Source organism: Paenibacillus foliorum, assembly GCF_013141765.1.
Classification (GTDB): domain Bacteria; phylum Bacillota; class Bacilli; order Paenibacillales; family NBRC-103111; genus Paenibacillus_S; species Paenibacillus_S foliorum.
Genome location: NZ_WHOD01000105.1, coordinates 57,672 through 115,342, shown reverse-complemented (window position 1 = coordinate 115,342; position 57,671 = coordinate 57,672). Strand labels below are relative to the sequence as shown.

Sequence of the window (57,671 nt, the reverse complement as noted above, 5' to 3'; positions counted from 1 at the left end):
GGAAAAATCGATTTTCCAGGACCTTGTGAGCCGGTTTTTACTGCAGACGGTGCAGCAGACCAACCGTTCCCTGGAGGCCAATTTGTCCGAGATGGACCGTTTGACCTGGCCGATCCTGTATCGGGAGCCGCTAGATTTTCTTGCGAAACCGGGGGAATCCTCCTACGAAATCGTTAAGGCAACAGGCCAATTCAAGCAGGAAATGTTCCAGCAATATTTTCGCGGGCGCATTAGCGAGGTTAGCTCCATTTACTTCGTGACCCCGGAGCACACGCTGCTTTCCACAGATAGTGCGTTTCAAACGTTCGATAAGATCCATACAGGCAATTATCGTTATATCACGGAGCATCTGGAGAAGGACCCGCTCTCCATTCAATGGTTCAATGAAAAATACGCCATCTTTTCCCATCGGGAAGGCTTTCCATCAGGCATTCATCCTTCTGTTCTTGCGGCGAGAAAAATTGTGGATAGCAATCGAGTGGAGCTGCAGGGTTATTTGATCATCCAATTTAACAATTTATTTCTAGAGGATGTGCTTCAAAATGTGCAGATTGGCAAGAGCGGGTCGCTGCTGCTGCTCGATCAGGAGCGCGAGCTGCTTTTTGGTGAGCAGTCACCTTATTTAAAGAATGAACGCATTCGTCAAGCGCTTGCCAAGCTGCCTGAAAAAGAAACGGGCACGGAAGTTATTGATGGGAAATGGATCGTAGCGTACACTGCTTCCAAAAAAAGCGGCTGGATCATGGCTGCAGTCGTTCCGATGCAGGAACTGCTGGAGCCTAACAGGGTGCTGCTGCGCAATTTGCTGCTGATTGCAGGTTTGGGTGCAATTGTTTCCATATTCGTATCCTTATCGCTCGCAACTAATCTTTCCAGACCTGTTATACGACTGTCCCAGCTCATGATGAAAGCATCATACGGCAACCTCGAAGTTCGAAATACGAACGAAAGCTATCGGGAGATTTCGATTCTGGAGCGTAATTTCAACAATTTAATGGATAGGATTCAGGAGCTGCTTGCCGAGGTAGAAAAAGAACAGCAGGAGAAACAAGAGGCATCGATGAGAGCGCTGCAGATGCAAATTCATCCTCATTTTTTGTACAACACTTTGGATACGATTTATTGGATGTCCAAAAAGTATAAAGCCGATCAGATCAGTAAGCTGGTTACGTCTCTTGGAAAGTTTTTTCGTCTTAGTCTTCATGCAGGCAGAGATCGGATTCCATTGGAGCAGGAATTCGAACATATTCGAAGCTATTTGGAGATTCAATCGATCCGTTACCGGGAAAAGGTCGTCTATGAGGTTTCCATCGACGATCTCGCCAGGCAGGTTCGAACGGTGCCGCTGCTGCTGCAGCCTATTGTCGAAAATGCGTTTGAGCATGGGATCACACAATCCCCTCTTGCTGACCGCTTGGGGCATATCACCGTCGAAGCCAGGTATCTGAATGATAAAGTGCACATCGAGATTCGGGACAACGGTAAAGGAATGAACGAGCAAAAGCTTGAGGAGCTGTTGTTAAGCTTGCGGGATACAGGAAAGGTTGATCATATCGGACTCAGCAATGTGCAACAAAGGCTGCTGCTCGCGTTCGGCGCCATGAGTACCCTGCGGATCGAATCGCAAATAGGAATCGGTACGACCGTATCCTTTGACATTCCGGTTGAAAAGGAGGAGGTTTGACCATGCCGAAATTGCGGTGGAGCAGTTACTCCGCAATCTTGCTCCTGCTGGTATGGGGGTTCGGTTGCTTGTACATTCTCGTATTCTCTGCTGATGACAAACCGGCGACACAGGAAAAATCGGTCAAAACAATAAAACTTCTGATGCGTACAGGTAATGAATCCGAGTCTATGCGGCAGGCGATTCCTACGTTTGAACAAGAAACCGGTATTCGAGTGGAGATGATTGAGCTGAGCAGGGATGTGTATTTCACCACGCTGGCTACCCAATTATTTGCCGGTTCGGGTGATTTTGACCTTGCTTTTGTCCCGAGTACCTATATTGCTCAATTCTCCTTAGGCAAAGTGCTATTACCTCTGGATTCGTTCATTCATGATCCTCAACTGACCGATGAGAAAATTTTTGATTTAACCGATTTTTTAACTACCTATTCCTATAATCAACAGCTTTATGCGTTGCCTACCGATGTCAGTACGCATTTTCTATATTATCGCAGCGATTTGATTCCGCACCCCCCACAAACATGGGATGAGCTTAAAGATCAAGCGATGCGGCTAACTCAAGCTCACAATGCCTCTTCCCCGACAAAATGGGGCATTGGATTCTCTGGGCTTGCTCCCGAGGAGCTTCCTAAAGTATTTGATACGCTTTTATGGAGCTTTGGAGGAGACCTACTTAATAAAGAAAAAGAGGTGTTTCTTGATTCTTCCCAATCTATCTATGCAGGCCAGTATTTGGAAGGCTGGGTTCGGGATAAAATCGTCCCTCCTGATTTGCTGTCTTGGGGTTTCTCGGAAGTGAGGGACGCTCTGATGAATGGAGATATCGCCATAGCGGCTCCTTATTGGAACGCGGCATATGACTCCATTAGAAGCTCCAATAGTCCCTATAAAGACTTAATTAAGGTTGCTTTGATCCCAGGAGAGGAAGCAAGCGATGGCTCGATTCAACGAGCTGCATTTCAGCATGGTTGGGCGCTTGCCATCAATGCAAAATCGGCGCATCCTGAGGAGGCATGGAGGTTCATTTCATACATTACCGGCAAGCGGGGCGGTGCTATTTATGCAAGATCTGGAGGCACTCCTGCCCGCAAATCAATCCTGTCCGATCCACTGCTGCAAATTATAAGGCCCGAGTTTTCCCTTGTGCTGGAAAGTATGAAATTCGCCAGAAACGAACCTTCTATCCCTTTTTATCCACTGATGATTGATATACAAAACGACGCTCTAACCCAAATATTGACGCTCCATACACCACCGGATCAAGCCTTACGCAAGGCAGCCAATCAACTACGTGGAGCTGTCATTCACGATAAAGTTAACTTGCTGTCGGAAAGGAAGGAGAAAGCACCATGATCTGTAGGGCGATAGTCATAGATGATGAGGCATGGATCCGTGAAGGCTTGGCCGAGCATCTCGATTGGCAGCAGCTCGGAATTGAGCTTTGTGGTGCATTCGGCGATGGATCACAGGCTTTGGCCTATGTGCTGCAAACTGAAGTGCATCTCATTCTATCGGATATTCGGATGCCCAATATGACCGGACTCGAATTAATTGCTACCCTCCGTGAGCATGCCGCGCAAAAGCCTGAGCTCAACCGTATAAAGGTCGTTTTTCTTAGCGGTTATGGTGAATTTTCTTACGCACAGGAAGCGCTTCGCTACGGGGCTGTTGACTATCTGCTAAAGCCTGCGGAAACTGAAGAGATTGAGCGAGCCTTATTTCGCGCAAAAGCGCTATGGTTGAAGGATTCCGCAAAACCTAAACCTGCACGCAAGCATGACGGGGAGACAGAGGTCGAACCGGTTTCTTATATTATCAAAAAGGCGCTTAACATCATAAACCGTCGGTATATGGAGGAGCTGCAGCTGGCTCAGGTTGCCGAAGAGGTATTCGTAACACCCAATTATTTGAGCCGCTTGTTCAAGCAGAAGACCGGGCAATCCTTTAGCGAATATATTTCGAATCTTAGGCTTGAGAAGTCGAAGGAGTTGCTTATAACAACTTCCATGAAAGTGTATCAGATCGGAGAAACCGTCTGCTATCCGAACCCTCGGTATTTTAATGAATGGTTTCAGAAGTCGACGGGCTATACACCAAGCGAATACCGCAATCATTACACTGAATAGCACTTCATCAACCACCTGATGGGTGGTTTTTTATTTTTTCCTGAAGCAGAGTAGAAAAACTGTAAAAACGATAGATTTACCACATATTGGAGTAAATGTACGGTAGGTATAATGAAATGGAAAGCGGTTACAAACGATTGGAGGGGGAATAATGGACCGCGTACCAGCCTTTGAAGCAAAGGGCATCATCAAAAACTTTGGCCGCATTCAAGCGCTCAAAGGGATCAATTTCTCCATTTATCCAGGTGAAGTAGTTGGGATCCTGGGTGATAATGGGGCAGGTAAATCGACGCTCATTAAAGTATTTTCCGGCGCGCTTGCTGCTGATGAAGGTGAGATGCTACTCGAAGGAGAGCTTTGCCATTTCACATCACCGCAAGAGGCCCGTGACTCAGGAATTGAGACTGTCTATCAGGATTTGGCTCTGGCAACGGATCTCGATATTGAATCCAACCTGTTTTTAGGACGGGAAATTTTGAAAAAGGGCTGGAGAGAGAAATTCGGTTTCTTAGACCGCAAAGCCATGTTCGCAGAAGTGGAAGAATTATTCACCAAGCTTAACATTCGGGTACGCGACCTCAGTTCAAACATTTCAGACCTTTCCGGAGGACAACGGCAAGCAGTAGCCGTAGCAAGAGCAGTAAAATGGGGGAACAAGCTGGTTATCATGGATGAACCGACAGCAGCCTTGGGGGTGGAGCAATCTGCAATGGTGCTAGATCTGGTTAGACAGGTTCGTTCCAAAGGAATTCCCGTTATCTTTATCAGTCACACTATGCCTTTTGTTTTCGACGTTTGCGATCGGATAGTCATCCTTCGCCTTGGCGAGGTTGTTGCCGATTTGAATGTAAAGGATACGACGGTGAACGAAGTGGTTCAGTATATTACAGGTTCGTTACAATCCGAAAGCATCGCACGGCTTCAACAGTCAAGCATTCGCTCATGAGAAAGGAGCATGGAAACAAGTGAATAGAAATACGTCTACTTCATTGGAATTGCAAACTCGTTCTTTTTCACAGCAGCTTGGAGAGTTTTGGATCTTTGGTGTTCTGATGCTTTTAATCCTTGTATTTAGCATAATCAATCCGGTATTCTTCTCAATCGAAAATTGGAATAATACCTCGACGTTTATGACGGATACACTTTTGCTAGCTTTGGCTGAAACCGTTATCATTCTGACTGCCGGAATTGACTTATCCGTTGGAGCGAACATGGGGCTATCTAGCATTGTATTTGCACTGATTTTGGAATACGGCATGGATCATGGCATAAGCCATTGGATTTCGATCCCGCTGGGTGTTTTGGGAGGTTTGTGTACAGGGGTTTTAGTTGGATTCATTAACGGCTTGCTTATATCCAGATGGAAGATCACACCGTTTATCGCAACGCTCGGGATGCTCGGTATTTGCACAGGACTTACCTTTATTATCAGCAACGGAACCAGCGTGACGAATCTTCCCAATGAGCTTGGTACAGTAGGGAACCATGTCTATTTCGGAGTTATCAGTTTCTCTGTTCTGATAACGGTGCTTGCAGTTGTTTGGATCTACGTACTGCTGACGAAGACACGCTTCGGTCGTTATACCTATGCTATTGGCAGCAATGTAGAGTCAGCGGCTCGCGCAGGCATCAACGTTAAACGCCATTTAACCAAAGTTTACGTGCTATCCGGCTTTTTGTCGGCGCTGGCTGGTATCATCATTGTGATGCGCTTCGTTAATGGGTCACCACTGACTGGTTCTCACACGGAATTAAATGCAGTGGCGGCAGTCGTGATCGGCGGAACCAGTTTGTTTGGCGGCCGGGGCAGTATTTGGGGAACGGTTGTCGGTGCTGCCATTATTGCGGTGCTCCTGACTGGATTAGTGCTGGCACATGTCCAGGTGTATTGGCAAATCGTGGCCATCGGTGCCATTATTGTGCTCGCGGTTTATATTGATCAATTGCGCAATAGAAATAGACGATAATAGTGATCGTCTTCTCTATATGGAACCATATTTTAAGGGAGGTTTATGCAAAATGAAAAAAACAGTACTCATGCTTTTCGCATTGATTCTTTCCATTTCGCTCACAGCATGCGGTTCCTCGGCTGGATCGGGGTCGGCAGCTTCACCCAAGGATTCGCCAAAGGCTGCTCCAGCAGCTGGCGATACCAAGGCGGCGGCCACTACAGACAGTGGAACTAAGGACAAGAAAAAGAAGAGAATAGCCTATGTTGCGGGAATCACAACGGATGCATTCTACATCTCCATGAAATTTGGTGCCGAAGAAGTAGCAAAGAAGCTTGATGTGGATCTCATCTGGACCGGCGCACCGGAATGGGATTACACGAAGCAGACGCCAATCGTTGATAGCTTGATAGCTGAAAAGGTTGACGCCATCATCATTGCGCCGAACGATGCCAAAGCAATGGTAGCTCCGCTTAAGAAAGCTATGAACGCTGGCATTCCGGTGTTCACTGTAGATACGAACGTCTCTGACGATTCCGCATATGTAGCCAATGTTACCTCTGATAATCTGCAGGGAGGCAAGCTGGGTGCGAATACACTTGCCAAGGAGATTGGGGAGAAAGGAAAAGTGTTGGTTATGAATACGAAGCCAGGCATTACGACAACGGATGATCGCCAAAAGGGTTTCTTGGAAGAAATTAAAAAGTATCCCAACATTCAAGTTGTAGCGACCGAGTATTGTGACGACCAAGCCACAATTGCTGCGAAAAAGACGCAGGATATCCTACTTGCCAACCCGGACTTGAGCGGCGTGTTTGCTGCGAATGTGGTTTCAGGTGCCGGTGTGGCACAGGGGCTTCGTGTGAAAAATGTACAAGACAAAGTGAAGCTGGTTTCCTACGATGCGGGCCCTGAGCAAGTGAAGTCGCTGAAGGCAAAAGAGCTTCAGGCGATTATTTCACAAAAACCGCTGGAAGAAGCACGTATTATTCTTCAAATGACGTATGACTACCTGAACGGCAAAAAAGATGTTAAAAAGATTACAGTGCTGGAAAACGTATCGGTAACTCCAGAGAACATTGAGACACCGGACGTTCAGCAATGGTTGTATCGTACTAAATAACCTAATTAAAAGAAGGACTTTAGGTTTTGGGGCAACCTGAAAGCGCTGAAGTGATCTATAAATAGCATGATAATTTCTTCTCATAGGGGAATTATCATGTTTTTTTGTGTATTTATTTTTGTGATTTAAGTAATGCATGAGATTCTCAAAAATAGCTTGGTAATAACTCACATCGAAATGTATAATGTTCTACAGTAATCGACACATCCGAAGGAGGGACTTTTGTTGGAAGTTCGACTGGAACAAGCATCGATGAGATTAGGTAACGAACTTGCCGTCAATCGTCTCACAGCAACGATCCCTAATGGAGAACTTGTCACTTTGCTCGGTCCGAGTGGATGTGGAAAAAGCACAACCTTGTTTTTGCTGGCAGGTTTGTATAAGCCAACGGAGGGAGCTGTGTGGTTTGACGGACGCAACATGAACCAGACTGAGCCAGAAAAGCGTGAGATAGGAATGGTATTTCAAAACTACTCACTCTATCCGCATATGACGGTTCTTGAAAATATAAGCTTCCCACTTAAAATGCAACAATTATCCAAGAAAGATAGATTGCAACAAGTACAAGAAATATCGGAGCTGCTGCATATCGATCATTTGTTAGACCGAAAGCCGGGGCTCCTCTCCGGTGGACAGCAGCAAAGAGTAGCGATTGCAAGGGCACTTGTTAAGCGGCCTAAGCTGCTGTTGTTGGACGAGCCGTTGTCCAATCTGGATGCGAGGCTGCGTATCGAGCTGCGCGAAGAAATTCGCCTTATTCAGCAAGAGCTGAGAATTACGACGGTACTTGTAACACACGATCAAGAAGAGGCGATGAGCGTATCGGATCGCGTTCTGTTATTGAAGGATGGACAGCTTCAGCAGTATTGCGCGCCGCAACATCTGTACAAATATCCTCAACATCGATTTGTAGCAGAGTTTATCGGGTCTCCGCCAATAAATCTGATGTTAGTTGAGTGGGATGCCGTTGCCTTACAGTTGAACTTTCCCAATGTATCGGATATCCCTCTCTTGCCAAACGGGTGGTCACCGCTTCCATTCCGAACAGGAGCATTCTGGATGGGAGTTCGCGCCGAGAACTGGCTGCTTGGAGCACCAAAGGAGGATGTTTGGAGCGGGGTTGTCATTTCGGTTGAAACGATGGGGCGCGATACGCTAGTCAAAGTCCGGTTTGCAGATTCCATTGTCCGGGCCTTCGTTCCGGCGGAATCATCCGTTCAATCGGGACAGCGAGTTTCGTTGGAGGTTCAACCCAAACATGTTCATTGGTTTGATCTGCATACAGGTGAGCGCATGGGTGCAGTAACATGAATGAATCCATATTATGGGATCTTGTTGTGGTGTTGGCCTATGAATGATAAGCCATCATGGAATAGCACATGGCGTGCATGGATGTATCTGCTTCCCGCAGTAGTTGGTATCACTGTCTTTTTTTTGTATCCGATTTTATTATCTTTCGATATGAGCCTGCACACCAAGTACAATTATTATAAAAGCATCGTGTATGAGCGAGGTCTCGATAATTATATATTTGTATTGAACGATCCGGAGTTTTGGCTTGCTTTGAAAAATACGTTGATCTATGTTGTAGGCGTAGTACCGTTGTCGATCCTGCTATCGCTTAGTATAGCGATGATGTTGAATAGCCGCATTCGATTCCAAGCATGGTTTCAAACGTTATATTTTTTACCCTTGATCACATCGGTTGTCGCCGTTTCCTTAGTGTGGCGTTGGATTTTACACTCGGAATACGGTCTGCTCAATTCGATGCTGGGCTGGGTTGGAGTTGCTCCTATTGAGTGGCTGACCAAACCGGAATGGGCTATGCCTTCACTCATTTTGTTCAGCGTATGGAAAGGGCTAGGCTACAATGTCATTCTTTTTTTGGCGGGATTGCAGCAATTGAATCCACAGCTTCAGCTAGCCGCAAGAATGGACGGAGCGCCCAAGTGGAGGCGATTTAGATATATCACGCTTCCGCTGCTTGCTCCTACGTTGGGATACATTTCAGTTGTATCCATGATTCACTCCTTTAAAGCGTTCGAAGAAGTTTTTGTTTTATTTGGCAAAAGCCCCGGTCCAATGAGTCAGGCTATGACCGTAGTGTATTATATTTTCCGAAAATTTTACAACGAAAGTGAGTTTGGGATTGCCTCGGCTGCTTCCTATGTGCTTTTTTTGATCATATTTGTTTTTACGCTTATTCAACTTTCGATAGGAAGAAAAAAGGTACATATATAGGAAGGAACTCCGCTGTGATGAGAGGGGATTTAACGAAGCTAATCATTTATTTACTGCTTGGTACTGGGGGCATCTTCATGCTCTTGCCGTTTGTTTGGATGATTATGACTTCTCTCAAACCAAGCTCCGAAGTCATGCTGCTCCCACCCAAGTGGATTCCATCTCGATTGATGTGGCAAAATTACGCTGACATGTGGGGAGCGGCCCCGTTTTCCCGTTATTTGTGGAATAGCATCATGGTTACCTCATTCAGTACATTAGGAAGTGTGATTATTTCCATATTGGCTGCATTTGCTTTTGCAAGGCTGTCCTTTTATGGCCGAGACGTATTGTTCACGCTGCTGCTGAGCGCAATGATGGTTCCATCTGAAATGCTGCTTATTCCCAATTTTGTTACAATCACAAAGCTAGGATGGATAGATCGATACGAAGCGATGATTGTTCCCTTATCGATAAGTGTTTTTTCCATCTACTTGCTGCGACAGCATTTTGAAAGCATTCCTGCACATTATTACTACGCGGCGAGAGTGGATGGGTATAGTCCTTTTGGCTATTTGCGTCGGGTTATGGTACCGCTTATTAAACCTGTGATTGCAACCATGATACTTATGAAAGCGATAGGTAACTGGAATGCTTATTTATGGCCGCTGCTTGTCACGAATTCGGTAGAAATGCGCACCCTTCAAGTAGGCCTGGTGTCTCTTATGACCGAGATTGGAGTCAATTACGAACGACTGATGGCTGCCTCCACTTTCGTCGTATTTCCTATGCTGCTATGCTATGTTTTTTTACGAAAATATATAATCGAAGGTGTTTCACAGGGAGGATTAAAGGGATAAGAGCCCCTGAATGTGAACTGATTTTGGAGGGGAAATTATGAAAAAATGGATTCAGCGTTTAGGAATAAGTATGCTTGCGTTTAGTTTGACTGCCTGTGGGAGCTCGATTCCCAAAAATTTAACGGAGTCATCAGCTTCTATCGATAACGACTCGAAAATCCCGTCATCCATCGATAAACCCGTAGAGGTTGAGTTCTGGCACGCTATGACTGGTGAATTGGCGCAAGCATTGCAGAAAATAACGACGGACTTTGAGGCTCAATCACCCAATGTCAAAGTTAAACTGGTGTATCAAGGCAGCTATACAGATTTGCAACAGAAGTTAATCGCCGCAGCCAAAGCCAATCGTTCTCCAGCTTTAGCACAAACCTATGGGGATTGGAATACATCATTTGTCCGAGAAGGTCTCCTGACGGATTTGACTCCTTACATTAATGATCCGAAACACGGGATGTCTGAAGCCGAGCTTAACGATATTTACCCTCTTCTCCGGGAAGAAAATAAGTGGGATGGTCATTATTATAGTCTTCCATTCAATAAGAGCGCGCCCATTTTATTTTACAATAAGACGATGCTGGAACAAAACAACGTAAAAGTACCGCAGACATGGGATGAATGGCAGGTAGCGGCAAGCAAGTTAACGAGGACAAAGTCTGATGGCAAAGGGAAAATTTACGGATCTGGCTTTGAGAACGGCATTGTACTAGAATCGTATAATTATGTAGTGCAAGCGGGCGGTGAGTTCTACGATGAAACAAATCAAAGATTAGTCTTCAATTCACCTGAAGGAAGAGCGGGGATTTCATTCATACGTGATATGCTGCAAAGCGGTGCAGCTCGACTAGCAGGAGAAGATGGCTTCTTGTCTGAGCCGTTCGGGCGTGGAGATATCGCGATGTATGTAGGTTCGTCGGCAGGGCTTTCTTTTGTTAATAAAGCGGTTGGAGGCAAGTTCGACTGGTTCGCTGCTGTTCCTCCCAAAGGGAAAAAGTCAGTTGCTTATATTCAAGGGACGAATGTGACCGTATTCGGTAATCTAACAGAGGAACAGAAGCTGGGCGCGTGGAATTACATTAAATTTCTAATCAATACCGAAAACAGTGCATATTGGGCGCAAAAAACGGGATATTTACCTGTTCGCGCCAGTGTGTCTCAACTGGATAGTTACAAAGCCTTTTTAAAAGCGAATCCTGTCCAAGGCATTGCCGAAAAGCTATTAACTGCCGACCGATTCTTGATTCGTATACCTAGTTCTACCGCACTTGAACCCGTTGTGTCGAAAGAAATGGAAGCTATCCTATATGGCAAAAAATCAGTAGAGCAGGGTTTATCCGATGCGGAGCAAGCGGGTAACGCCATAATTGCGAAAGCTCTATTGAATAAAAAGTAATCCTGAAAGGGATGGCGCATTTACAAGATTATAGTGATTCCCATCGTGTTTGGTCGCAGTTCGATCAATCGCGGTGGGATTTTTTTGTTTGTTGGAATGAAGTTCTCTTTTAGCGCAGTGTATTCCACTGTTGTTGAATTATATGATGAGCATAAGTATTATTTTTCGAGAGGATTGAGCGATGAGAATGACACCTAGCAGCGTAACAATTGCTAAGCTTAGATCAGTAAGTGACATTACTATTTACAAAGATTGTGTTAATCAATATTGCGTAAAAATCAGTGGAGAAAATACGGATGGTAAACCTACGTCAGGATTGTTAGATGTCTGGAATACGCAGAAAGAAGCAATGTCTTGTGCGAAGGGAATAGCGAAAATGTTCAATTTTACCTCCATTCAAATGAAATAGCGTAAGCGGGATTGTAAGGATTCAACATTAAGATCCAGCTTTTTACCCTAAAACTTGACATTCAAGGCGTTTCAATGGTACTCCTATAGAGTGAGCATTCTAGAATTAGGAGAGTATCAGGTGAAACAAAATAAATATGATGATTCCAAATTTTTTTCTGCCTATAAAGAAATGCCGCGTTCAATCAAAGGGCTTGAAGGTGCGGGAGAATGGCATGTTTTCAAAAAATTAATACCAAATTTAAAAGATAAAAGTGTGCTTGATTTAGGATGCGGATTCGGTTGGCATTGTCGGTTTGCTCGAGAGCAACATGCAAGTTCAGTGATAGGTGTTGATATTTCTGAAAACATGCTTCAAAGGGCCCGGGAACAGACAGATGATCCTGCAATTTCTTATCTAAAGCTTCCGATTGAAGATATTGAATTCTCAAAATCACAATTTGATGTAGTTATTAGTTCATTGGCTTTCCACTATATCGAATCATTTGAGGTCATTTGCAAAAAGGTGCATGATTGTCTAAAGCCAGGAGGTGCTTTCGTTTTTTCAGTTGAACATCCTATATTTACCTCTCGAAATGAACAAGATTGGTATCTTGATGATCAAGGAAACCGTCTGCATTGGCCTGTAGATAACTATCAATCTGAGGGAGTGCGCGAAACAACATTTTTAACGGAAAATGTAATTAAATACCATCGTACAATCTCAACTTATATTAATGACTTAATTGGCGCGGGGTTTGCATTAAAAGCCATTAAGGAACCCATGCCATCCGATGAAATGTTGAAAAATAATGAAGTAATGAAAGATGAAAAACGAAGACCTATGTTCTTGATTATATCGGCTGTGAAAGAAAATCCTTCTAGTTAAATGGGTATTAAAACAGACCACGGAATACAAATTCCTCGGTCTGTTTCTAGGCTCAGGCCATGCAGCATAAAATTAAATTTTTAAACTAACAATAAGTACAACAGAAAGTGCCAGAACGATCATAGAACTCAAGCTTACCAAATAGCCCGATAATTTAACTTGCTGCGGCTGCTCGGCGGTACTCAGCCGTTTTTTGATTTTACTGCCTAAAATGCCAGTCAGAATAAGAGCAAGCAGTATGATGGTTCCGCCCCCTTTTTCCATTACATTCAGCCATATTGGCTTACCGCTGCCCATCCCCATCTGAATAATCATAATGACACCGCTAATTAAAACAATGACAGCACTCGGATGAGCGAACATACTGAAGCTGCGGATAATTCGTTTTGCCATTTTATTGGGTTCCTGAGACCCTAACTGCTTTCTTAACATAAATAGCATGACTACAATGGCAAATAATGCGCCTAGCCAAATAATTAGACCTGTTAGGTGTAAAAATAACAGAGTACCAAACATGTATAATCCCCCGTCCTTTATCTTTTTATTTGTATTCTTCGTCTCACACATTGAATTTTAGGCTAGTAATATGAACGGCTGATGAACGGAAGATTACAACTGTCTCAGAGAGCTTTCTATTGAATGGTTACTGCATCGAGCCTCGACTGTAATGTTCCATTCATATCCAGTTCATAATTCTCTTTTAAGCTAAAGTTGCGAATTCAACTGGAGAAGGTGTAGAACTTGAGAATCCGTATTTTAGTGGCAGATGATGATCCCCACATTAGGGAGCTGCTGCGTCACATATTCAAGAAGGAAGGCTACATCGTACTGGAGGCAGAAGACGGAGAACAAGCTTCTCTCATCTTGGAGAATGAGCAAGTTCATTTAGCGGTAGTGGATGTTATGATGCCTATGAGGAATGGCTGGGAGGTGTGCGAGGAAATACGCAAGCACTTTGATATCCCTGTCATTATGCTGACGGCTAAAGGAGAGCTAGAGGATAAAGAGAAAGGTTTTTTATCGGGCACAGATGATTATATGGTAAAACCGTTCGAGCCAAAGGAGCTAATGTTTCGGATCAAAGCCTTGTTACGCCGATATCAGATGGTTTCCTCCGAATTGATTAAGCTTAATAACACGACCATAGACCGAAAAAGCTATGATGTGAAAATCGGTAATGATGCCATCGTTCTGCCTTTAAAGGAGTTTGAACTACTGGCGCAACTGGCGAGTAACCCAGGACGTATTTTTACACGGGAGCAGCTTCTACAGCTTATTTGGGGAACCGATTATGAAGGAGACAGCCGGACTATTGACGTACATATTAAAAGATTGCGGGAACGTTTCTATGAAAAAACGGACGACTTTGTTATCACAACGGTGCGCGGCTTAGGCTATAAGTTTGAGGTGCGTGGAGAATGAAGACACTCTATTTTCGGATTGTGATCACTTTTGTTTTGATCGCGATGGTGAGTAGTGTTTTTGCATTGCTGGTGTCAAATCTATATTATTTGGGTAGATCGGACGGGAATAACGAACAAAAGGTAATGAATATCGCTAGAGAAATCAGAGCTTTATACGAACAAACGCCAGAATTGGATATGAATGAGTACATGTCGCACATAGCTAATATGGGCTTTCAGATCTATCTGGTTAACGATCAGCTGGAAGGTACTTTTTACGGCGGCCCTTTTAAGCATAAACAAATTGATCCTGAGTCTATTCGCCGAGTGCTTGAGGGAGAAACCTATCATGGTATATGGGAAGAACATCGGCTGAGGCTGGTTACTAGTTTTTTTGAAAACAGCATTCAAAACAGTATAGGACTTCCATTAAGAGTGAAAGGGGAAGCCTATGCATTGTTTGTACGCCCCAATTTGGAACAACAGATCGGCGAAGTACGGAGATTGCTTGCTGTTATATTAGGGTATACTTTTGTATGCAGCTTGGTATTAATTGTTATTTTCACACGATACATCGTGAAGCCTGTGGAAAAGCTAACGGAAGCCACGAATAAAATTGTTGGCGGGGATTATAACATCGCTATGGATTTATCGCGTCAAGACGAAATTGGAAATTTGGCGAGACATTTTTCTACTATGGCATTGTCGCTCAAGCAGCTAGATGATATGAGGCAGGAGTTTGTTGCTAATGTATCACATGAAATTCAATCCCCCTTAACATCGATTCAAGGCTTCACTCAAGCCATTCTGAATAAAGAAGTGACCTCGGAGGAAGAGGAAAGGTACCTTCATATCATTGAGAGCGAAAGCAGGCGTTTGTCGTCATTAAGCAAACAGCTTTTGACACTGGCTGCGTTAGACAAAGAAGCGAGTGTCTTGAAAAGGACGGCTATTCGTTTGGATGAACAAATCAGGCAAATTTTGATTTTAACGGAGTGGCAATGGACAGAGAAGCAGCTATTGCTGGAGATTGAATTGCCGGAAATCGTAATCTCTGCCGACCCCCAGCTTTTATATCAAGTATGGCTTAATCTCATCACAAACAGTATTAAGTTTTCGCGCACGGGTGGGACGATTCAGATCGAGATTTCGGTTGAACAAGACCTTGTCGTGACGATTCGCGATACGGGTATTGGTATACCTGACTCCGAGCTGCCTCATATTTTTGAACGTTTCTATAAAGCAGACAAAGCGAGAAACCGTACTCTTTCCGGAAGTGGCTTGGGTCTATCTATTGCGTATAAAATTATTAAGCTTCATCAAGGAAATATTGAGGTACAAAGTGAATGGGGCAAAGGGACAACCTTTTGGGTGAGGCTGCCTTATTTGTAAGTGTAATTGGTATGGAGTCCGTTAACAGGGGTGCTGTTGAGTGGTAAATATCAATAACGACATGAAGGAATGAAATAATGAAAGCTGCTATTATTAATGCAATAACAAAAGCAAAAAGCAGAAAGTCCCTTTATCATTTTACAAGAGTAACGAATTTGTCCGCCATTGCCCATTACGATGCTCTATTGTCAAGCTATAACATAAGTCCCCACTTGGCAGGTGAACGCCGTTCAGAGGCTAGGGTAGTGAATTATTATGAGTTCTCGGTTACTCTAAATGCTCACTTAAGGATTCCTGACAGTATGATAGATCATGGAATCACTCAGGAGCAATTTCGGGAGTGTCTGAATCGACATGTATTTTTTTGGCCAACCTTGAAGGATTGTCAGAAAATGATGGACACTTACGCAAGAAGAGAACCGGAAGAAGGCTTTGCTGTCCTGGAATTCGATGCGAACTCCTTATTAGCTGAACATTTTTCCTCAGTCAAGTTATCTAAATACGACTCGGGAAGCTCGCCGCGGTTCCCCAAACATTGTTCTTACAAGAAGAGTCTGGCTATGTTTCTACCGTTACGTAGCTTCAAGAGCATAATGAATAAGTTAGTTCCAACGAATGCGTCCGAAATAAAAGAAGTGCTCATAGAAGATCAGGTTAACAATGTATCCCAATATTTACGGACTGTTTACGTCGATAGCAGTAAAGTCATACCTCTGTGCTGGAGGGATCTTGCGAAGCCTATGGGGGATTTACAAGTCATAAAGTCTGAATAAGATAGACTAAAATTTGAGCTACTTTTCAAACTTTTTAAGAATGGCTTGCAGTCCAAATATGGTTACAAGAGCAACACAACCAATAGCAAGCATCATGAGCGGCAAAATTAGAAAATCAGTCATATAGAACATCTTCTTCCTGCTTTTTTAATAGAGTAGCAGAACGAAGATAAAAAGGTACTCGAATACAGTTGTCGTTACTTGACTACTTTTGGGAAAGTGGGCCAAACGATTGCGACAAAAGATTGGAAATATCTGATAGTTAATCTTGTTGTCGAGAAAAAAAAGAAAGCTCCTAAAAGGGCTTTCGAAATTTAGAACTATTTGGTGCTCGCAATTGCTTTTTAGCAACAAGGGCAATGCCTGTAATAGAAATGATGATTAGTAAGCATCCCTCAAATATAGATATTTGACCATCATTAGTCCACACTAGAGTAAGAAAAAATAAGATCCACATATTCACATAGATGTATTCGTAAAGTAAGCGCGGCAATTCAACATCCCTCCTCCATATATAATAATGCATAAAAGAGGGAATATGTTAACTATGTGTTGACATTTGTTGGAATATGATGAAATGAAAAATAAAAAAACATCCATTGAGGATGTCGAAGTTATGAGTGTATTACTTTATCACAAGTACTGGGATCCTAGAATGTTGGACTAAATTATGGCTTACACTTCCCAAGAAAAATTCCTTAACATCAGATAGCCCTCTATTACCTACTATAACCAGATCAGCTGAAATATCGTAAGCATAATTTAAAATGGTTGTAACTGGATTGCCTATAAGTAGTGTCGCTTTTGCATTTGGAATATGTGACAGTTCATCGTTTAGTTTGTCTATAATAACTTGCGTATGTTCTAAATAATCCTTTTCATAATCATCAGAAGGAGTAAATATGGCTTCTCCAATTATAGCAGCTCGGTTATGGAGAGAGTGAACAACCTCAAGTTTTGAGTTATTATTTTTGGCAAATTCGATTGCTTTTTCTAGAGCTTTTTTCGAAGAATAGGAACCATCATAGGCTAACACAATATGTGCAAACATAACTAACAACCTTTCCGTTCTAATTAGGTACTACATTAATTATTACTCTATACAAAGAAAATTAAACAAAATGTTGAGAATGAAAAGGGCTTTCCCTGCAAGATTATTAACACTATCGGAATTATATGGTATTCTTATACAGAACTTATTATTTATCCTAAAGGAGTGAGTATCATAGCTATTACAACATTCAAAGCAACTGCACAATTACAAGAAGGCGTAGTCGTTAATGTTCGTTCTAGAAATTTCGAGTTTACGATTGATGAACCCAAGAGCTTGGGGGGGACAGATACTGGAATGAATCCAGTCGAAGCGTTACTTGGTTCATTGGGAGCTTGTCAGTCAATTGTTGCCAGAGTTTATGCAAAAAAGTTTAATATCAATCTTGAAGATTTTCGAGTGGAAGTCGAAGGGGATCTAGATTTGGATGGATTCTTTAAAAAATCAGACGTTCGACCTGGATACTCAGATATTCGTTACACCTTTCATATCAAAACAGACGCACCAAAAGAAAAAGTAGAAGAATTTGTTAAGTTTTTAGAAGAAACTTGCCCTGTAGGAGATACAATCGCAAACTTGGTCAATCTAAAATTAAGTGGCATTGTCATCGAAAATTAATCTCGTTTGATATCGTAGGTCCATTTAGCACCCTAATTGGGTGTTTTTATTTTGAGTTAAAAACAGAACATTACCGCTAATAGATAACGCTCTGTTATATGCTGAAAATGATGTGGTTTTTATGCGGTCTCAAGCAGTTCAACAAAATAGATACTAGTTTTTATTATGTTATTATTCTTGTCGAGCTTTACGTAAATCCATTCATTCATTCTACTAGTAACAGTTCCTTTCCCTTCACGAGTTATGACTCTAGTTTCGTTTGATTTAATAGTAAAAGGATACTCAGTTGACTGACTTCGAAGTATTTTCCGTGGCATGATAACCATCCTTTTTGTTTATTTTATATGTAGTAATAATATCATTTGCACTAAAAATATCTGTAAAATAAATCACAGACAGATTTGCTACTTATATGTCCAAGAATTTTTAAACCAATGGAAACAGCAGTTATAAGGCTCGTCGTTTCTGGAAGATTTCTTCACAAGAAAAGAAGAAAGAATCCGAAGAGACTTTGAATAAGATACTCTGGAGACAATGAAAGCTCACTTTTATTGAATACCATCTCGCTACACTTTACCATATTTAGGGATGTGTGGCTGTTAATTTATAGATCACTAATTCACGTATCGTGCTTGTCAGATCAATAATGAAATCTACAATGAACTGTAACAAAGCCTTTGTTATATGCGAACTGAGGAGGTTATAATAAACCTGAAGTCAAATCTAATCAACTCAACACGCCAATAATCCCGTAGACTGGTATGCGTAGGTGAGGAAGCCTTTAGCAAGGCGGCTCGGGAGAGCAAGCCAGTATTATTGAGCATAGGTTATTCATAGTGAAAGAGTGCCTACGTCAACCTGCTATTGATGAGATGTTAGTGTGAATCATTAATTTGTAGTCAGTATCCGGAATAACTCGAGGAGTGGAAGTACCTGTGTTCGTCAACCAATTATACAAAGAAGCCCAATCGTTTATTGAGTCGTGTTTCCTCGAGCTTGGAAAGACGAATGAGGATTTAGTGAAGCGGTTGGCCGATATCCGCTTAGAAATTGAAGCTTGCGGCACTTATACGCACTCGTATGAAGAATTGGCTATGGGCGCCAAACTGGCGTGGCGTAACAGCAACCGCTGCATCGGACGACTCTTTTGGCAGTCCCTGGAAGTGTTCGATTCCAGAGCTGCAGATTCGGAAGACGAGATGGTTGCGGCAATTTTCCGTCATATTCATTATGCGACGAACCACGGAAAAATCCGGCCTGCAATCACTATTTTCCGACAAGAGCTGAATAGATCGAAAATTCGGATTTGGAACCATCAATTGATCCGATATGCAGGCTACGAACGTAATAACGGGGTTATCGGCGATCCTGCTTCGATCCGTTTGACGAAAGCCTGTTATGAGCTTGGATGGAGAGGGAAAGAAACCCCATTTGATGTACTTCCCATCGTCGTCCAAATCGAAGATCAACCCCCTAAATGGTTTGAAGTGCCAAGGGAATATGTGCTCGAAGTACCGATTAGACATCCCGAATTGAGTTTTGAGGGGCTTGCTCTTCAGTGGTATGCAGTCCCATTTATATCGGATATGTCGCTAGAAATCGGCGGAATCCGATACACAGCCGCTCCATTTAACGGCTGGTACATGGGAACCGAGATAGGCGCCCGAAATCTGGCTGACGAAGGGCGGTATAATGTGCTTCCTAAAGTCGCATCATTGATGGGACTTAAGTGCGGTTCCAATACTACATTATGGAAAGATAAGACGCTTGTTGAATTAAATATTGCGGTTCTTCATTCGTTCAAATTGGCCAATGTTAGTATTACCGATCACCATACGGCCGCCGACCAATTCAAACGGTTTGAAGAAACGGAGCAGAAGCTAGGCAGGAGCGTAACGGGAGACTGGACATGGCTCATCCCGCCTATGTCCCCGGCGACAACGGAAATTTTTCATTCTACGTATGATAACCGTATAGTAAAACCGAATTATTTTAATCAGGACATCCCCTTTTGAGCAAATTTGCAGTTGTTGTTACACTACGTGAATAAGGGTCAGTTAATAATAACAGGGGCCGTTTATAGAAAGTTTGCAGCTGACCTAAATATGAATAATATTCCATGAGCCTTTATTTCATCATGAATTTACGGTAATATAAGAAAAGCTTCTAGTCGAAGTCTTTTCGATGAAGATACACACATTCGTTTTTAGATGAAGTTTTAGGTAGAAGGGGAACCCTATGGACGAAAGAATGCTGCTATTACTTGGAATTTTAAAGTCCCAAAGTCTGCATGGATACCAAATCAATGAATTTATCGATAAAAACTTGAGTCGGATTACTTCGATGAAAAAAGCAACGGCTTACGCCCTTCTGGACAAGCTATATGCGGCTGGCTTTATTAGCGTGCATGAGGAACAGGAAGGAAACCGTCCGCCCAAAAAGGTCTATTCCATTTCGGAAGCCGGAGAAAAGGAGTTTTATTGGCTTCTTCGCGGCAACTTGTCTGAACAGGATATGACGTCCTTCAAGGGTGATATCGGACTGATGTTCATGGACCATCTATCCAATGAAGAAGCGATTGATTGTCTTTTGAAGCGATTGAACGGCTTGACCGTTGAGATCGAAGAATTGCAGCAAACTCCTAAACATAAGTTCTCAAAAGGAATAGACTTATCAATCGAGCATCATCTTGTATGCAAACAAGCCGAGAGGAATTGGCTTCAATCTTTGATAGAACAACTAAAAAACGAGTGAATTTGAACTCATCTTTAATACGGATCTTAAATGCAGGTTCTGCGCAGCAGCGCAGAACCTGCATTTTTTTACGGGCTGAACCGCAAATTACCAACAAAAATGGATATAGTCATTATTGACTAATCAAAGATGAATAGATATAATCATCTTTGTAATAATCAAAACTGACTAACAATAATAAAACTTGGAGGTATTATTATGTTATTATTCGCCGTTCTATTTATTAATTTGGCACTGGTTGCTTATACCATTGGAGTTTGGAGTGAAAAAATTTCGGGCCGGTTGAAACCAAAACATCTAGGATTCTTTGTTGCCGGATTGTTGTTCGATGCGATCGGCACCGGCTTTATGGAACAGCTGAATACAAGCAGAGAGATTAATTTGCACGGCATTACAGGAATGGCGGCACTTCTTTTGATGTTCATTCATGCCATATGGGCAGCCGTTGTATTGTGGAGAAAGAAAGAAAACCAAATCCGTCAATTTCATAAGTTTAGTCTGATTGTTTGGGGATTGTGGCTAGTTCCTTATTTGATCGGTGTCGGATTAAGTATCTTCAAATAAGACTCCGGTTATGCGCAAAAATATTCCGTTTTATGAAAAGGAGGGTTACGATCATGGTCCAATTTGGTGCGCTTCATATGCAGCAAGCATTAATCAGCATCGGTATGGTTGGAATGGCGCTGTTATCGGTCTTCGTCCGTACGCGGTCAAGCAGAAAACCGGTCAATGCGGCAAAAATCATGGTGCCTACGCTCGGCATGAGCACCGGCTTTTTCATGTTTGTCGCCCCCGCCTTCCGGGTGGACGCGAGGTGGGCGTTGCTAGCGTTCTTGGCGGGAATGCTATTATTTTCTTACCCGTTAATCCGCAGCGCAAGACTAGTGATGGATGAAGGAAAGGTGTTCGTCAAACGCTCCAAATCGTTTGCATTCGTGCTATTGGGGCTGCTGGCTTTGCGCACGGCGCTTCACAGCTATATTGAACAATATATTTCTTTCCCGCAAACGGGGGCGCTTTTCTTCATACTCGCTTTCGGCATGCTCGTAACTTGGCGCGCTGCTATGCTTCTGCAATACCGCAGGTTGCTACGAACAGGGTTCGTAAGGAACGCATAGCTATGTTTCTTCATGTTTAAATATAATAATGAACAATTGAAGGGAGCCCTGGCAAAGAGGACACCTTCTTCAAACAACGCAAGCAGCCGAAAGAAAATATTTGGCGACTTGCGTTGTTTGCTTCATAAAAATGAAGCCCCTAAACTTTTTATCAGGTTCATATGTCTATCAATTGTAAGGCGAGCGAGTGATACTCGCGTAACCAATTGATAATTGAAAAGCATATTGCAGCCATCATTGATTCCATGCGTAAACATAAACGCCTCTTCCAGTAGTCGCTTGGAGCCGCCGTATCATCGGCGTCTCCCTCTACCGGAGGGATGGTTGATTTTCTCCGGAGGATCGGCTCACTTATCACCGGAATTGTGGCTCTTTTTCATCGAAATATTCAGATGAATCTTAGCAACTGAAAAACATCGCAATTTGTGGTATTAATTACTGAATGTTTAAGAAAGATACGTTATATTGGAGTTACCAATTTATTGCAGGAGGGATACATAATGGATCGCAGAACGATTTTAACGGCTTGCGGTACTTTTATTATTGGCGCATTGGCAGGAATGCTTGTGATGGTCAATGACGACGCAAATGGAGCAATTAAGCAAGCGCTGAAATTAGGTACAAGCAATGCGATAGGGGGAGCAACAATCCAGACGAATTCGAAGACCGCTACACTTGAATTTAGAAATCTGCCTTGGGCTTATACCAATGAGGAACTTGGAAATGCGGTTAAACCGTACTCCGAAGTCCTGACCGTTCGAATCGCTACGGATCGTGAGACAGGGCGTTCGGTCGGTTATGGTTTCGTAGAGGTACCTCGTGATAAAATGCAAACCGTAATCAATGAGCTAAACGGTGCCGAATGGGGCGGTCGACCCGTAACGGTCAGAGAGGCCTCCGTGCGTACGGATATCCCGCAACGTGCAGGGAGATAAATACTGTATCATACGTTATTTTATGGGCTGGACTGATATTATGTATAAGGACGACCTTTTTTAGGGCAACTGAGCTTGGTTATTTTTCTGCTGAGTTGAAAGATTTTTTGCGAGGGGAAAATCACTAAGCTACGACAGTTACGATAGTTGAAAAGTGAAAGCGGCAGTCTAGGACCTAATTTTCTCGTCCAAGGCTGCCGCTGCTTCATTTTAAGGCTAGTCTAAAACATTATTTTCATCTGTCAGACGAAATATGGGTTCGCCTGTGGGTACCAGGTCAAGCCCGTATTAGATGAGCAAGAGTGGATTTGGAGAGGTTCGAAATGTAGGAACCTCCGCTACAACACGCCTACAATCCGGTAGATTGGTTCCCTTGGTCGGAAGAAGCTATTGAAAAAACTAAACAGGAAAACAAACCTGTCTTCTTGTCGATTGGCTACTCCATATGTCATTGGTGAGATGTTCGCGTGAATCATTAATGTTCGTTAATCTATTCATTTAGGATTCTGGAATAATGGATACGGCAATAGTTCTAATTAGAGGCACCTGTTCATTACTATTGTTAGTAGTGTTATAGTATTTTATCAATAGTTCGTTTAATTCATTTTGAAACTTTATAAAATTATCATCATCAAGCTTTAATTCTACAAGTGAAAATGTAGAACCATCATCTGAGGAATTTATTTTTTCCAATTTGGTAAGATAGTTTAGATATTGAGTCTTAAGCGATAGTTGGTAAAACGAAAAATAATTTAGCTTTTCCTCAGTAGAAGACTTCTTCCACTCATCTGCACTAATTCGGGCTTCGTCTTCATTTAATATGTAGTACTTTTCGGAAATGGATCTCACTTTTTTTTCTTTCATAATGCGAATAACTCCAGCTTCTAACAAAACTTGTATATGTCTATATAGAGTTGCCTGAGGTACATCCTTTATGATTTTTACCATTTCTAGTGGAGACAGTCCATTTTCTTTGTTTCTCATTAATGCTTGAGAAATCTTCATTCTAACGGGATGCATGATAATTTCCGCTTTATTAGCCATTTTTTTCCTCCCACTATCATAACAACATCTGTTCATTATTATCTCTAATAATATTATCATTTTAAATAATAATAAAACTTAAAACAATTATTTTAACGAAAATAATAGGTGTATAATTTCACACCATTATGTTATCATTATCAATAATGATAACATAATGGTTGTTAAAGATGACTTTAGAGGAGTGGTGGATGTGCGAATGCATTACGGATGGAACGAATTAAAAGAAATTGATTTCATGTCTTTGTTACCGGTTATTTTACCGGTCATTGCTGTAGGAATGATTTTGATCTTAATTGCATTAATGGATTTATACAAGCATAGAAAAACGAGAAAGAATGTTTTACTTTGGAGTCTCACTATTATTTTTGTAAACACATTTGGTCCGATTCTGTATTTTGTCATTGGCAGAAAGGATCAAGAAAAAATATGAAATTAGAAGTCAAAAATGTTACTAAAACATATAAAACAAAAACGGCTGTAAATAACTTTTCAATGGTATTGGAGACTGGGGAATGTGTGGGATTGATCGGACCTAATGGGGCTGGCAAATCGACGCTCATTAAAGTGATTTCAGATATTATTAATCCTACTAGGGGAGAAATATTGCTTGATGGCAAGAAAATTTCGAAAATGAAAAAGGAAATAGGCTATTTACCACAGTATCCTAACTTTTATCATTGGATGACAGCCTATGAAACTCTTACTTTTATGGGGGAATTATCAGGATTAAAACAAGAAGAATTAACTAAGTCGATTCCTGAATTACTATCGAAAGTAGGGTTAAGTGGAGAAGAGAATTCAAAAGTTGGAACATTTTCAGGTGGAATGAAACAGAGACTTGGAATTGCACAAGCGTTGTTACATAAACCATCATTAATTCTAATGGATGAACCCGTATCGGCATTAGACCCAATTGGTAGAAGAGAAGTACTGAATTTAATCGAAGAAATCAAGAGAGAAACGACGATTTTATTATCAACACATATATTAAGTGATGCAGAAGAAATGTGTGAAAGATTCATAATAATCAAAGATGGCCAAAAAATTGAAGATACAACCTTATCAGATTTATTAAACAGCAATAGTGAAAATAAAATGATTTTTGAAGTTGCAGCTATTAATCAACAATGGTTAGAAGTTTTAAAAAATTTGAACTATGTAAAGAATGTAGAGATTATAGGAAATAAAATTAAAATACAAGTTGGGAACATTGGATTGAACAAGAATATGTTACTAAGAAATGCATTGGATCATCATGTTGATCTTGTAAAGTTTGAAATAATTAGTGATACATTAGAAGAGATATTTTTAAAATTGGTGGTGGGAAAGTGAATAATTTTAATGTGGTAATGAAGAAAGAATTTGTTCAAATCGTACGAGAATTTAAAATTATTTGGCTGCCACTTGCATTTATTTTTTTAGGGATCACACAACCAGTTGTTAGTTATTATTTACCATCCATATTAAAAGCGCTCGGTGGAGCGCAAGGTATCACAATTGATTCTAGTATGGCTGCTCAACAAGGTGGGGAAGTACTTGCGAGTACATTAGCGTCTCAATTTGATCAGCTAGGAGTTATGATTATTGCAATTTCGATGATGGGGGTCATACAGACAGATAAAGTCAACGGTATGTTGGCTTTTATTCTTACAAGACCTGTAACTGTATTTTCGTATATAAGCGGAAAAATAAGTTCCAATTACATATTTGTTGCTTGTAGTGCAGCGTTAGGTTACGTGATTTCGTATCTGTATGTTAATTTATTATTTTCAAATGTTATTTTTGTGGATATGGTTATAGCCTTGTTGTTTTATCTGTTATGGGTTCTGTTTATGGTATCTTTTACTACGATGATAAGTACTGTTTTTAATAGCCAAGGTGTTATTGCGTTAATTTCAATTGTATTTCTACTGGGGTGCAGAATTGTAGTTGGTTTGAACCCTATCATAGATCTAATAAATCCAGCGAGTATGAGTAAAAATGCTATGGAAGTTTTAATTAGTGGAGCAGTCGATGCGAAAGAAATGTGGAATGTTATAGTAGCGCTTATAAGTATTGTACTAACAATTCTAATAACGAACTTTTGGATTTCTAATAAAAAATTTAACAATGAGTAACAGTGTTTAGCATTCGCATACTGTCAAAAGAAAAATGTAACAAAATTACCGAATCTTGCGTTATTGTAATTACAGAACGAATACTCCGGAGGATAATAATTGAAAAGACTTTCAAATATGACTCTTATAATTGGGCTAGTACTGCTAATTCTTTCCGGATGTAGCAGAGATGTCCTGGGTGATGAAAAGAACATCTGAGGAATATGTCAAGGCACAAGGCTATAAAATTATTTCCTCCAGAGGTCAAGTTCTAAGCTACATTTTAGACAAAAGCAAGCTTTTCGGAAGTACGAAATCAATACCATTTCAACAGAGTTGGGGTGTTCAAAACAGAACCCGATGCTTATTTTGGAAAACAAATAACCATAACTACGATTGTATGGAGTTCTCCAGAATTGAAAATGTTCCTCATATTATTTCGCCAAGCTGCTTGCTGATTGTTTTTCTTTCCACATCATCGTAATTACAAGACCAATAAACAAAATAACAGCAGCAAAGAGATACGGATAGTTAATGTTTACATCAAATAATATACCGCCTAACGCGGGCCCGACGATATTGCCTAAGCTTGTATATGTTGAGTTCATTCCAGCAATAAATCCTTGTTCTTTTTCGGCAGTTTTTGATAAATAGGTCGTTAATGCTGGTCGTAGCAAGTCAAATGCGAGAAAGATGAAGCAAGTTATTAGCAAAATGGCTAAATAGCTAGAGATCATGGTGGATGCTACCGCTAATACTACGCCAGCAATTAAGCATATCTGGATGAGTTTCTTTTCACCGAGTTTATCTACCATTTTACCAAACATAAAGACCTGAACTACAACCCCGAAGATTGCGCTTATTGTTATAATGGTAGCAATATCTCGTGGAGTAAAACCAAATTTATGATCAGAATACAGACTAAATACAGTTTCATATGCTGATAAACCAAAGGCCAGTACAAACACAATAATAAAGGCAATAATGTATAGTGGATGAAATGATCGTTTGAGATCACTTACAAAGTTTGTATCTTTTTTAAGCTGAGTGGTTTCCAAAAGCTGCTGTTTGGTTAGTGGCTCTGTTAAAATAAATAGGGATGAAATACATGTTATCAATGCGAAGCCAGCAGCAAAGTAGAATGGGGCACGCACTCCCAGCTCAGCAATAAAACCTCCGATACCTGGGCCAATAATAAAACCAATACTAATGGCAGCAGAAATATAGCCCATCGCTTTTGGCCTTTCCTCTACTGAGGTAATATCTGCAACAAAGGCAGTAACGGCTGGCATAATAAATGCACTACTAATGCCTCCTAGAACTCTGGATAAATAAAGAACGGATACATGTGTACCTATACCAAAGATCAACTCTGATACGCTGAAGATGAATAAGCCGATTATGATCATTTTTTTTCTGCCATAACAGTCAATCCATCGTCCTGCCAGGGGAGACATAAGTAATTGTGCGAACGCAAAGGCTGCTACAAGATAACCCATCGTTTGGCCTGATAAATGCATGATATTCATAAAGGATGGCATAACAGGGATGATAAGTCCGACTCCCAGAAAAATAATGAATATATTACTTAATAGAATGAGTAAGACTGTTTTTTGTTCTTTCAATGGTTTCTTCATGAAGCAATACCTCTCTCTGAAAAATCATAGCTGTGAAATACCTCTCCAAAATACGGTCCATGAGGCATTTAGTTTACCGTTTAAACGTTTCTCATTATTTCCATATGCAAGCTCTAGCATGATCGAATCAACTATACCTAAGAAGGCAAGAGTAGTTATGAAGGCTGTATCTTTCATGATGGCTTTGGCATCGATCCAATCTTGAAATTTGCTTTCTAGTACGGTTTGAATCTTTTTTTTCGTATCGATTACTTCCTCATTAATCGCTGTTGCAAGATGGAGAGGTGGAAAAAAAGACATACGCAGCCAAAACTTTAACTGCTTGCTCTGTTGAAACAAATCAAAGATCATCTATCCCTTAGAAATGAGCATAGAGAGACTGTTTTCTCATACCGACATTCTCGGCAATTTGAGACTGAGATACTCCCTAATACCCATTAATTGCAAAAAAATTTATAACGACGTCTTTAACCTCTTTACTTTTCAATAGAATCACCTCGATGTTAACGAACGTTGGTCAGTTATTTTATCAAATTTAATTTATTTATACAAATGTAAATTGCTCTCAGTGTTTAAGGTCGAGAGGTTATTCTATACTCATGGACCCCCTTTTAATGTACAGATCAGAAGCTCTCTTGCTCTTGCCAAGGGAGCTTTTGTGTTTATAAAAAGAACATTCCAAGCATAATCTGCTCATATTCGAGAACCTTTTGGAACAAAATTTTCAAACAAGCAAACCATGTGAGAAATGACTTTCCGATATTACGTACATTCCTACGGATGATGGGTGGTTGTTATGCCTTGGTGGTGTGTTGGATCTGCATGGCCGCGTGCTTGTAAGCTGGGCTATAGACAGACGCAAGAAGACGGCAACTTGTTTCTTCCGCATTGGAACAAACCATAGGTCATAATCAAAAACTCATGTTTGACTGACATGGTTTTTTCCTTTTGCTTAAGGATATGTTAATCTCTATACATCGACAAATATATCCCATAAACCAAGAAGGTGATGCCCGATGACAACTAATTCCATACCCAATAGATTAATCGCTGAGAAATCCCCATATTTGCTTCAACATGCCTATAATCCCGTGAAATGGTTCCCGTGGAGTGAAGAAGCATTTGATACAGCGAGAAGAGAAAATAAGCCCATCTTCTTATCTATCGGCTACTCTACTTGTCATTGGTGCCACGTTATGGCACACGAATCCTTCGAGGATGATGAAGTAGCGGAGCTGTTAAACAGAGATTACATAGCAGTAAAGGTAGACCGCGAGGAGCGACCGGATGTTGATAACCTGTATATGTCGGTATGCCAAGCGCTAACTGGTCAGGGAGGATGGCCGCTTACGATCGTAATGACACCGGAGAAGAAGCCTTTCTTTGCAGGCACCTATTTCCCGAAAGGTCGCAAGTATGGCCGTAAAGGGTTAATGGAGCTGCTGCCACAGCTTACAGGTAAATGGAAGGAGGACCCTGAACGCGTAGTTGAGTTGAGCAATCAAGTCGTGTCAGAAACGCAAAGTAGATTGATTGCCAATCTGGAGGGGGACATATCGGAAGAGTCGCTGGAGCAGGCTTACCAGATCTATGAAGAGCTGTTTGACAGCCAGTACGGAGGGTTTGGCGATGCTCCGAAGTTCCCGACTTCTCATAACTTGTCCTTTTTGCTTCGCTATTACAAACGTACTAACAATGAACATGCGCTTGCTATCGTTGAGAAGACATTGGACAGTATGTACCGAGGCGGTATGTACGATCACGTAGGCTTCGGTTTCGCCCGTTATTCAACGGATGAGAAGTGGCTGGTCCCACATTTTGAGAAGATGCTCTACGATAATGCACTGCTCACGATGACGAATATCGAAGCGTATCAGGTTACCGGCAAGAAGCAATACGCTGAGGTTGCGGAGCAAATCATCACTTACGTGCTGCGAGATATGACCGATGCCGGAGGTGCTTTCTACTCTGCAGAGGATGCGGATTCAGAAGGTGAGGAGGGCAAGTTTTACATCTGGATACCCTCCGAGATTAATCAGGTGCTGGGTGACGAAGAGGGTGAACTTTATTGCAGCGTTTATGATATAACAGATGAAGGAAACTTCGAAGGACAGAGCATCCCAAATCTGATTCAATGGACCCTTGAAGATGCTGCAAGGCTTAAGCAGATTCCACTTAAGGAACTAACCAGACGATTAGAGACTTCAAGGAAAAAGCTATTTGAGTATCGGGGACAACGAATCCATCCGCACAAGGATGATAAAATACTCACATCTTGGAACGGGCTTATGATTATGGCGCTGGCCAAAGCAGCAAAGGCATTGCAAAAGCAGGAGTATGCACTGGCAGCACGCCGTGCCGTTGATTTCATCCTTAAGGAGCTTCGTCGTGAGGACGGAAGGCTGTTGGCACGCTACCGTGATGGACAAGCTGCTTTTCTAGGATATTTGGATGATTATGCTTTTGTAGTATGGGGTTTAATCGAGCTGTATGAAGCTACCTTTGAGCTTGAACTGCTGCAAGCGGCTGTTGAACTAAATGAGGAGATGCTACGTCTGTTCTGGGATAAGGAGAAGGGGGGATGCTTCTTCTACGGTGAGGATGGCGAGCAGCTATTTACACGCCCTAAGGAAATTTATGACGGAGCGATGCCTTCAGGAAACTCTGCAGCTGCGTTAAATATGGCTAAACTGGCTAGCTATACGTATAATGCCAAGCTGTCCCAAAAGGCGGACGAGCAGCTCAAAGCATTCGCGGGTTCGGTACAGAAATACCCCTCAGGGCATGCCTTGTTTATGATGGCACTCGATTATACGGTGAGCGCACCAATGGAAATCGTTCTTGCAGGTGATCCAGCTAAGGCAGATATGCAGGAGATGATCGCCAAGCTGCAGACTCAATTTTTGCCAAATGCAATCATGATGCTGCACCCAAAGGGGGAGCAAGGGGATGCGGTCCGTAGGTTGATTCCACTCGTACAAGATAAAGTGCAGCTAGGTGGCAGAGCCACAGCCTATGTATGTGAAAACTTTGCGTGTCATTCGCCGACAACTGACTTGGAAGAGCTAGAAGATCTGAATGCTTGAAGCTCCCAGAGATCGACGATGGGGAATGTCGCTAAAATAGTAATGTTCCAGGACAACTGCAGTTCAGTAGTATACTAGCTGGAAGCCCAAAGCAAAAAGCCCGACACCCCCTTCAACAAGGGAGAGTCGGGCTTTTGCTTTTTTTAATATTACTTTTGCTGAAGCATCATCTTCCACAGATCGGCGGCATCATAACCGAGTCTCCATGCAGCTACGCCTGCAATATCATACTTATTGGCGATTTCTAGCCGCGCTTTTACGGTTTCCTCATTCTCCAACCAGAACACTCGTTTATTATCATTCTCGCTATATTCAACCTTATATTGACCGAACTTGTTGTCGAACGTCAATGTTGCTTTCTTGCTCGCGATTAGCGCAGGCAAATCCTTCATAAGGAGTGCGCGGTTATCAATTAGATTTCCGCTGCTGTCAACCTGCCATTCGCGAACGTAGAACGGTATCCCCATGATCAGTTTATCTCTAGGAATCCCATAGGAGAGAAACTCCTTAATCCCTTCCTCAACCCACTCCAATCCTGCAACAGGACCTGGTTCCGTGCTCCCTTTCCAGTACTGGTCATAGGTCATGGTGATAATATAGTCTACAGTTTCACCAAGCTTCTCGTGATCAAAGGCTGTTTGTGCATTCCATTTCACACTACCACGTGGAAGATCTATCGAAATGAGCAAGCCTTTGTCATGTGCTGTTGCGGTCAGGTTCTTAATGAAAGCAGTGTAGGCAGCGCGATCCTTTCCTGAGAGGCTCTCAAAGTCAATGTTAAGCCCCTCTACTCCCAAAGCAACGCCTTTGTTAACTAAGGCCTGAATAAATTTATTTTGCGCTTCGGTATTGGACAGAAATTGACTGGTAAGCGCGGCATCGAATTGATTGTTCACAAGCGGCATAACCTTATGGCCCTGGCCTTGCAGCCATGCAACCGTATCCTTGTTCGATGTATCTGTTAACGTTCCAGAGCTATCAGCTAGGCTGAAGTATGTCGGTGATACTACATCAAGACCGGTTGTATTGTTTACTTGACTGCGAATCGTATCATTATTTGAGCTGCCGTTCCAGCCCCAAAATTGCAAATTCTGGTAATTATCCCAGATGACTGTACTGTCATCCAACAAACGGACGGAAGCATTACTATAGCCCATAGCATAGTTTAAAGCATTAGTAATACTGGAATAGTCAGCAATCCATCTGTCACTTTGGTACACTTGATAATAAGGATAATTAGTCCAAATACTGCGTTTGCTGCCTGAGAAGGCTGGATCGACATTTATGATTTGAGTATGGTCAAATTGTTTAGCATATGCTATTGCATCATCCAGATTCAGAAAAGCATTCAAGATAGTATCGTACTGGTACACTTGATAGTTTTTTACATTGGAAAAAACTATCTGATTGTTCATTTGACTGTTAGCAATGGTAGAGTTGCCCCATTTCAAAGATTCATTAACTGCATCCTCAAGATAGGCGAATGACCAGGCATCACTAGTATTTGTACCTTGATAGACATGATAGATTCGGTCGTTCGATGAACGCAGCTCAGCCTTGCGAGAGTCAGGGATATTGTCCCATACCCATTGGTGGCTGCTTAGCTCAATGATATGAGTATTGCCCCACTTTTTGGCTTCGGCCATGGCTTCATTTAGTGTGACAAACTCCCAGGAATCGAGTGTAGCATCACCTTGGTAAAGCCGATATTTCGGATAATTGTTCCAGACCCAGCCGTCAGACTGAAGGTCACGGACGCTGGCGTGTCCCCATTTGGAAGCCTCTCGGATCGCTTGATCTAGAGTAGCGAACTCCCACGTAGAGCTGCTTAGCCCACTCTGATATACCTTGTAGCGCGGGTAATTGTTCCACAGCCACTTGCGGGTAGAAATTTCTTCAACATGACTGCTTGTGTATGACTTAGCGTAGTTTTCAGCCGATTTGTAATCTGGTGTTTCCATCAGAATATGACTGTCCTGATAGACTCGGTATTTAGATGTTTTATCCGCAGCCATTGCTGTACTGGTTGAAGAAAGGAACAGTGCCAGAACGGACGCGATCAATAGGGTATTGCGCTTCAAATTGCATCAGCCTCTTTCTACTATATCTACTAAATTAAACGCAAATAGGTACTAGTAAGTTGCGTAGGAAAATAGTAGAAAGAAGATTCGCTCTATTTTGTTACAAAGTCGTGAAAAAAAATCCCCTATCCGGTTGACCGGTATAGGGGACTTCTTGTTTGGCTTATCTTGTTTAATTGATATTGATGTCTGCAACGATTTCCTCATCCAATTGTAGTTGGATTTGGTCTCGGAACACACGAACGTTCTGCTGTGTTAACAAGTAACGTTCGATAGCCTCCAGAATATTCGCTGCAATAATAATTTGGCTGCGACCTTCGGCAAGGACCTCTGCAGAGAAGCCATAGTCCTCGTCCCACATCATCTCAACCTCTATCTGGTTCGGTTGCAGCCGTTTTCTTTCGGCCATATGCAAGCATATAGCATTAATAATTTCTTGTTCGGATAGTCTCATGTTTAGGTGACCTCGTTAATCCTTAGGGATTAGTAGCGCTTAGGCTCTTGATCAAATTTGCGTTTGTTACGGAAATGCTGCACAATTTTGATAACAACCGCGACCAGGGCCACGACAGCTAATACATTGACTAGCAATCCTAAGATATCACCAAGTGCTCCCAAGTTGCCGAATAGGCCGCCGAATAACATACCAGCTAAACCACCGATCAGCATACCCTTCATCAAACCACCGCTAAAAAAGCCGGGCTTTGCTCCTGTAGTAGGATTTGTTGCAGCGTTCGGTGTCTTAGTAGCAGCACTAGGATCCGCTTTGGTAGCACCGCTGTTTTGACTTGGAGTCGTGTTCGAATTGAAGCTTTTCTTACCGCCACTATAAGACTTGGCAGCATCGACAACGCCTACGGCACTAAACGAAAATGCAATCGTTAACGCCAGCATAACCATGGATAATTTTTTCCACATACCATTAACCCTCCATCATAATTTTGAGTAGAATTATACCTCATGTATTTACTACGAAAAATCTACACAAAGGTTTCAGTTTTTATCCCTTCTTGATACAATAAGAATAACCATTGTGTGACCACAATAATCATTTATTAATTCATGTATATACAGAGGCGGGAAATCATGTCCAAATATCCTCAAGCTTATATCGATTATTTGATTTATTTTCATTCGCAAAGAGATTATTTTGAGTGTCACGAAGTGCTGGAAGAATATTGGAAAGAGCACCCTAACGACCCACTGGCCACGGCTTATGTTGGTTGCATTCAGGTTGCAGTGTCACTCTATCATCAGCGTAGGGGGAATTTGGCGGGAGCGGTAAAAATGCTGCAAAGTGCATTAAAGAACTTTATCGAATCCGATTTAATTAAGCTTGGTATAGAACCTGATGATTTTCGCGCACAGCTTACGGCTCGTCTGGCGCAATTGACTGCTCCTGACTTTCAGTATGAGGATTTGAATATTCCATTGGCAGATGCCGAGCTAGAGGAGATTTGTGTAAAGCAGAGTATTGAAAAAGCTTTGATGTGGCAGTGCTACAGTGATTTTTCGAATACGTATCTGATTAACAAACATACTTTGAGAGACCGTAGTGTGGTTATAGCGGAGCGAGAACTGAGTCGACAAACTAAACAAGCAGCAAAGAGGGTAAAAGAATGAGCATCATGCCTGACCTTAAGCTGGGTAAAATAGTTGTAGTTGATGATGAACCGAATATTGTGGAAGTGATCAGACTCTATCTGGAGCATGCCTCATATGAACCGGTTATTACTTATCGTGGCGGTGAGGTCATACAACTACTGAGGGACCATAAACCGGATTTGGTTCTGCTTGATGTGATGCTGCCGGATTATTCTGGTTTTGAGCTTTGTGCTCACATTCGGGGAGAGCCGGGACCGATTGCACAAACGCCGATCATTTTTCTCACCGCCAAGGGTGAATCAATAGATAAGCTGCGGGCCTTTAATTTAGGTGTGGACGATTATATAGTCAAGCCTTTCGATCCGAACGAACTGATTGCGAGAATTAAGGCTGTGCTAAGGCGCACTCAATCTCAAAGCACTACCGCTGTCAGACAGAAGTTGGAACCGCTTAAGAAGACTCTCCGAATTGGTGAGTTGATGGTGGATCCAGACCAGTATAGGGTTACATTAGCCGGTATAAGGATGGACTTAACTCCCAAAGAGATCGAGCTGCTGCACTTTCTTGCTTCAAATCCTGGCAGAGTTTACTCACGTGAGGATTTACTCGGTTATGTGTGGAACTTTGACTTCAGCGGCGGTACTCGAACCGTAGATGCACATGTTAAAAATTTGCGTAAAAAGCTAGGTGCCAGCACGGAATGGTCGATCCAAACACTGTGGGGGATAGGGTATTCCTTCGAGGTGCCTCGTCATGCTTAACCTTTGGCTGAAGAGCTTTTATATTAAAATATTTTTATCATTTTTAGTAACCTGTATTTTGTTCTTTGTAGGTTTGGCGTTGTTTTGGAATTCATATTTTACAGATTTGTTTTATAAGGATAAAAAAGAACTGCTTTCTTCGCGATTTGGTGAAGTGTCCAAGCTGCTGCCATCGGTTCAAGAAGGAACGATATCGACTCGTGAGCTGCGGTTTGGAATAAGGATTATTTCCAGAAGTATTAATGGAAGCGTATGGCTGGTGGATGCTCAGGGTATGGTATTAAACGGCTCCTCTGAAAGAGAGGGCTCTGTCATTCCCAAAGTTATGGATACTTTATTTATTGAGGGCTTAAAAGGGAACTCAGGCTTCATTGCCAGTCAAAACAGGATTGATGAGCGTGCTAGAGATGGTTTGTTAACTTATTATGGGCCAGCGCAGATGAATGGTAAACCGATTGTAATCTTCTTAAATGTACCGGCTGTTGAGGTAAGTGAGGCGCTTGCCGCTGTGCGATGGAATATTGTCGTACCCTTGTTATTTTCTCTATTGACGGTTGGAATTATTCTATATATGTTATCTCGTAAGCTGGCCGGACCGCTTCAAATGATGAACCGTGCAGCTCTGGAGCTTGCAGGTGGAGATTTCTCTGCCAGGGTGCCAGTAACCTCTGACGATGAGGTTGGGGAGTTGGCTAAGAGCTTCAACTTTATGGTGGATCAGCTTGTTCAGTGGGAGGACGCAAGACAAGAGTTTCTGACGAATGTATCACACGAGCTTCGCTCACCTTTGACCTCTTTGCGTGGTTTAATTATTGCGATGAACGATAAGGTAATTCCGGAGGAAAAGTACGGTCACTATTTGAAAATTTGCGATTACGAGGTACAGCGATTGCAAAGGCTTGTTAATGATCTGCTGGACCTAGCAAGAATTCAGAATGGGATGGATGTTTTCCGGCTGCGTCCGCTTGTTCTCAATGAGAAAATCGAGAAAATGCTGGACCTGCTTAGAACAGCTATGAATGATAAACAGATTATTCTGCACGAGCTGCTGCCAAATGCTGAAGGTCCACTAGTTATCGCAGAACTGGACCCGGACAGGTTTGCGCAAGTCCTGCAAAATTTACTTTATAATGCCATCCAATTCACTCCTCCCGGTGGCAGTATATTCGTAGAGCTGTACTCGGAGGATGGGAATGCTGTCATAGTTATCCGAGATACAGGCATTGGTATGGCTGAAGAGGAACTGAACCGGATATGGGACCGCTTTTATAAAGTGGAGCATTCCCGTGCCTCCGGATCTGAAGGTACAGGCCTGGGTCTGACAATTGTTAAGCATTTGGTTAACGGAATGAAAGGTACCATAGCTGTTTCGAGCGAACTTGGGAACGGAACCGAGTTTACTCTGACCTTTCCATTAAGCGCAAATAGGAGCTATTAATTTTACATATTTTTCACAAATCACTCACAGTTTAATCAAAGTTAACCCTTATTCTGTCTCTAGGAGTTTTGCGAAAGCGTAGGGAAAGGGGGCTGACTTATGAAGGCAATGCGAATGTTGATTGTAGTCTTTGTTGTGACTGTTACAATGAATGGCTGCGCAGCTTCTGCAACGCCAGTTCCGCCTTCAGCCTCATCCTCTCAAGTTGTTCATGTAAAGGATAGACAAGATGACATTCAAAACAGCCGAGAGAGAGAAATGGTTTTGTTGTTCCAAAGTCTATTGCAAATGAGCAAACGGGATAATTTAAATATAAGCACAACACAAGCGGAGAGCCTGCTTCCCCTCATTAAAAGAAATAGTAAAGACGGGGAGCTCGGATTATGGGATCATGATAAAATTATGGCATTGTTAAGGGATGAGCAGAAGCAATATGTCAAAGATTTTCTAGAAGAGACCCATATCCGCAAGGAGCATTACAAAGTGCTTAAAGAGCAGCCAGGGATAAGTGAAGAAGAGCGTTACAATATGATAAATGAATTTATTTCTAAACGAGCACAAGAACGAGATGGAGAGCTCCCGCCTCCCCGCCGCAATTCTGATGAGGATACTCCTTCTGGAGGCGGAAACGGCCCCGGAGGGAAAAATATTGAGCAGCAGCTAATCGACATGCTTGAGGCTAAGCTGCGCAAAGAGTAGTCAAGATAAACGTACATATAAAAGGACTGTTGGGGTGATCAAGCTAACCCAACAGTCCTTTGTTGTATTGAAAGAAAAGCTATCGCTGATAGACGAATGTATCTTCATCGAAAGGGCTTCGAATAGAAGCTCTTGTTATTACTTTCTTTACTTATTGTTCATCGCCGCAATCTATGACGTCTAGTCGGCCTGTTTCAGGATGCATGATTAAGCCGTGAACGAGCAGATTTTTTGGCAGCAAAGGATGCTTTCGAATCAAATTCACGCTATTAACAACCCCATCATGGACGTAATCGAAGCCAGTAAGAAACTTGTCCAGATTGATACCGGCGTTTCGTAAGGTGGCGATCATATCCTCGGTAACGCCGCGACTTTGCGCTTTTTCAATTACTGTCTGTGGATTGAGACCAGTCATACCGCATTCATAATGTCCTACTACGAAAACCTCTTCCGCGCCAAGCTCATAAACGGCAACTATAATGCTCCGCATGACGCTTCCGAATGGATGCGTTACTATCGCTCCCGCATTTTTAATAACTTTGGCATCACCGTTACGCAAATCCATGGCTCGCGGCAGCAGCTCGGTTAATCTTGTATCCATACAAGTTAGGATAACCATCTTCTTATCGGGAAATTTTGTTGTGCGGAATTGCTCATACTCTTTAGTTTCAACAAATTGTTGGTTGTGATCGATAATACTTGACAATAAGTCTGACATATATTCCCTCCGAATTATTTATTGTTAAATGGACTCCTATCCGTAATTCTAAAGCTCTCTTTTGTCTATAAGACGCATATTAGCGTTATATATTTGTCCATTGCTCTTTAATACAAAATCTCCTCGTGCAGGTGCATAATCTAAAGTCATTTTGTCCTCGAAATATACTTCATGCTTTTGCTCGTATACCAGCTCGAAGGGTGTTCCTTCGGCGCGCAGCTCTTTGTCCTCAGCTTGATTAACGATCCACAAGGTAGGCACACCGTTCGCCGAGCAGCCGCAGCCTTCTGAATCATGAACAAGCTTCAGTTCCCCAGCTCCTGAGTTCATCTTCTTGTTAATTTGTTCTATGGCTTGATTAGTGAAAGTAATATGCATAGGTGGTCACTCCTTTTCATCCTTCTATTTTACCATAAATACGGATAGATTTGCTTCTCTTTTCTGTACACAGTATGATCAAAGAAATACGACTTAAGGAGAGTGACGGTTCATGACAACCAACGGGTTTATACAGAAGCTTACAGAGTTTAAAGAGTATTTGAAAATAATGAAAAGCTATGAAGAAGCGGTAGGTTTAATATATTGGGATATGCGAACCGGTGCACCTAAGAAGGGGATTTCTACACGCTCAGAAGTTGTTGGTGTATTATCTGGAGAGCTGTTCAAAATGTCAGTTTCTGAGAAGATGGGAGAGATGCTTGCGTATTTGACTGAACAGGATCATTTCTCCAAGCTGGATCGAATCGAACAAAGAATTGTAACTGAATCCAAGAAGGATTATGACCGCAGCAAACGAATTCCACCGCAAAAATATCAAGATTACGTTGTGCTGACTGCACAAGCGGAGTCCGCATGGGAAGATGCGAAGCATCAATCGGATTATGCCATGTTCCAGCCTTATCTAGAGAAAATCGTTGCAGCTAATCTCGAGTTTATAGACTTGTGGGGATATGAAGGACATAAATACAACACATTGCTGGACATGTATGAACCCGGTATGACCGTAGCTAAGCTGGATCAGGTGTTCGGAGCGCTTCGCGAGAAAGTCGTTCCGCTGCTGGCTGCTATTCAAGCGTCGCCACATCAACCAAAGACCGACTTCTTGAAACAGACCTTTGACAAGGAGAAGCAGAAGAAATTCAGCCTATACATATTGAAACAAATGGGATACGACTTCGAGGCCGGTCGTTTGGATGAAACGGTACATCCTTTTGCAACAGGGCTCAATCCCGGTGATGTGCGCATAACTACCCGTTACCTGCTTGATGATGTGAACAGCGCGTTGTTCGGCACGATTCATGAGGGCGGTCATGCGTTATATGAGCAGAATATCTCGAAGGATCTGATCGGGACACCGCTTTGTACGGGTACATCCATGGGGATACATGAATCCCAATCGCGGTTCTGGGAAAATATGATAGGACGCAGCCGTCCGTTCTGGAAACGGTATTACGGTGATCTGCAAAATAACTACTCTGGACAATTTGACAATGTGCCGGTCGAGGATTTTTATCGTGCTACCAACGAGGTAAAACCTTCATTAATAAGGATAGAAGCAGATGAGCTGACTTATAACTTGCATATTATGGTACGTTACGAAATTGAGAAAGAGCTATTTAGCGAAACAATTCGAGTAGCGGATCTACCTGAGGCTTGGAACGAGAAATACAAAGACTATTTGGGAGTATCTCCAGCAAATAATGGGGAAGGGGTACTTCAGGATGTACATTGGTCTGGTGGTGCTTTTGGTTATTTCCCATCCTATGCGCTAGGCAATATGTATGCAGCTCAGATGATGCGCACCATTCGCAAGGAATTACCGGATTTCGACGGTTTGATCGAAGGCGGCAACCTGCTGCCGATCAAGGATTGGCTGGCCGAGAAGGTATACCGACACGGTAAAGCTCTCACCCCAACTGAGATCATCACATCAGTGACCGGAGAAGAATTGAACCCAGATTATTTGGTCCAATATTTTAATGAGAAGTACGGGGACATTTATAAGCTGTAAGTAAGACTAAGAATCGAAATCAGAACTTGACGAAATCATTCAATTTCAGGTCCTTACCTGGCTCAGCGCTTGACGAGACCTTACGAACGACAATACAAGTAAATTCGGTGATAATAACTGTATGTTCGCAGGATTGTGCAGGGAAGGGTCAAGCACTGAATTTGAGGTTAAACCGTAAAGTAATAGAAAAAAAGAGCTCCAAGATCAGAAGCGATAATTCGCGACTGCTTGGGGCTCTGGTTGTTGTGTAGAGAGTTTGACAGCAAGCTGTTAGTTAAGGCTTCACATCATACAGCTTGTAAAGGCCATCTAACATCAGGTTTGCTGCTTTTACACCACCAGCTGTATTCCAGATTACATCATCCACTTTGTGAACATTGCCGTTTTTGACAACATTCAAGTTTTTCCACAATGGATCATTCAACCATTCTTGCTCTTGCTTGGTTCCTTTTCCATCTCCGGTGTCATAGGTGAAGTAAAGCATCATATCAGCTTCGGCTTCTGGCAAGCGTTCTTTGCCGATTTCGTCTACAAATGTTTCTTTACTTTTTGGTGCAGGACGAGCAATCCCGATTTGTTTAAAGATAATACCAGTGAAAGTATCTTGTAAGTAAACTCTTGTTTTTCCAGCCATAAAACGGACTACCGATACGGTTTTACTCAGCTTTTCAGGACCCGCTTTTGCTTTGAAATCCTCGATGCGTTTATCAAAATCGGCAATGATTTTGGTGCCTTCAGCTTTTTTGTTTACAGCCTCTGCATATAGGGAGAAGTTGCCTTTCCATTCACCGCGTAGTGTTTCAGAGAAAACGGTAGGGGCGATAGCATTTAATTGATCATAAATTTTCTCTTGACGCAATTTATTGCCGATGATCAAATCCGGCTTTAATCCGGCGATCAGCTCAATATTCGGCTGTGCTTCTTCACCTAACGGAATTACGCCTTCCAATTCAGCTTTAGTATGGTCGTACCATGGATTGCCGGTAAAAGATTTGACAGCGCCAACTGGTTTAATACCAAGAGCCAAGAGTGCCTCTGTACCTTCATTTGTTAAAATAACAACGCGTTTCGGAGTACCCTTCAGCTCGGTTTGACCCATAGCATGCTTAACTGTTCGTGATGGCTCAGCTGACCCGGCTGGTGTATTTTCAGGCTTAGCTGTATTCTTGTCACCCGCTGCTGTTTGTCCGCATGCTGCTGTAAGAAGCATAAGCACCAGCATAACGGCGATTGATCCGCTTCTAGTGATACGTTTGTGTAGAAAATTACTTAACATTGTCGTATATCCCCCAGTATGTATGATATGTAAAATTTGATAATGATTCTCATTCCCATAACGATATTAATAAATTTTCAAGTCATTGTCAATATCGAATTGAAAATGATTTTCAAAATCATTGACAAGTGATAATGGTTCTCATAGAATAAGGAGAATAATATAAGGTCTACGTTGTAGAAATATTAAATGATCAGAGGTTGTTATGAACGCATTCTTACACACAAAACAGAGAAAAATCATCGGACTTATCATTTTCTTCGTTATATGTATACTGTCCATGATGAGCAGCATCATGTTTGGTCTTTCAACGTATTCACTTCAATCTGTAGTTGAAGCCTACAATCATTTCAATGGTTCGAATGAACATCTCATCATTAAATCCACTCGAGTTCCCCGTGCATTAATTGCAGCTGCAGTGGGAGCGAGCTTAGCAGTTGCTGGAGCCCTAATGCAAGCGGTAACTCGAAATCCACTGGCTTCGCCTAGCTTGTTCGGAGTGAACTCGGGAGCAGCCTTTCTGATCGTACTATCGGTAAGCTATCTGGAGGCAGCGACTCAGAACATTCCATTTGTATGGATCGCCTTCGTAGGGGCTGCCGTCAGTGCGGTTATCGTCTATGTATTGGGGTCACTCGGAAGAGACGGAATGACGCCGGTCAAAATTACTTTGGCTGGAGCCGCTGTTACTGCATTTTTCTCTTCGCTTACACAGGGAATACTGTTAACCAACGGCAAGGCTTTTGATCAAGTATTGGTTTGGCTGGTTGGATCTGTTGCTGGCAGGGATCTGCAGATGCTAACCACGGTTGCTCCCTATATTGTAGTAGCTTTGCTGGGTGCAATTATCCTATCGCCTCATATTAATGTGCTGGCCATGGGAGATGATGTGGCGAAAGGCCTGGGCCAACGAACCGCATTTATTAAATTGGGTGGAGCGGCCGTAGTGATTGTGCTGGCTGGCGGATCAGTTGCAGCTGCGGGACCTATCGTATTTGTAGGTATCATTATACCGCATATTGCCCGTTTCTTAGTCGGTCCCGATCATCGTTGGATGATCCCGTACTGCGCTTTGCTGGGAGCTGTATTATTGCTGACAGCCGATATTGGAGCGAGATTTATCGTCATGCCGAAGGAAGTTCCTGTAGGTGTCGTTACGGCATTGATTGGCGTACCTTTCTTTGTGTATATTGCACGCAAAGGGGTGGATCGCAAATGAGTAAATATTCCACTTTTCGAGCAGGGAAAGCGGCTTCCTTTTTAATTAGCAAAAAGACATTTTGGAGTATTATTATTTTAACCTTGATAACTGCAGTACTGTTTATTATAAGCACAGGCGTTGGCTCGGTTAGAATTCAGCCGTTAGAAGTTATTAAAGTGTTTTTAGGCAGTGGAGAACAGACACATTCAATAATTGTCCAAACCCTGCGTCTGCCGCGGATGATTGTAGCTGTGCTAGCAGGAAGCGCCTTAGCTGTATCTGGAGCGATATTACAAGGAATGATCCGTAATCCTCTGGCATCCCCTGATATTATCGGGATAACCGGCGGGGCTACTCTTGGAGCGGTTAGCTTTTTCTTTTTTCTTGGCGATCGGGTTAGCATTCAATGGCTCCCAGTCTGCGCCATAATTGGTGCCTTTGTATCTACATTTCTCATTTATGTACTCGCATGGAAGCATGGGGTTTCCCCTTTACGTATGGTAATGATCGGTATTGGAATGGCAGCTGCGTATAGCTCAATCTCTTATATGTTGATGATTTCTGGGCCTATTATATTAGCTAACAAATCATTGACGTTTATGACAGGAAGTATTTATGGAGTCTCATGGGTAAAGGATGTGTGGACTCTAGCGCCATGGGTTCTTATTCTAATCCCAATAGCGCTGCTGCTGGCAAGAGAAGTTAATGTGCAGGAGCTGGGACAGGAGATAGCGGTCGGGGTCGGAAGCTCTGTTCAGAGAAACCGGTTTTTGCTGTTGATGATAAGTGTAGCATTGGCAGGAGCCGCGGTTGCTATTGGCGGAGCGATTAGCTTTATCGGCTTAATGGCTCCCCATATTGCGCGTAAGCTGGTAGGTCCTGCATTCGGAGGGGTGCTGCCTGTATCTGCACTCATCGGAGCGATTATTCTATTGCTCGCGGACTTGGCCGCACGCAGCTTATTCAGTCCGCTTGATATTCCCGCAGGCGTGTTCACAGCTGCAATCGGTGCGCCTTTCTTCATTTACTTATTATATCGGAACCGCCATACATAAAAACATTGGGAGATGACTAGCGGATGCATACATTGGAAGCAAAAAACCTATGTTTATCTTACGGTGCAACGTCGATTTTTAAAGATCTGAACGTTGCTATACCGAAAGGAAAGATTACTGTGCTGATCGGCAGCAACGGCTGCGGGAAATCAACATTGCTTCGCTCGTTAGCTCGTTTAATGAACCCTCAGAAAGGATCCATTGTCCTCGATGGACAAGAGCTGGCTAAGCTGCCGACGAAGGAGATTGCCAAACGGCTGTCTATATTACCGCAAGGCCCGACAGCACCGGAAGGCTTAACCGTTCTGCAACTGGTGAAGCAGGGCCGCTACCCATACCAAAGCTGGCTTCAACAGTGGTCAGAGGAAGATGAGCGGATGGTACGCTTATCCCTAAAGGCAACTGGAATGGAAGAATTTACAGAGCGTACAGTAGATGCGTTATCAGGGGGACAAAGACAACGTGCTTGGATCGCGATGACTTTGGCTCAGGGAACGGAAACTATATTATTGGATGAACCTACGACTTACTTAGATGTTACTCATCAAATTGAGGTATTGGACTTATTGTATGAGTTGAATGAGAAGGAAAACCGCTCGATTGTCATGGTACTGCATGATATTAATCTGGCTTGCCGTTATGCGCATCATATGGTCGCTGTTAAGGAAGGCCACATTTGGGCGGAAGGCGCACCGGAGGAGATTGTGAACGCGGACATGATTCGAGCTGTATTCGATATGGATAGTCAGGTGCTGCCGGATCCTTTTTATGGGACTCCTATGTGCATTCCTTTTGGCAAAGGGCGGACTCTTACTAGTGCCAAACAGCCTGAAGTAGTTGAACAACCCATTCTGCAGCAGGTTTGATTGAACCCATTGCAGGGAGTATTCTAAGACTCAACGATTTACAGAATTAAAAAAAGCGGCTCCCATTCACAGTTGTGGATGGTGCCGCTTTTTATATTTTGATGCAAGTACTAATTATTTTTTGAACCAGGATATGAGCTTTTCTACGGTTTCCTTCTCTTCTGGACTTTTGCTATTGAACTGTTCTACCTGCTTGTCGAGTCTGCCAATCTGAAAGCAGTAATCGTACATGGCGGCGGTCACAATGGATAAGCGAAGCACACCTTCTCGTTCCTCTGAATAGCTCTTGATCATCGTTTTCATAAAATCATCGTTAGCCTGCTCCATCTTTTCGTTTTCAGAGCTATCGGGCTTCAGTTTGTCTCCAAATTTCAGCAGTACATGCTCATGATACTTAATGAACATCTCCAAGTGAAGGTCGAAATAGGCATCAATTTCAGGTGTTCTTGCAGCTTGGAAGTAATGCTGTTCCACTGCATCAAGCACCTCAATACCTTTATGTAACGTCGTCAGCATCTGCTTATATACAACTAAGTGGCGGATCTGACTGAATGTAGACTTTTTGAGCTTTTTAAGATCCTCTTCGAATAAGGAATATTTTTGCGCTAAAGACTTCACTTCGTTTTCTAAGGCTTGTTTCTCTTGTCGGAACACGGATTCTTTGATTTCATCAGAAACAAAAGTTCTCAGCAGCAGCGATAGCTTGTTAAAAACGGTTTGGATTTGTTTCACAAACTGTTCTTTAGGCTTAGGTGGAAAAAATAAAACGTTAATGATAAAGGCTGATCCAATTCCAATTAAGCTTAGCAGAAAACGTGTCAATGCAAAATCCCACTGCCCAGAGGCTTCCATGACGACAATTACTGTAACGAGTGTTAGTCCTATGGTTTCCTCCATCTTGAGCTTCAAGCATATCATTATGGCGAGAATGCATACAATCCCAATGGCGAAAGGGTCTTTAGACAAGAACATTCCGGCAAGCATAGCCATTGCTGCCCCGAGGGTATTGGTCTGGAGCTGATCCAGGAAATGACGCCAGGAACGATAAATGGAAGGCTGCATAGCGAAAATAGCGGCAACTGCGGCAATGACAGGCAGTTGAAATTCAAATAGCATACTGATGTACAAGGATAAGGTAACTGCGATACCTGTTTTTAATACTCTGGCCCCGAATGCCATCGTTGTCACCTCTCTAGTTGGATATATTACATCTTATCATACCGAATATGAAGCAGAAACCATCTTACTCACAAGTGAATAAAGTTCGCTTTAGGAATCGAGAATTTCAAAAAGCTTCGTTAACCTTTTTCTGGGCTGCTGCATAGTCTATTGCAACAAAACAACCCAAGATGGAGGGACTGGCCAATGTTCAGTAAAAGATGGGGCACAGCACTTGCAATGGTGTTAGTCATGATTATGATGGTTACTGCATGTGGACCGAAGAAAGCAGAAGAGGCTGTTAAGGTGCGTATCGGTGAAGTAACAAGGTCGCTGTTCTATGCCCCACAATATGCAGCGATTAATAAAGGATTCTTCAAGGAGCAAGGGATTGATATCGAGTTGACGACTACACCAGGCGGAGATAAAACTATGACAGCGCTGTTGTCAGGTGGAATTGATGTAGCGTTGGTTGGTTCGGAAACGTCCATCTACGTACAGCAGCAGGGCAGCGGAGACCCGGTGATCAATTTTGCTCAACTCACACAAACAGATGGTACATTCCTTGTTGCACGGAAACCTCTCAGCGGAGGAAAGTTTGATTGGAGTACACTGAAAGGTAGCACATTTTTGGGCCAACGTAAAGGCGGAATGCCACAAATGGCCGGTGAATTTACTTTGAAGAAATATGGAATCAATCCTCAAAAGGATTTGAACTTGATTCAAAATATTGAGTTTGCCAATATCGCGACAGCTTACGCTTCCGGCACAGGAGAGTTCGTACAGCTGTTTGAGCCTCAAGCGACGATTTTTGAAAAGCAAGGAAAAGGCTATGTGATCGCCTCATTCGGTGTAGAAAGCGGTAAACTTCCTTATACAGCCTTTATGGCGAAAAAAAGCTACATCGACAAAAACAAAGAAGTTTTCCAGAAATTTACCAATGCTTTGCAAAAAGGACAAAACTGGGTGCAGGCTTCAAGCGCCGATGAAATTACAGCAGCTATCGTATCTTTCTTCCCAGATACGGATAAAGAAATTTTGAAAGGCTCGGTACAGCGCTATAAAGAGCAGGGCTCCTTCGCTACTGATGGAATTATTGATGAGCAAGAATGGAATAACCTGCAAAATGTGATGGAAGCGGCCGGAGAACTGAAGAGCCGGGTGGACTTTAAAACGATAGTCAATAATCAATTTGCAGAAAAGGCTAAACAAACGGTTAAGTAAACAGCCGAGACAGCGCCATTTTGAAAATCAAGTAGGGATGCTCAAAGCAAGGGGGAGGGATTCAACATGCCAATACAAACAGCTGTAGAGCTGGAAGAGGTCTCCCATGTTTACGTGAACAGCCAGGGTGCGTATCTTGCGCTAGAGCAAATTGGTTTGAAGGTAAACCAAGGAGAATTTGTCAGTCTGATCGGTCCCAGCGGCTGCGGAAAAACAACGCTTCTCTCATTGATAAGCGGTCTTCTAATACCGACTACCGGATCGGTGCGTGTTTCTGGGGAGCTGATCCAAGAGCCGACGCCGCGGGTAGGCTACATGCTGCAGCAAGACTATTTATTCCCATGGCGTACGATATATGAGAACGCCTCAATTGGGCTGGAGCTGATGGGCAGGCGCGATTCCGCTGCGAAAGAAACGGTGCTGGAGCTGCTGCATGACATGGGGCTTTCGGAGTTTGCCGACCGCTATCCGAACCAGCTCTCTGGTGGCATGCGCCAGCGTGTAGCACTAGTGCGCACTCTGGCAACCGAACCGGATTTATTGCTGCTGGATGAACCCTTCTCAGCGCTGGATTACCAAACGAAGCTTCAACTTGAAGATTTGGTAGCAGTTACGCTCCTTGCACGAAATAAAACAGCAATCTTGGTCACTCACGATATTACGGAAGCTATTGCTATGAGTGACCGGATAGTGGTGCTTCAGCCCAACCCTGGCAGGGTTCTGGCAGCCGTTGATATACCGCCAAACATACGTGAAGCTCTGCCATTAAAAGCAAGGGAAGAAGCGGGCTTTCATAATTTGTTTCACCGATTATGGGGATATTTCGAAGATATGGACGCTGAGGGAGGGAAGTAAGGATGAGTCGAATACCGGATACGGACTTAAAGTCAAACGGCCATTCCTTAAGAGCCCCCGCGACTCCAGCTTCCTTGGCTCAGAGCGAATATCGCTTGTTTCTATCTTCGGAGCAGAAGCTTACCTGGCAGGTCCGAGTAACACAGCTTGCCATATTAGTCGTATTATTAATCTCCTGGGAGCTAGCGAGCCGGATGCTGTGGATTGACGCGCTTCTCTTCAGCTCGCCTAGTCGCGTAGCAGTTCTTTTGTACACAAAATGGTTAGACGGCTCATTGCTGGTGCATGTTGGAGTAACCATGTGGGAAACATTAATAGGCTTCGTGCTTGGCACGCTGCTAGGTACGGCTGTGGCTGCGCTCATTTGGTGGTTTGGGTTTCTATCCCGTGTGCTAGATCCGTATATTGTCGTGTTGAACAGCTTGCCGAAGGTCGCTTTAGGCCCGCTATTCATTGTTGCCTTCGGTCCTGGAGCCTTGTCTATCATTGCCACAACACTTTCGATTACAGTAATTATCACGATCCTGGTTGTATATAACAGCTTCAAGGAGGTTGACCCGAATTATTCGAAGGTCATCCGAATTTTTGGCGGAAGCAAGCGCCAGGTATTTCAGAAAGCTATATTACCTGCAACGTATCCAACGATTGTTTCTACCCTTAAAGTTAATGTGGGGCTTTCCTGGGTTGGCGTCATTGTCGGGGAATTTCTAGTTTCTAAACAAGGACTTGGCTATTTGATCATCTATGGCTTTCAAGTGTTCAATTTCACGCTAGTTATAGGCAGTGTAATTGTTATTGCGATAGCAGCGACAGTTATGTACCAGGCAGTTGCTTTTCTCGAAAAGAAACTGACCGGCAAACCATAATAAAGATAGATTGGAAACAGTTAAGCTGGTGCGCCTTGTGATTATAGGGCGGATACTAGCTCTTTTTTTATGAAGAAATCGGGACAATCCTCTCGTTAAAATACAGGAAGCCATGGGGTTACAGTGGTTGTAGAACCTTATTAAAACAGATAAGATAGGGATAAAATGCTTAAATTGGGGATTGATTATGGGAATTCGGATTATAAAAACAGCTGTTGCGGTGGTTTTGGCTATTTATTTGGCACAATATCTTGGACTTCATTCTCCTTATTCAACAGGTCTTTTGGCTATTTTGGGTGTGGATGTTACAAGGCGCAAAGGGGTGCGGACATCGCTTCAACGAATTGCTGCCTCATTTCTGGGTCTGTTGATCGCGGCGTACTTATTTTGGCTGATTGGCTTTCATGTATGGGTTATAGGCATTTATATTCTCATTTTATTTCCAATCCTCGCTCGTTTCCAATTAAAAGAAGGAGTAGTGACTGGCTCGGTCGTCATGTTCCATGTCTTCGCAGAGAAGCAAATTAGCAGCGGGTTGATCCTTAATGAAATTGCATTGCTTTTAGTCGGACTAGGTACGGCTACCTTGATAAACATTATTTATATGCCTAGAGAGGACAGACAGCTTTTGGATTTGCGGGAGAGGCTGGAAACCTGCTTTTCTCATATCTTCAAAGAAATTTCTAATCATCTAAGAGATAATCGATACATTTGGAGCGGCAGGGAATTATTAGAGTCCAACGATATATTGGAACAAGCCATGAACGCGGTCAAACGCTCCAAGGAAAATGCATTATTTCAAGGTGACACCTTGTGGGCGGGCTATTTCTATATGAGAAAACAACAGATGGACTCGGTGGACCGAATGGTGCAGTATGTGGCCCAGGTATACCAGACATTACCGCATGGCGAGCTGTTGGCTTCGGTATTTGATGAAATTAGCGAGGATGTAAAGGTGGCGCATTATACAGGGCGGTCAGAGAAAAAGCTGGAGCTGCTAGAGAAGGAATTCCAAGAAATGCCACTGCCTTCCAGCCGTGAAGAATTCGAGATCCGCTCGGCATTGCTTCAGCTTATGGTGGAACTGAAATCCTATTTGGCGGTTGCAAAAAGAGAGAAAAAGCAAATGGAACCGGCAGCCTATGCCGATTCTGAATAAAATACCAAAAAGAGCAGAAAATTTTTGTCACCCTAGACGAATGTCCTGCATACAATTGTAATGAATGATTGTATGGAGGAGGTTGAAAGGATGTCATTAGATAAAGATTTGCACTACAGAGAGATCTATACTAAAGCTGTCTGTGGCAAAGGGCGCAAGTTTTCACAAGTAACGAACACGGTCACTCCGCCTCATGCTCCGACGAGTATATTGGGTGCTTGGATTATCAACAACCAGTACGATGCGGTAAAAGCTGGCGATGGCGTGGAGGTAGTAGGTACTTACGACATCAACATTTGGTATTCTTATGATAAAAATACCAAAACAGATGTTGCGAAGGAAACGGTATCCTACGTTGAAGGGGTTGGGCTTTCTTATCTGGATAAGAAGCATAGACCGTCAACGGCGGAAGTAACAGCTGTCGCTACTCAAGAACCGAACTGCGTGGAAGCTAGCATATCTTCCCGCGGCGACAGTGTAATCATCCGCGTAGAGCGCGAGTTCAAGGTTGAAATGATCGCAGAAACAAAAATTTGGGTTGTGGTGAACCCGAACGGCAGCGATGATTTCGACGACAAGCAAGTGGACTTTGGCAGTTCCGATGACGGTGATTTCGAAGATCTTGATCCTGATCTTTTGGATGACGATTTGAACTAGTATCTACTTACAGTATATGACATAATGTTCATTTTGGCAGAGGGCGTGAGCCCTCTTTTTTGTTTCAATAGGGGGTTATTGTAAAAATGGGCTGGGCGGATACCCGTTGACCAAGCTGAGAAGTGGGCTTTGCTGAGGCAAAGCTCAGAGAGTGTGCTTACCAAGAAACGCATGGCTTCAGCCATGCACAATGTGCATGCTCACGAAATAGGCTTTGCTTGAACCAAAACCCGTAGGAGGTGAAACCATGAGCGTATGGCTGCTTCATTCAAACGAGCCGACTCTGGATTTATTATTGGATCAGCTGGATTTACCACATGGAACAAGGGTACCCACACAAGACGAGCCCACCTGTGTTATCCATTGGGGTTGCTTTCATACGGAGAGACCGGGGCAGCGGACACTTCAGTCCGTCAAGAGCCTGCTTCGCTCGTCAGCGCCTCGAAAAATGGCGGAGGTGCTTCAAGTGCACGGTATTCTTTTTGATCTAGAGGCAAAAAACCGCCATACATATGAGTACCTTGTACCTGTTTTTCATTTGCAAGCTTTGGGGCTGTTTCAAAAATCATTTGGTGTTTTCTACGGAACACCTCATCCTCTACAGAAACAGGAGGAGAGCGATTTTATGGAACTGCTGAGTGAAACACTTCCATATCATGCAGTTCGAGCGAAGCGCGAGGCTGTTAAAGCGGTCTATGCTCTTGGGCTCGATTATGGCGTTGTACGCATTGGGGTGCGTCCAGGAGGAGAACTGGCTGTTCTAGAGCTGCAGGCGATTCCTAAGCTAACGTCGAGGCTTGCTGAGCTGTTCGCTGAAGCGATGCACAGGTTTGCGCAGGAGCTTGTTAGCGCACAAACAGTTAAGCAAGAGACTATGCTTGGCGCTGACCCAGAATTTCTGCTGCGCAATGAGCAGGGCAAGGTTATTTTTGCATCACGCTTCTTGGAAAAAGAGGGCTCAGTGGGTTGTGATGCCATTGTGCTTCCAGGCTTTCGCAAGGTGTATCCCCTAGCGGAGCTTCGGCCTGAGCCTAGTCATGATGTGGGCCAATTAATCATTAACCTGCGTCGTACAATGCAGCTAGCCTCTCGACACATTCAAGATGAATCACTGCAATGGATCGCAGGAGGAATGCCTGTTAAAGGTTTTCCATTGGGGGGACATCTTCATTTTAGCGGCACTTGGCTAAATAGCGAGCTGCTTCGGGTGATGGATAATTATTTAGCGCTGCCGCTCATTTTATTGGAAGATGCAACCACAGGGAATAGAAAGCCTAAATACGGCTATCTAGGGGACTTTCGCCGCAAGCGTTACGGGGGATTCGAATATCGCGTGCTGCCGAGCTGGCTGGTCTCTCCAACCGTTGCCAAAGGGGTTTTTGCGATGGCCAAATTAGTTGCGGATCATTACGCTCTCCTTCCGGCTCGTCCCTTAAATGATCTCGCGTTACAGGAGGCTTATTACGAGGGCGACAAATCCAGGATCCGCCCCCTCATTCCGGGTCTATGGGGAGACTTAATGCGGCTGCCGGCCTATCGTAAATACGAGAAGTATTTGACGCCAATCAAGTCGATGCTATTGCGTCAGGAAGGCTGGAATGAACAGGGCGATATACGTCGCGGTTGGAAAATTGGTCCTTTTCGCGTAAAAGAAGAATCGTCTATTAATTCGTGATATAATGATTGGGAGTTTTGTAGAGGATTCATTTGGAATGGAGTTTGAAGGAATCGTGGTGTTTGCAGACTTGTTGCAAGCTTCAAACTCCCGTAGATATTTATGTTCCCCAAAGTTGGGACTCATAGAGTAATTGACGCAAAGTAGCTGGAGGTTGGGTAAAAGTATGGCTAATTACACGCCAATGATCGAGCAATACCTTGCCATTAAGGCGGAGGTGCCCGACGCATTTTTGTTTTTCCGATTGGGCGATTTTTATGAAATGTTTTTTGAGGATGCTATTGAAGCTTCACGTGAATTGGAAATTACGCTGACCGGACGGGGAGGGGGAGCTGAGGAGCGTATTCCTATGTGCGGCATACCCTATCATTCGGCGGATAACTATATTGCCAGATTAATAGAAAAAGGGTTCAAGGTCGCAATCTGCGAGCAGGTTGAGGACCCGTCGGCGGCGAAGGGGATCGTTAGGCGGGAAATTATCCGCATAGTCACCCCTGGAACCGTGATGGATGCTCGCTCACTTGGAGAGACCAATAATTATATGGTTTCCGTAACAGAAGCAGAGGATGGGAGCTATGGCTTCGCTGCTTGTGATATCTCAACGGGGGAGCTGTTCGTCACTCGTTTGGAGGGTACACTTACGCTTGTTGCAGACGAGATGAATGTGTATCATCCTTCGGAGCTTCTGGCTTCGCCTGATCTCCTCAAAAGGCTTCGGGAGTTTTCACCCGCCTGGGCTGGAACTACTGTTATGACGCCGCGTGAGCAAGTAGGCAGCGGCTCGGCTCTCGAGCTTGGGGATTATTTTGCTGAATCGGAGCTAGCTGAGCTGCCGTTGGGCGGAGCATCCTGTGTCAAGCTATTGATGGCATATCTGATTGAGACACAGAAGCGGTCTTTAGGGCATATCAAAAATATTCGTGTCTATGAGCAGAATCAATATATGATCATGGATCCATTTACACGGCGTAATCTCGAATTGGTAGAAACCGTTCGAGATCGGACTAAGAAAGGTACACTGCTGTGGCTTATGGATAAAACCGTCACAGCGATGGGCGGCAGGCTGCTGCGCCGTTGGATTGAGAAGCCGCTTATGAACGCAGCGGCTATTGAAGAGAGGCTTGAAGCGGTGGACAGGCTGTACCACCAGCTGATCGTCCGCGACGAGCTGAAGCAGTCGCTGAAGGAAGTCTACGACCTGGAGCGGCTCGTGGCGCGGATTGCCTACGGCAACGCCAACGCTCGCGACCTGGTCGCGCTCAAGAGCTCGCTTCAGCAGGTTCCGCTGCTGAAGCAGGTATGCGCCGCGTCGGGTTCCGCGACGCTCGCTAATCTTACGGCACGGATGGATCCGTGCCATGATGTGATGGCGTGGATCGAAGACGCCATCACGGAAGAGCCGCCCGTCTCGATCCGGGACGGCAGCATGATCAAGGCGGGCTACCACGCCTACTTGGATCAGCTGCGCGAGGCCAGCACGAACGGCAAGCAGTGGATTGCCGAGCTCGAAAAGCAGGAGCGGGAGCTGACTGGCGTTAAGTCATTGAAGATCGGCTATAACAAAGTGTTTGGCTATTATATCGAAGTTACTAAAGCGAACATTTCTGCGCTTGAGGATGGACGTTACGAACGCAAGCAGACGCTAGCTAATGCGGAACGCTTTATTACTCCGGAGCTCAAAGAGAAAGAAGGTTTGATTCTCGAAGCTCAGGAGAAGATGGTCGATCTCGAGTATGAGCTGTTCATGCAGCTGCGGGACAAGCTGTCCGCCCATATTTTGAGGCTGCAGCAGCTTGCGGAGCAGATAGCCTCCGTTGACGTGTATCAGTCTTTGGCTGCGGTCAGTGCGGCTAACCGTTATACACGGCCTAAGGTGGGGGAGTTTTTCGAGCTTCAGATAGAAGAAGGTCGCCATCCCGTAGTCGAGGCTGTGATGCAGGATGGAGTCTTTATTGCAAATGAAACTTCACTTAACCAACAGGAAGGCAGTATGCTGCTAATTACCGGGCCTAATATGGCTGGGAAAAGTACTTATATGCGGCAGGTGGCAATCATTTGCTTAATGGCGCAGATCGGCTGCTTCGTTCCGGCCAAATCAGCGCAGGTACCCATAATTGACCGAATCTTTACTCGAATTGGAGCTGCGGATGATCTGATCGGCGGGCAAAGTACATTTATGGTAGAAATGATGGATATTCAAGTTATGACAGAGAAAGCCACATCCAAGAGCTTGGTCATCATTGACGAACTGGGCCGCGGAACTTCAACCGGAGAAGGCATGGCTATAGCTCAGGCTGTAATTGAATATTTGCATGATAAGATTGGCTGCAAGACACTGGTTTCAACTCATTTTCATGAATTGGCCCATCTGGAAGAAACGCTCCAATCATTACGCAACTATTGTATGGCTGTCAAAGAAAGCGGACGGCAGGTAACCTTCCTGCGTAAGCTGATTCCAGGCGCTGCCAGCACTAGCTACGGTATCTATTGCGCTCAAATCGCTGGACTTCCTGGAGGGATTATTGATCGCTCCTACGAGCTGCTGAACACTTTTGAAGCGCGCGCCGAGCTGCTGATGGGACAGGATCAGGCTGCATCCAGTCGAATGACAGCCGAAGTTACAAAGTCGGAGCGAACAAATCTTCAGGTAAATAGTTCGGAAGCACAGCATGAGATAGAAATCCATGAGCCAATAAGTCAAGCTGCTCCAGCAATGACTGAACAGGATCTTACTAAGGAGCTGCAGCCTCAGCCTCAACAGATTAAAGAAGGGCCGGCTGTACAATTAAGTCTGTTCCAAGAAACAGAAGCTCAATCAGAGAGAACAAAGAAAAAAACAGATCCACGTACTGAACAGCTGCTCGAACAATTGAAGGGTGCGGATTTAATGAATATGACACCGATGATGGCTATGAACTTTTTGTTTGATTTAAAGAAGCAGCTATCTTAACTGAAAACTTATACTTCTTGATGCTGAAAGGCTGACTTTTTTAACACGATTGAATGTCCCACTATTATAAATAAGCCTTTATACAATGAGAGGATGACCTTATTATGACAACGAACGGCTATCGTGCTATTTGGAGACGAACTGCATCTGTAGTACTTACATTAACGCTTTTATTTCCTGCCGCTTCGGCATCGTTAGCAGCAGATCAAGTCAGCACGGATTCAGCTAGAATTAAAGAAGCTTTGGATTTGATCCAAAAAAATCATGTCAGCAGCCCTAGCTCACAGCAATTATCTGACACAGCTATTAAATCCATGGTTACTTCGTTAAATGATCCCTACACCGTTTATTTTACTGCAGACGAGTTGAAGAAATTCGAAGGCGCTGTACAGAATAATTATGTAGGAGTAGGTGTTCGAGTCAGTCAGGAGCCGGATGGCGTCTATATTTTTGAAGTGTTTGATGGTCCTGCCAAAAAAGCGGGAATGCAGGAGAACGATTTGATTACTGAGGTGAACGGAGAATCGGTTGCGGGCTTTAAAATCGATGACGTAACCAAGAAAATTATGGGTCCAGAAGGTACCAAGGTATCTGTAACCGTGAAACGCGGAGAACAAAGCCTAGTATTGGATATGACCCGCCAGACCATCCAGCTGCCTGTAGTCATCAACAAAAAATTTGATTCCGGTGTTGGCTATATTCGTGTTACAAGCTTCTCAAGCGATGCCGATGAGCTTACGGCCTCCCAGCTTGCTGAGCTGAAAAAGCAGGGCCTAAACAGTTTAGTACTTGACCTCCGTGACAATGGGGGCGGTTTGGTTGATACGGCTCTCAATATGGTGAAGCTGTTTGTTAAGGAAGGCATTTTAATTCATACCAAGGATAAGGATAACGTTGATGATCCTGTAAAATTTTCGAATGGTACTACCCAGCCGTTCCCTTTATATATTTTGGTTAATGAATACAGCGCGAGCGCTTCTGAAGTGTTAACAGGGGCTTTGCAGGATTACAATGCCGTTACTAAGGTTATCGGAATGAAAACATTTGGAAAAGGCAGTGTTCAGACCTTGTTCCCGCTTTCCAATGGTGGAGCCTTGAAAATTACGATTGAGGAATATTTGACGCCGAAGCTGCGCAAGGTCAATAAAGTCGGCTTGACTCCTGATATTGAAGTGGACGGAGAAGTACCGCAGCTGCTAACAGCCTTACATGAAGCGGGAATTAGCAAATTTACTGTCGGTCACAATAAAAAAGGGGTAACGGTAAACGGGATTCCGGTCCAAGATAGTATAGGGGTTGTAAGAGAAAATGGCGCTGTTTATGTCCCGGCACGTCTTCTTAGCATCATGCTAGACGGTTCGATTACATGGAATGGTGACGCGCAAGCAGTTGAAGTGACTGCGGGTGGCAAGACAGGGACATATCAAGTGGCAACAAATGATCTTAAGCTAGATCAGGGCACTAGCTATGTAAATATCGGTAAGGTTGCAGAAAGCTTTCCTCAGCTGGAATGGTCTGATAATGGGGAGCAATTCACAGTAACCGCGTCCAAATAAGGAGCAGCTTATGGGGAAAATAAAGGTATTAGATGAGCATATCGCCAATCAGATAGCGGCAGGGGAAGTGGTGGAACGACCTTCCTCAGTAGTCAAGGAGCTCGTAGAAAACGCAATAGACGCTGGTAGTACTCGAATTGACGTTTCGATTGAAGAGGGCGGTCTTGAGCTGATTCGGGTTACGGATAACGGCAGCGGCATGGAGCGAGAAGACTGCGAGGTAGCCTTTTATCGGCATGCTACAAGTAAAATTGCTAACAGTCAGGATTTATTTTCCATCCGAACCTTAGGATTTCGAGGCGAGGCGCTGCCCAGTATTGCAGCGGTTTCGAAAGTGACCTGCGTAACCTCAACTGAGCAAAGCGGTTTAGGCTACCGCTTTGTCATTGAGGGTGGAACGGTAAAAGCTTTGGAAGAAGCCGCTGCACCACGAGGAACGGATATTCAGGTACGTGAGCTGTTCTATAATACTCCGGCTCGATTGAAATATATGAAAACTGTACAAACTGAGCTTGGACATATATCTGATTTCATATATCGTCTGACATTGGCTCATCCAGAGATAGCTTTTACTCTGAAGCATAATGGCAGCTCCTTGATTCAAACTTTGGGTAATGGAGATATGCTGCAGGTGATAGCTGCGATATACGGAACGGCAGTTGCCAAAACGATGCTGCCGATTGAAGGGGAGCATCTGGACTACTCGATCCGCGGTTTTATAGGCAAACCAGAAACGACCCGAGCAAACCGGAATGGAATATCAACAGTCATCAATGGTCGGTATATCCGCAATTACACGTTAATTCATGCGCTAATGCAAGGTTATCACACTCTGCTTCCAATCAATCGGTTTCCAGTGGCCGTGCTTCACATTGAAATGGACCCTGCATTGGTGGATGTGAACGTTCATCCTGCTAAGCTCGAGGTACGGTTTAGTAAAGAGCAGGAATTGATTCAGTTTATAGAACAGCAGATTCGCCGAGTGCTTAACCTTCAAGTGCTAATTCCAGCACCAGGAGCATCCAATAAACCTAAGCTTCAAGGTGCAATTCAAGAACAAATGGAGCTTTACAGACCTGAACAACCATCGTTTGCGACTAATGGCTCTTCTGGGTTACCTCCAGCTGGAAGAAATGCTGGAGACGCTTCTGTGCATGGCGATGGGTTCGGTACAGACCGCAGCACCCCCGATAGAAGCAATGGATTTGGAGGAGACAGCACCGGAAGCAGTAACGATGGCAGGAATGAAAGCGACTATAGCAGGGGAAGCGGTCGCTTCAACCAAGCTGATCAGGGTGGAACAAGCTATTCAACTCAATC

General features: G+C 43.5%; 54 protein-coding genes and 2 pseudogenes (2 of these 56 cut by a window edge). 44 read left to right on the top strand and 12 right to left on the bottom strand.

The features are described 5' to 3' along the window. The 12 genes from GC093_RS28270 to GC093_RS28215 form a co-directional block, all read left to right on the top strand. A protein-coding gene (locus GC093_RS28270; RefSeq protein WP_171655270.1) for a sensor histidine kinase crosses the window boundary here: on the top strand, positions 1–1,684 show its 3' portion. The gene continues 110 nt to the left of window position 1, outside the view; the window shows 1,684 of its 1,794 coding nt (coding positions 111–1,794); its start codon lies off the left edge, out of view; it ends in the stop codon at positions 1,682–1,684. A 2-nt stretch (positions 1,685–1,686) separates the two neighbouring features. Continuing rightward, on the top strand, positions 1,687–3,039 hold the full coding sequence (locus tag GC093_RS28265; RefSeq protein WP_171655269.1) for an extracellular solute-binding protein: 1,353 nt from the start codon (positions 1,687–1,689) through the stop codon (positions 3,037–3,039). Further along, positions 3,036–3,812: a response regulator transcription factor gene (locus GC093_RS28260; protein WP_171655268.1), complete on the top strand. Its 777-nt coding sequence runs from the start codon at positions 3,036–3,038 to the stop codon at positions 3,810–3,812. The genes GC093_RS28265 and GC093_RS28260 overlap by 4 nt, the downstream gene beginning before the upstream one ends. 151 nt (positions 3,813–3,963) lie before the next feature. After that, on the top strand, positions 3,964–4,758 hold the full coding sequence (locus GC093_RS28255) for an ATP-binding cassette domain-containing protein (RefSeq protein WP_171655267.1): 795 nt from the start codon (positions 3,964–3,966) through the stop codon (positions 4,756–4,758). 19 nt (positions 4,759–4,777) lie between these two features. Next, positions 4,778–5,779 carry an ABC transporter permease gene (locus GC093_RS28250; RefSeq protein WP_171655266.1) on the top strand — a complete coding sequence of 334 codons (1,002 nt, stop codon included), beginning with the start codon at positions 4,778–4,780 and terminating at the stop codon, positions 5,777–5,779. A gap of 52 nt (positions 5,780–5,831) precedes the next feature. Continuing rightward, positions 5,832–6,884: an ABC transporter substrate-binding protein gene (locus tag GC093_RS28245; protein ID WP_171655265.1), complete on the top strand. Its 1,053-nt coding sequence runs from the start codon at positions 5,832–5,834 to the stop codon at positions 6,882–6,884. A 225-nt stretch (positions 6,885–7,109) separates the two neighbouring features. Continuing rightward, entirely contained in the window at positions 7,110–8,195 is a 1,086-nt protein-coding gene (locus GC093_RS28240) for an ABC transporter ATP-binding protein (protein WP_216624870.1), read from the top strand. A gap of 39 nt (positions 8,196–8,234) precedes the next feature. After that, positions 8,235–9,125, top strand: coding sequence for a carbohydrate ABC transporter permease (locus GC093_RS28235; protein WP_171655264.1), 891 nt, complete (start codon positions 8,235–8,237; stop codon positions 9,123–9,125). A 17-nt stretch (positions 9,126–9,142) separates the two neighbouring features. Further along, positions 9,143–9,964 (top strand): carbohydrate ABC transporter permease, encoded by an 822-nt coding sequence (locus tag GC093_RS28230; RefSeq protein WP_171655263.1) that lies wholly within the window; start codon positions 9,143–9,145, stop codon positions 9,962–9,964. A gap of 37 nt (positions 9,965–10,001) precedes the next feature. Then, positions 10,002–11,354: an ABC transporter substrate-binding protein gene (locus tag GC093_RS28225; RefSeq protein WP_171655262.1), complete on the top strand. Its 1,353-nt coding sequence runs from the start codon at positions 10,002–10,004 to the stop codon at positions 11,352–11,354. Between the two features lie 181 nt (positions 11,355–11,535). Further along, entirely contained in the window at positions 11,536–11,763 is a 228-nt protein-coding gene (locus GC093_RS28220) for a hypothetical protein (RefSeq protein ID WP_171655261.1), read from the top strand. Positions 11,764–11,883: 120 nt separating this feature from the next. Beyond that, positions 11,884–12,630 carry a class I SAM-dependent methyltransferase gene (locus tag GC093_RS28215; protein WP_171655260.1) on the top strand — a complete coding sequence of 249 codons (747 nt, stop codon included), beginning with the start codon at positions 11,884–11,886 and terminating at the stop codon, positions 12,628–12,630. 72 nt (positions 12,631–12,702) lie between these two features. On the opposite strand, the gene GC093_RS28210 is transcribed toward GC093_RS28215, so the two are convergent. Further along, complete coding sequence (locus GC093_RS28210; RefSeq protein ID WP_171655259.1) at positions 12,703–13,146, bottom strand: CopD family protein; 444 nt, start codon at positions 13,144–13,146, stop codon at positions 12,703–12,705. Positions 13,147–13,371: 225 nt separating this feature from the next. Between GC093_RS28210 and GC093_RS28205 the strand changes: the two genes are divergently transcribed. From GC093_RS28205 to GC093_RS28195, 3 genes are all read left to right on the top strand, one after another. Beyond that, positions 13,372–14,052, top strand: a complete 681-nt coding sequence (locus GC093_RS28205; RefSeq protein WP_171655258.1) for a response regulator transcription factor — start codon at positions 13,372–13,374, stop codon at positions 14,050–14,052. Further along, positions 14,049–15,425, top strand: a complete 1,377-nt coding sequence (locus GC093_RS28200; protein ID WP_171655257.1) for a HAMP domain-containing sensor histidine kinase — start codon at positions 14,049–14,051, stop codon at positions 15,423–15,425. Before GC093_RS28205 ends, GC093_RS28200 begins: the two co-directional genes overlap by 4 nt. Before the next feature lie 77 nt (positions 15,426–15,502). After that, a complete protein-coding gene (locus GC093_RS28195; RefSeq protein ID WP_171655256.1) occupies positions 15,503–16,198 on the top strand; it encodes a DUF7002 family protein in 696 nt (231 codons plus the stop codon). A 625-nt stretch (positions 16,199–16,823) separates the two neighbouring features. On the opposite strand, the gene GC093_RS28190 is transcribed toward GC093_RS28195, so the two are convergent. Continuing rightward, a complete protein-coding gene (locus tag GC093_RS28190) occupies positions 16,824–17,249 on the bottom strand; it encodes a universal stress protein (RefSeq protein WP_171655255.1) in 426 nt (141 codons plus the stop codon). A 174-nt stretch (positions 17,250–17,423) separates the two neighbouring features. On the opposite strand from GC093_RS28190, the gene GC093_RS28185 reads away from it, so the two are divergent. From GC093_RS28185 to GC093_RS28150, 8 genes and pseudogenes are all read left to right on the top strand, one after another. Next, positions 17,424–17,867: an OsmC family protein gene (locus GC093_RS28185; RefSeq protein WP_171655325.1), complete on the top strand. Its 444-nt coding sequence runs from the start codon at positions 17,424–17,426 to the stop codon at positions 17,865–17,867. A 733-nt stretch (positions 17,868–18,600) separates the two neighbouring features. Then, a pseudogene (locus GC093_RS28180) lies at positions 18,601–18,701 on the top strand (DUF255 domain-containing protein); the annotation flags it as partial. Between the two features lie 101 nt (positions 18,702–18,802). After that, complete coding sequence (locus GC093_RS28175) at positions 18,803–19,882, top strand: nitric oxide synthase oxygenase (protein WP_171655254.1); 1,080 nt, start codon at positions 18,803–18,805, stop codon at positions 19,880–19,882. 223 nt (positions 19,883–20,105) lie between these two features. After that, the gene (locus GC093_RS28170) at positions 20,106–20,621 is read left to right on the top strand and encodes a PadR family transcriptional regulator (protein ID WP_171655253.1); all 516 of its coding nucleotides are present in this window, start codon (positions 20,106–20,108) and stop codon (positions 20,619–20,621) included. Between the two features lie 198 nt (positions 20,622–20,819). Next, entirely contained in the window at positions 20,820–21,185 is a 366-nt protein-coding gene (locus tag GC093_RS28165) for an HsmA family protein (protein ID WP_171655252.1), read from the top strand. Between the two features lie 53 nt (positions 21,186–21,238). After that, positions 21,239–21,739: a CcdC family protein gene (locus GC093_RS28160; protein ID WP_171655251.1), complete on the top strand. Its 501-nt coding sequence runs from the start codon at positions 21,239–21,241 to the stop codon at positions 21,737–21,739. Positions 21,740–22,239: 500 nt separating this feature from the next. Beyond that, the gene (locus tag GC093_RS28155; RefSeq protein WP_216624868.1) at positions 22,240–22,674 is read left to right on the top strand and encodes an RNA recognition motif domain-containing protein; all 435 of its coding nucleotides are present in this window, start codon (positions 22,240–22,242) and stop codon (positions 22,672–22,674) included. Between the two features lie 338 nt (positions 22,675–23,012). Beyond that, positions 23,013–23,129 (top strand): annotated as a pseudogene (locus GC093_RS28150) (DUF255 domain-containing protein); the annotation flags it as partial. A gap of 43 nt (positions 23,130–23,172) precedes the next feature. On the opposite strand, the gene GC093_RS28145 reads toward GC093_RS28150, so the two are convergent. Beyond that, positions 23,173–23,718 (bottom strand): helix-turn-helix domain-containing protein, encoded by a 546-nt coding sequence (locus GC093_RS28145; protein WP_171655250.1) that lies wholly within the window; start codon positions 23,716–23,718, stop codon positions 23,173–23,175. Between the two features lie 193 nt (positions 23,719–23,911). Between GC093_RS28145 and GC093_RS28140 the strand changes: the two genes are divergently transcribed. Genes GC093_RS28140 through GC093_RS28130 form a run of 3 tightly spaced genes read left to right on the top strand, consistent with a single transcriptional unit; the run spans position 23,912 to position 25,838 of the window. Next, on the top strand, positions 23,912–24,151 hold the full coding sequence (locus GC093_RS28140; protein WP_171655249.1) for a PLD nuclease N-terminal domain-containing protein: 240 nt from the start codon (positions 23,912–23,914) through the stop codon (positions 24,149–24,151). After that, the gene (locus GC093_RS28135; protein ID WP_171655248.1) at positions 24,148–25,053 is read left to right on the top strand and encodes an ABC transporter ATP-binding protein; all 906 of its coding nucleotides are present in this window, start codon (positions 24,148–24,150) and stop codon (positions 25,051–25,053) included. Before GC093_RS28140 ends, GC093_RS28135 begins: the two co-directional genes overlap by 4 nt. Continuing rightward, positions 25,050–25,838 carry an ABC transporter permease gene (locus tag GC093_RS28130; protein ID WP_171655247.1) on the top strand — a complete coding sequence of 263 codons (789 nt, stop codon included), beginning with the start codon at positions 25,050–25,052 and terminating at the stop codon, positions 25,836–25,838. Before GC093_RS28135 ends, GC093_RS28130 begins: the two co-directional genes overlap by 4 nt. Positions 25,839–26,251: 413 nt before the next feature. Here the strand turns inward: GC093_RS28130 and GC093_RS28125 are convergent, their stop codons facing one another. After that, the gene (locus GC093_RS28125) at positions 26,252–27,454 is read right to left on the bottom strand and encodes an MFS transporter (protein WP_171655246.1); all 1,203 of its coding nucleotides are present in this window, start codon (positions 27,452–27,454) and stop codon (positions 26,252–26,254) included. A 24-nt stretch (positions 27,455–27,478) separates the two neighbouring features. Further along, positions 27,479–27,805 (bottom strand): hypothetical protein, encoded by a 327-nt coding sequence (locus GC093_RS28120; RefSeq protein WP_246315518.1) that lies wholly within the window; start codon positions 27,803–27,805, stop codon positions 27,479–27,481. A 665-nt stretch (positions 27,806–28,470) separates the two neighbouring features. Between GC093_RS28120 and GC093_RS28115 the strand changes: the two genes are divergently transcribed. Further along, positions 28,471–30,540: a thioredoxin domain-containing protein gene (locus GC093_RS28115; RefSeq protein WP_171655245.1), complete on the top strand. Its 2,070-nt coding sequence runs from the start codon at positions 28,471–28,473 to the stop codon at positions 30,538–30,540. A 149-nt stretch (positions 30,541–30,689) separates the two neighbouring features. Here GC093_RS28115 and GC093_RS28110 read toward each other — a convergent pair whose 3' ends face one another. The 3 genes from GC093_RS28110 to GC093_RS28100 form a co-directional block, all read right to left on the bottom strand. Continuing rightward, a complete protein-coding gene (locus tag GC093_RS28110) occupies positions 30,690–32,621 on the bottom strand; it encodes a glycosyl hydrolase family 18 protein (RefSeq protein WP_171655244.1) in 1,932 nt (643 codons plus the stop codon). Positions 32,622–32,793: 172 nt separating this feature from the next. Then, entirely contained in the window at positions 32,794–33,075 is a 282-nt protein-coding gene (locus tag GC093_RS28105) for a YxcD family protein (RefSeq protein WP_171655243.1), read from the bottom strand. Positions 33,076–33,104: 29 nt separating this feature from the next. Continuing rightward, positions 33,105–33,539: a hypothetical protein gene (locus tag GC093_RS28100; protein ID WP_171655242.1), complete on the bottom strand. Its 435-nt coding sequence runs from the start codon at positions 33,537–33,539 to the stop codon at positions 33,105–33,107. A 168-nt stretch (positions 33,540–33,707) separates the two neighbouring features. On the opposite strand from GC093_RS28100, the gene GC093_RS28095 reads away from it, so the two are divergent. The 4 genes from GC093_RS28095 to GC093_RS28080 all read left to right on the top strand — a co-directional run bounded on the left by GC093_RS28095 (position 33,708) and on the right by GC093_RS28080 (position 37,124). Further along, positions 33,708–34,244: a DUF309 domain-containing protein gene (locus GC093_RS28095; protein ID WP_171655241.1), complete on the top strand. Its 537-nt coding sequence runs from the start codon at positions 33,708–33,710 to the stop codon at positions 34,242–34,244. Continuing rightward, positions 34,241–34,987: a response regulator transcription factor gene (locus tag GC093_RS28090; RefSeq protein WP_171655240.1), complete on the top strand. Its 747-nt coding sequence runs from the start codon at positions 34,241–34,243 to the stop codon at positions 34,985–34,987. The genes GC093_RS28095 and GC093_RS28090 overlap by 4 nt, the downstream gene beginning before the upstream one ends. After that, on the top strand, positions 34,980–36,425 hold the full coding sequence (locus GC093_RS28085) for a sensor histidine kinase (protein ID WP_171655239.1): 1,446 nt from the start codon (positions 34,980–34,982) through the stop codon (positions 36,423–36,425). Before GC093_RS28090 ends, GC093_RS28085 begins: the two co-directional genes overlap by 8 nt. Positions 36,426–36,524: 99 nt before the next feature. Continuing rightward, positions 36,525–37,124, top strand: a complete 600-nt coding sequence (locus GC093_RS28080) for a hypothetical protein (protein ID WP_171655238.1) — start codon at positions 36,525–36,527, stop codon at positions 37,122–37,124. Between the two features lie 151 nt (positions 37,125–37,275). On the opposite strand, the gene GC093_RS28075 is transcribed toward GC093_RS28080, so the two are convergent. After that, positions 37,276–37,842, bottom strand: coding sequence for a beta-class carbonic anhydrase (locus tag GC093_RS28075; protein ID WP_171655237.1), 567 nt, complete (start codon positions 37,840–37,842; stop codon positions 37,276–37,278). 48 nt (positions 37,843–37,890) lie between these two features. Continuing rightward, positions 37,891–38,220, bottom strand: coding sequence for an iron-sulfur cluster biosynthesis family protein (locus GC093_RS28070; protein ID WP_171655236.1), 330 nt, complete (start codon positions 38,218–38,220; stop codon positions 37,891–37,893). A 112-nt stretch (positions 38,221–38,332) separates the two neighbouring features. Here GC093_RS28070 and GC093_RS28065 point away from each other — a divergent pair, with 112 nt between their 5' ends. Next, positions 38,333–39,853, top strand: coding sequence for a carboxypeptidase M32 (locus GC093_RS28065; protein ID WP_171655235.1), 1,521 nt, complete (start codon positions 38,333–38,335; stop codon positions 39,851–39,853). 274 nt (positions 39,854–40,127) lie between these two features. Here the strand turns inward: GC093_RS28065 and GC093_RS28060 are convergent, their stop codons facing one another. Beyond that, positions 40,128–41,129, bottom strand: a complete 1,002-nt coding sequence (locus tag GC093_RS28060; RefSeq protein WP_171655234.1) for an ABC transporter substrate-binding protein — start codon at positions 41,127–41,129, stop codon at positions 40,128–40,130. Positions 41,130–41,334: 205 nt separating this feature from the next. Here GC093_RS28060 and GC093_RS28055 point away from each other — a divergent pair, with 205 nt between their 5' ends. Genes GC093_RS28055 through GC093_RS28045 form a run of 3 tightly spaced genes read left to right on the top strand, consistent with a single transcriptional unit; the run spans position 41,335 to position 44,251 of the window. Next, the gene (locus tag GC093_RS28055; protein ID WP_171655233.1) at positions 41,335–42,348 is read left to right on the top strand and encodes a FecCD family ABC transporter permease; all 1,014 of its coding nucleotides are present in this window, start codon (positions 41,335–41,337) and stop codon (positions 42,346–42,348) included. After that, positions 42,345–43,385: a FecCD family ABC transporter permease gene (locus GC093_RS28050; protein WP_171655232.1), complete on the top strand. Its 1,041-nt coding sequence runs from the start codon at positions 42,345–42,347 to the stop codon at positions 43,383–43,385. Before GC093_RS28055 ends, GC093_RS28050 begins: the two co-directional genes overlap by 4 nt. A 23-nt stretch (positions 43,386–43,408) precedes the next feature. Further along, positions 43,409–44,251: an ABC transporter ATP-binding protein gene (locus tag GC093_RS28045; protein WP_171655231.1), complete on the top strand. Its 843-nt coding sequence runs from the start codon at positions 43,409–43,411 to the stop codon at positions 44,249–44,251. Positions 44,252–44,365: 114 nt separating this feature from the next. On the opposite strand, the gene GC093_RS28040 is transcribed toward GC093_RS28045, so the two are convergent. Next, positions 44,366–45,430 (bottom strand): FUSC family protein, encoded by a 1,065-nt coding sequence (locus GC093_RS28040; protein WP_171655230.1) that lies wholly within the window; start codon positions 45,428–45,430, stop codon positions 44,366–44,368. A gap of 186 nt (positions 45,431–45,616) precedes the next feature. On the opposite strand from GC093_RS28040, the gene GC093_RS28035 reads away from it, so the two are divergent. The 9 genes from GC093_RS28035 to mutL all read left to right on the top strand — a co-directional run. After that, a complete protein-coding gene (locus tag GC093_RS28035) occupies positions 45,617–46,633 on the top strand; it encodes an ABC transporter substrate-binding protein (protein WP_171655229.1) in 1,017 nt (338 codons plus the stop codon). A 66-nt stretch (positions 46,634–46,699) separates the two neighbouring features. Beyond that, a complete protein-coding gene (locus tag GC093_RS28030) occupies positions 46,700–47,488 on the top strand; it encodes an ABC transporter ATP-binding protein (protein WP_216624865.1) in 789 nt (262 codons plus the stop codon). 2 nt (positions 47,489–47,490) lie between these two features. Further along, on the top strand, positions 47,491–48,354 hold the full coding sequence (locus GC093_RS28025) for an ABC transporter permease (RefSeq protein ID WP_171655228.1): 864 nt from the start codon (positions 47,491–47,493) through the stop codon (positions 48,352–48,354). Positions 48,355–48,541: 187 nt separating this feature from the next. Continuing rightward, entirely contained in the window at positions 48,542–49,513 is a 972-nt protein-coding gene (locus GC093_RS28020; protein WP_171655227.1) for an aromatic acid exporter family protein, read from the top strand. Between the two features lie 90 nt (positions 49,514–49,603). Continuing rightward, a complete protein-coding gene (locus GC093_RS28015; RefSeq protein ID WP_171655226.1) occupies positions 49,604–50,170 on the top strand; it encodes an outer spore coat protein CotE in 567 nt (188 codons plus the stop codon). Between the two features lie 247 nt (positions 50,171–50,417). Further along, positions 50,418–51,845: a putative amidoligase domain-containing protein gene (locus tag GC093_RS28010; RefSeq protein ID WP_171655225.1), complete on the top strand. Its 1,428-nt coding sequence runs from the start codon at positions 50,418–50,420 to the stop codon at positions 51,843–51,845. Between the two features lie 166 nt (positions 51,846–52,011). After that, on the top strand, positions 52,012–54,795 hold the full coding sequence (gene mutS / locus GC093_RS28005) for a DNA mismatch repair protein MutS (RefSeq protein ID WP_171655224.1): 2,784 nt from the start codon (positions 52,012–52,014) through the stop codon (positions 54,793–54,795). A 104-nt stretch (positions 54,796–54,899) separates the two neighbouring features. Continuing rightward, entirely contained in the window at positions 54,900–56,351 is a 1,452-nt protein-coding gene (locus GC093_RS28000; RefSeq protein ID WP_171655223.1) for a S41 family peptidase, read from the top strand. 10 nt (positions 56,352–56,361) lie between these two features. After that, positions 56,362–57,671, top strand: partial view of a DNA mismatch repair endonuclease MutL gene (gene mutL / locus GC093_RS27995; RefSeq protein WP_171655222.1) — the 5' portion only. 757 nt of this gene lie beyond the right edge of the window; the window shows 1,310 of its 2,067 coding nt (coding positions 1–1,310); its start codon is at positions 56,362–56,364; its stop codon lies off the right edge, out of view.

Excerpts from the sequence above, each read along its gene's own strand:
- GC093_RS28220 (WP_171655261.1), top strand. The coding sequence starts at position 11,536 with ATGAGAATGACACCTAGCAGCGTAACAATTGCTAAGCTTAGATCAGTA.
- GC093_RS28165 (WP_171655252.1), top strand. The coding sequence starts at position 20,820 with ATGTTATTATTCGCCGTTCTATTTATTAATTTGGCACTGGTTGCTTAT.
- GC093_RS28190 (WP_171655255.1), bottom strand. The coding sequence starts at position 17,249 with ATGTTTGCACATATTGTGTTAGCCTATGATGGTTCCTATTCTTCGAAA.
- GC093_RS28235 (WP_171655264.1), top strand. The coding sequence starts at position 8,235 with ATGAATGATAAGCCATCATGGAATAGCACATGGCGTGCATGGATGTAT.
- GC093_RS28195 (WP_171655256.1), top strand. The coding sequence starts at position 15,503 with ATGAAAGCTGCTATTATTAATGCAATAACAAAAGCAAAAAGCAGAAAG.
- mutS (WP_171655224.1), top strand. The coding sequence starts at position 52,012 with ATGGCTAATTACACGCCAATGATCGAGCAATACCTTGCCATTAAGGCG.
- GC093_RS28135 (WP_171655248.1), top strand. The coding sequence starts at position 24,148 with ATGAAATTAGAAGTCAAAAATGTTACTAAAACATATAAAACAAAAACG.
- GC093_RS28045 (WP_171655231.1), top strand. The coding sequence starts at position 43,409 with ATGCATACATTGGAAGCAAAAAACCTATGTTTATCTTACGGTGCAACG.
- GC093_RS28065 (WP_171655235.1), top strand. The coding sequence starts at position 38,333 with ATGACAACCAACGGGTTTATACAGAAGCTTACAGAGTTTAAAGAGTAT.
- GC093_RS28000 (WP_171655223.1), top strand. The coding sequence starts at position 54,900 with ATGACAACGAACGGCTATCGTGCTATTTGGAGACGAACTGCATCTGTA.
- GC093_RS28085 (WP_171655239.1), top strand. The coding sequence starts at position 34,980 with ATGCTTAACCTTTGGCTGAAGAGCTTTTATATTAAAATATTTTTATCA.
- GC093_RS28200 (WP_171655257.1), top strand. The coding sequence starts at position 14,049 with ATGAAGACACTCTATTTTCGGATTGTGATCACTTTTGTTTTGATCGCG.
- GC093_RS28265 (WP_171655269.1), top strand. The coding sequence starts at position 1,687 with ATGCCGAAATTGCGGTGGAGCAGTTACTCCGCAATCTTGCTCCTGCTG.
- GC093_RS28125 (WP_171655246.1), bottom strand. The coding sequence starts at position 27,454 with ATGAAGAAACCATTGAAAGAACAAAAAACAGTCTTACTCATTCTATTA.
- GC093_RS28145 (WP_171655250.1), bottom strand. The coding sequence starts at position 23,718 with ATGGCTAATAAAGCGGAAATTATCATGCATCCCGTTAGAATGAAGATT.
- GC093_RS28050 (WP_171655232.1), top strand. The coding sequence starts at position 42,345 with ATGAGTAAATATTCCACTTTTCGAGCAGGGAAAGCGGCTTCCTTTTTA.
- GC093_RS28225 (WP_171655262.1), top strand. The coding sequence starts at position 10,002 with ATGAAAAAATGGATTCAGCGTTTAGGAATAAGTATGCTTGCGTTTAGT.
- GC093_RS28025 (WP_171655228.1), top strand. The coding sequence starts at position 47,491 with ATGAGTCGAATACCGGATACGGACTTAAAGTCAAACGGCCATTCCTTA.
- GC093_RS28010 (WP_171655225.1), top strand. The coding sequence starts at position 50,418 with ATGAGCGTATGGCTGCTTCATTCAAACGAGCCGACTCTGGATTTATTA.
- GC093_RS28155 (WP_216624868.1), top strand. The coding sequence starts at position 22,240 with ATGGATCGCAGAACGATTTTAACGGCTTGCGGTACTTTTATTATTGGC.
- GC093_RS28260 (WP_171655268.1), top strand. The coding sequence starts at position 3,036 with ATGATCTGTAGGGCGATAGTCATAGATGATGAGGCATGGATCCGTGAA.
- GC093_RS28090 (WP_171655240.1), top strand. The coding sequence starts at position 34,241 with ATGAGCATCATGCCTGACCTTAAGCTGGGTAAAATAGTTGTAGTTGAT.
- GC093_RS28040 (WP_171655230.1), bottom strand. The coding sequence starts at position 45,430 with ATGGCATTCGGGGCCAGAGTATTAAAAACAGGTATCGCAGTTACCTTA.
- GC093_RS28115 (WP_171655245.1), top strand. The coding sequence starts at position 28,471 with ATGACAACTAATTCCATACCCAATAGATTAATCGCTGAGAAATCCCCA.
- GC093_RS28070 (WP_171655236.1), bottom strand. The coding sequence starts at position 38,220 with ATGCATATTACTTTCACTAATCAAGCCATAGAACAAATTAACAAGAAG.
- GC093_RS28030 (WP_216624865.1), top strand. The coding sequence starts at position 46,700 with ATGCCAATACAAACAGCTGTAGAGCTGGAAGAGGTCTCCCATGTTTAC.
- GC093_RS28170 (WP_171655253.1), top strand. The coding sequence starts at position 20,106 with ATGGACGAAAGAATGCTGCTATTACTTGGAATTTTAAAGTCCCAAAGT.
- GC093_RS28160 (WP_171655251.1), top strand. The coding sequence starts at position 21,239 with ATGGTCCAATTTGGTGCGCTTCATATGCAGCAAGCATTAATCAGCATC.
- GC093_RS28105 (WP_171655243.1), bottom strand. The coding sequence starts at position 33,075 with ATGAGACTATCCGAACAAGAAATTATTAATGCTATATGCTTGCATATG.
- GC093_RS28245 (WP_171655265.1), top strand. The coding sequence starts at position 5,832 with ATGAAAAAAACAGTACTCATGCTTTTCGCATTGATTCTTTCCATTTCG.
- GC093_RS28080 (WP_171655238.1), top strand. The coding sequence starts at position 36,525 with ATGAAGGCAATGCGAATGTTGATTGTAGTCTTTGTTGTGACTGTTACA.
- GC093_RS28210 (WP_171655259.1), bottom strand. The coding sequence starts at position 13,146 with ATGTTTGGTACTCTGTTATTTTTACACCTAACAGGTCTAATTATTTGG.
- GC093_RS28100 (WP_171655242.1), bottom strand. The coding sequence starts at position 33,539 with ATGTGGAAAAAATTATCCATGGTTATGCTGGCGTTAACGATTGCATTT.
- GC093_RS28055 (WP_171655233.1), top strand. The coding sequence starts at position 41,335 with ATGAACGCATTCTTACACACAAAACAGAGAAAAATCATCGGACTTATC.
- GC093_RS28095 (WP_171655241.1), top strand. The coding sequence starts at position 33,708 with ATGTCCAAATATCCTCAAGCTTATATCGATTATTTGATTTATTTTCAT.
- GC093_RS28230 (WP_171655263.1), top strand. The coding sequence starts at position 9,143 with ATGAGAGGGGATTTAACGAAGCTAATCATTTATTTACTGCTTGGTACT.
- GC093_RS28075 (WP_171655237.1), bottom strand. The coding sequence starts at position 37,842 with ATGTCAGACTTATTGTCAAGTATTATCGATCACAACCAACAATTTGTT.
- GC093_RS28015 (WP_171655226.1), top strand. The coding sequence starts at position 49,604 with ATGTCATTAGATAAAGATTTGCACTACAGAGAGATCTATACTAAAGCT.
- GC093_RS28120 (WP_246315518.1), bottom strand. The coding sequence starts at position 27,805 with ATGATCTTTGATTTGTTTCAACAGAGCAAGCAGTTAAAGTTTTGGCTG.
- GC093_RS28255 (WP_171655267.1), top strand. The coding sequence starts at position 3,964 with ATGGACCGCGTACCAGCCTTTGAAGCAAAGGGCATCATCAAAAACTTT.
- GC093_RS28020 (WP_171655227.1), top strand. The coding sequence starts at position 48,542 with ATGGGAATTCGGATTATAAAAACAGCTGTTGCGGTGGTTTTGGCTATT.
- GC093_RS28035 (WP_171655229.1), top strand. The coding sequence starts at position 45,617 with ATGTTCAGTAAAAGATGGGGCACAGCACTTGCAATGGTGTTAGTCATG.
- GC093_RS28060 (WP_171655234.1), bottom strand. The coding sequence starts at position 41,129 with ATGTTAAGTAATTTTCTACACAAACGTATCACTAGAAGCGGATCAATC.